The 57,671-nt window shown below is 63.1% G+C and carries 46 protein-coding genes (2 of these 46 running past the window's edge); 27 read left to right on the forward strand and 19 right to left on the reverse strand.

Features of this window, described 5'->3' with window-relative positions; genetic code table 11:
• The 4 genes from DKK67_RS11555 to DKK67_RS21610 form a co-directional block, all read left to right on the forward strand.
• On the forward strand, window positions 1-262 hold the 3' end of the coding sequence (locus DKK67_RS11555) for a pyridoxal phosphate-dependent aminotransferase (RefSeq protein WP_111496481.1). It extends 953 nt beyond the left edge of the window; 262 of the gene's 1,215 nt are visible here — the last part of the coding sequence; its start codon lies off the left edge, out of view; the stop codon is at window positions 260-262.
• A 29-nt stretch (window positions 263-291) separates the two neighbouring features.
• Window positions 292-756, forward strand: a complete 465-nt coding sequence (locus tag DKK67_RS11560; protein WP_111496482.1) for a hypothetical protein — start codon at window positions 292-294, stop codon at window positions 754-756.
• A 109-nt stretch (window positions 757-865) separates the two neighbouring features.
• Window positions 866-1,750, forward strand: coding sequence for a protease HtpX (htpX, locus tag DKK67_RS11565; protein WP_204355821.1), 885 nt, complete (start codon window positions 866-868; stop codon window positions 1,748-1,750).
• Between the two features lie 208 nt (window positions 1,751-1,958).
• Window positions 1,959-2,123: a PA1571 family protein gene (locus DKK67_RS21610; RefSeq protein WP_162628822.1), complete on the forward strand. Its 165-nt coding sequence runs from the start codon at window positions 1,959-1,961 to the stop codon at window positions 2,121-2,123.
• Between the two features lie 93 nt (window positions 2,124-2,216).
• Here the strand turns inward: DKK67_RS21610 and pdxB are convergent, their stop codons facing one another.
• The 3 genes from pdxB to DKK67_RS11580 form a co-directional block, all read right to left on the reverse strand.
• Window positions 2,217-3,365, reverse strand: a complete 1,149-nt coding sequence (gene pdxB, locus DKK67_RS11570) for a 4-phosphoerythronate dehydrogenase PdxB (RefSeq protein ID WP_111496484.1) — start codon at window positions 3,363-3,365, stop codon at window positions 2,217-2,219.
• 11 nt (window positions 3,366-3,376) lie between these two features.
• Window positions 3,377-4,657 carry a DEAD/DEAH box helicase gene (locus tag DKK67_RS11575; protein ID WP_111496485.1) on the reverse strand — a complete coding sequence of 427 codons (1,281 nt, stop codon included), beginning with the start codon at window positions 4,655-4,657 and terminating at the stop codon, window positions 3,377-3,379.
• A gap of 135 nt (window positions 4,658-4,792) precedes the next feature.
• Window positions 4,793-5,323, reverse strand: coding sequence for an elongation factor P hydroxylase (locus DKK67_RS11580; RefSeq protein ID WP_111496486.1), 531 nt, complete (start codon window positions 5,321-5,323; stop codon window positions 4,793-4,795).
• Between the two features lie 207 nt (window positions 5,324-5,530).
• On the opposite strand from DKK67_RS11580, the gene dsbD reads away from it, so the two are divergent.
• Window positions 5,531-7,411 (forward strand): protein-disulfide reductase DsbD, encoded by a 1,881-nt coding sequence (dsbD, locus tag DKK67_RS11585; protein WP_228160581.1) that lies wholly within the window; start codon window positions 5,531-5,533, stop codon window positions 7,409-7,411.
• A complete protein-coding gene (locus tag DKK67_RS11590; RefSeq protein WP_111496487.1) occupies window positions 7,408-8,268 on the forward strand; it encodes a DMT family transporter in 861 nt (286 codons plus the stop codon). Before dsbD ends, DKK67_RS11590 begins: the two co-directional genes overlap by 4 nt.
• Window positions 8,269-8,299: 31 nt before the next feature.
• Here the strand turns inward: DKK67_RS11590 and tusA are convergent, their stop codons facing one another.
• A complete protein-coding gene (gene tusA / locus DKK67_RS11595) occupies window positions 8,300-8,539 on the reverse strand; it encodes a sulfurtransferase TusA (RefSeq protein ID WP_111496488.1) in 240 nt (79 codons plus the stop codon).
• Between the two features lie 85 nt (window positions 8,540-8,624).
• On the opposite strand from tusA, the gene DKK67_RS11600 reads away from it, so the two are divergent.
• A complete protein-coding gene (locus DKK67_RS11600) occupies window positions 8,625-8,909 on the forward strand; it encodes an antibiotic biosynthesis monooxygenase family protein (protein WP_111496876.1) in 285 nt (94 codons plus the stop codon).
• A gap of 37 nt (window positions 8,910-8,946) precedes the next feature.
• Here DKK67_RS11600 and rlmM read toward each other — a convergent pair whose 3' ends face one another.
• Window positions 8,947-10,014: a 23S rRNA (cytidine(2498)-2'-O)-methyltransferase RlmM gene (gene rlmM, locus DKK67_RS11605; protein ID WP_111496489.1), complete on the reverse strand. Its 1,068-nt coding sequence runs from the start codon at window positions 10,012-10,014 to the stop codon at window positions 8,947-8,949.
• Between the two features lie 28 nt (window positions 10,015-10,042).
• Window positions 10,043-10,675: an alpha/beta fold hydrolase gene (locus DKK67_RS11610; protein ID WP_111496490.1), complete on the reverse strand. Its 633-nt coding sequence runs from the start codon at window positions 10,673-10,675 to the stop codon at window positions 10,043-10,045.
• A 320-nt stretch (window positions 10,676-10,995) separates the two neighbouring features.
• On the opposite strand from DKK67_RS11610, the gene ccoN reads away from it, so the two are divergent.
• The 10 genes from ccoN to DKK67_RS11660 all read left to right on the forward strand — a co-directional run bounded on the left by ccoN (window position 10,996) and on the right by DKK67_RS11660 (window position 20,468).
• Window positions 10,996-12,426, forward strand: a complete 1,431-nt coding sequence (ccoN, locus tag DKK67_RS11615) for a cytochrome-c oxidase, cbb3-type subunit I (RefSeq protein WP_111496491.1) — start codon at window positions 10,996-10,998, stop codon at window positions 12,424-12,426.
• Between the two features lie 16 nt (window positions 12,427-12,442).
• Entirely contained in the window at window positions 12,443-13,051 is a 609-nt protein-coding gene (gene ccoO, locus DKK67_RS11620) for a cytochrome-c oxidase, cbb3-type subunit II (RefSeq protein WP_111496492.1), read from the forward strand.
• A gap of 5 nt (window positions 13,052-13,056) precedes the next feature.
• Window positions 13,057-13,242 carry a cbb3-type cytochrome oxidase subunit 3 gene (locus DKK67_RS11625; protein ID WP_111496493.1) on the forward strand — a complete coding sequence of 62 codons (186 nt, stop codon included), beginning with the start codon at window positions 13,057-13,059 and terminating at the stop codon, window positions 13,240-13,242.
• Window positions 13,239-14,138, forward strand: a complete 900-nt coding sequence (ccoP, locus tag DKK67_RS11630; protein ID WP_111496494.1) for a cytochrome-c oxidase, cbb3-type subunit III — start codon at window positions 13,239-13,241, stop codon at window positions 14,136-14,138. Before DKK67_RS11625 ends, ccoP begins: the two co-directional genes overlap by 4 nt.
• 161 nt (window positions 14,139-14,299) lie before the next feature.
• Window positions 14,300-15,733, forward strand: a complete 1,434-nt coding sequence (ccoG, locus tag DKK67_RS11635; protein WP_111496877.1) for a cytochrome c oxidase accessory protein CcoG — start codon at window positions 14,300-14,302, stop codon at window positions 15,731-15,733.
• A gap of 26 nt (window positions 15,734-15,759) precedes the next feature.
• Complete coding sequence (locus DKK67_RS11640; protein WP_111496495.1) at window positions 15,760-16,266, forward strand: FixH family protein; 507 nt, start codon at window positions 15,760-15,762, stop codon at window positions 16,264-16,266.
• A 3-nt stretch (window positions 16,267-16,269) separates the two neighbouring features.
• Window positions 16,270-18,753 carry a heavy metal translocating P-type ATPase gene (locus DKK67_RS11645; protein ID WP_111496496.1) on the forward strand — a complete coding sequence of 828 codons (2,484 nt, stop codon included), beginning with the start codon at window positions 16,270-16,272 and terminating at the stop codon, window positions 18,751-18,753.
• An 88-nt stretch (window positions 18,754-18,841) separates the two neighbouring features.
• Entirely contained in the window at window positions 18,842-19,129 is a 288-nt protein-coding gene (ccoS, locus tag DKK67_RS11650) for a cbb3-type cytochrome oxidase assembly protein CcoS (RefSeq protein ID WP_111496497.1), read from the forward strand.
• The gene (locus DKK67_RS11655; protein ID WP_111496498.1) at window positions 19,119-19,811 is read left to right on the forward strand and encodes a sulfite exporter TauE/SafE family protein; all 693 of its coding nucleotides are present in this window, start codon (window positions 19,119-19,121) and stop codon (window positions 19,809-19,811) included. The genes ccoS and DKK67_RS11655 overlap by 11 nt, the downstream gene beginning before the upstream one ends.
• Window positions 19,812-19,976: 165 nt before the next feature.
• Entirely contained in the window at window positions 19,977-20,468 is a 492-nt protein-coding gene (locus DKK67_RS11660) for a hypothetical protein (RefSeq protein WP_111496499.1), read from the forward strand.
• A 9-nt stretch (window positions 20,469-20,477) separates the two neighbouring features.
• Here the strand turns inward: DKK67_RS11660 and ttcA are convergent, their stop codons facing one another.
• Entirely contained in the window at window positions 20,478-21,362 is an 885-nt protein-coding gene (gene ttcA, locus DKK67_RS11665) for a tRNA 2-thiocytidine(32) synthetase TtcA (RefSeq protein WP_111496500.1), read from the reverse strand.
• 204 nt (window positions 21,363-21,566) lie between these two features.
• Here ttcA and DKK67_RS11670 point away from each other — a divergent pair, with 204 nt between their 5' ends.
• From DKK67_RS11670 to DKK67_RS11680, 3 genes are all read left to right on the forward strand, one after another.
• Entirely contained in the window at window positions 21,567-22,214 is a 648-nt protein-coding gene (locus DKK67_RS11670; RefSeq protein WP_111496501.1) for a TetR/AcrR family transcriptional regulator, read from the forward strand.
• A gap of 50 nt (window positions 22,215-22,264) precedes the next feature.
• On the forward strand, window positions 22,265-22,945 hold the full coding sequence (locus tag DKK67_RS11675; protein WP_111496502.1) for a DNA-J related domain-containing protein: 681 nt from the start codon (window positions 22,265-22,267) through the stop codon (window positions 22,943-22,945).
• A 96-nt stretch (window positions 22,946-23,041) separates the two neighbouring features.
• Window positions 23,042-24,091 (forward strand): polysaccharide deacetylase family protein, encoded by a 1,050-nt coding sequence (locus DKK67_RS11680; protein WP_322873910.1) that lies wholly within the window; start codon window positions 23,042-23,044, stop codon window positions 24,089-24,091.
• A 9-nt stretch (window positions 24,092-24,100) separates the two neighbouring features.
• On the opposite strand, the gene DKK67_RS11685 is transcribed toward DKK67_RS11680, so the two are convergent.
• The 6 genes from DKK67_RS11685 to aceE form a co-directional block, all read right to left on the reverse strand.
• Window positions 24,101-25,327, reverse strand: coding sequence for a MalM family protein (locus DKK67_RS11685; RefSeq protein WP_162628823.1), 1,227 nt, complete (start codon window positions 25,325-25,327; stop codon window positions 24,101-24,103).
• A gap of 11 nt (window positions 25,328-25,338) precedes the next feature.
• On the reverse strand, window positions 25,339-26,886 hold the full coding sequence (locus DKK67_RS11690; RefSeq protein WP_228160627.1) for an OmpP1/FadL family transporter: 1,548 nt from the start codon (window positions 26,884-26,886) through the stop codon (window positions 25,339-25,341).
• A gap of 116 nt (window positions 26,887-27,002) precedes the next feature.
• Window positions 27,003-28,010, reverse strand: a complete 1,008-nt coding sequence (locus tag DKK67_RS11695; RefSeq protein WP_111496505.1) for a transporter — start codon at window positions 28,008-28,010, stop codon at window positions 27,003-27,005.
• Window positions 28,011-28,065: 55 nt separating this feature from the next.
• Window positions 28,066-28,866: a C39 family peptidase gene (locus DKK67_RS11700; protein WP_111496506.1), complete on the reverse strand. Its 801-nt coding sequence runs from the start codon at window positions 28,864-28,866 to the stop codon at window positions 28,066-28,068.
• A 355-nt stretch (window positions 28,867-29,221) separates the two neighbouring features.
• Entirely contained in the window at window positions 29,222-31,150 is a 1,929-nt protein-coding gene (gene aceF / locus DKK67_RS11705; protein ID WP_162628824.1) for a pyruvate dehydrogenase complex dihydrolipoyllysine-residue acetyltransferase, read from the reverse strand.
• Window positions 31,151-31,172: 22 nt separating this feature from the next.
• A complete protein-coding gene (gene aceE, locus DKK67_RS11710; protein ID WP_111496508.1) occupies window positions 31,173-33,827 on the reverse strand; it encodes a pyruvate dehydrogenase (acetyl-transferring), homodimeric type in 2,655 nt (884 codons plus the stop codon).
• Between the two features lie 274 nt (window positions 33,828-34,101).
• Between aceE and malT the strand changes: the two genes are divergently transcribed.
• The 3 genes from malT (at window position 34,102) to malK (ending at window position 39,851) form a co-directional block, all read left to right on the forward strand.
• Entirely contained in the window at window positions 34,102-36,858 is a 2,757-nt protein-coding gene (gene malT / locus DKK67_RS11715) for an HTH-type transcriptional regulator MalT (protein WP_111496879.1), read from the forward strand.
• Window positions 36,859-37,055: 197 nt separating this feature from the next.
• The gene (locus DKK67_RS11720) at window positions 37,056-38,672 is read left to right on the forward strand and encodes an alpha-glucosidase family protein (protein ID WP_111496509.1); all 1,617 of its coding nucleotides are present in this window, start codon (window positions 37,056-37,058) and stop codon (window positions 38,670-38,672) included.
• 63 nt (window positions 38,673-38,735) lie between these two features.
• A complete protein-coding gene (gene malK, locus DKK67_RS11725) occupies window positions 38,736-39,851 on the forward strand; it encodes a maltose/maltodextrin ABC transporter ATP-binding protein MalK (protein ID WP_111496510.1) in 1,116 nt (371 codons plus the stop codon).
• Between the two features lie 733 nt (window positions 39,852-40,584).
• On the opposite strand, the gene malG is transcribed toward malK, so the two are convergent.
• The 3 genes from malG to malE form a co-directional block, all read right to left on the reverse strand.
• Window positions 40,585-41,475 (reverse strand): maltose ABC transporter permease MalG, encoded by an 891-nt coding sequence (malG, locus tag DKK67_RS11730; RefSeq protein WP_111496511.1) that lies wholly within the window; start codon window positions 41,473-41,475, stop codon window positions 40,585-40,587.
• A 9-nt stretch (window positions 41,476-41,484) separates the two neighbouring features.
• Window positions 41,485-42,972 (reverse strand): maltose ABC transporter permease MalF, encoded by a 1,488-nt coding sequence (gene malF / locus DKK67_RS11735; protein WP_111496512.1) that lies wholly within the window; start codon window positions 42,970-42,972, stop codon window positions 41,485-41,487.
• Window positions 42,973-43,109: 137 nt separating this feature from the next.
• The gene (gene malE / locus DKK67_RS11740; RefSeq protein WP_111496513.1) at window positions 43,110-44,306 is read right to left on the reverse strand and encodes a maltose/maltodextrin ABC transporter substrate-binding protein MalE; all 1,197 of its coding nucleotides are present in this window, start codon (window positions 44,304-44,306) and stop codon (window positions 43,110-43,112) included.
• Between the two features lie 289 nt (window positions 44,307-44,595).
• Between malE and DKK67_RS11745 the strand changes: the two genes are divergently transcribed.
• A complete protein-coding gene (locus DKK67_RS11745) occupies window positions 44,596-46,416 on the forward strand; it encodes an alpha-amylase (RefSeq protein ID WP_111496514.1) in 1,821 nt (606 codons plus the stop codon).
• 30 nt (window positions 46,417-46,446) lie between these two features.
• Entirely contained in the window at window positions 46,447-47,301 is an 855-nt protein-coding gene (locus tag DKK67_RS11750; RefSeq protein ID WP_111496515.1) for an aldo/keto reductase, read from the forward strand.
• Window positions 47,302-47,427: 126 nt separating this feature from the next.
• Here DKK67_RS11750 and DKK67_RS11755 read toward each other — a convergent pair whose 3' ends face one another.
• Complete coding sequence (locus DKK67_RS11755; RefSeq protein WP_111496516.1) at window positions 47,428-48,942, reverse strand: fumarate hydratase; 1,515 nt, start codon at window positions 48,940-48,942, stop codon at window positions 47,428-47,430.
• Between the two features lie 315 nt (window positions 48,943-49,257).
• Here DKK67_RS11755 and DKK67_RS11760 point away from each other — a divergent pair, with 315 nt between their 5' ends.
• Together DKK67_RS11760 and DKK67_RS11765 are read left to right on the forward strand one after the other, a co-directional pair.
• Window positions 49,258-50,031 (forward strand): enoyl-CoA hydratase, encoded by a 774-nt coding sequence (locus DKK67_RS11760; protein WP_111496517.1) that lies wholly within the window; start codon window positions 49,258-49,260, stop codon window positions 50,029-50,031.
• Window positions 50,032-50,452: 421 nt separating this feature from the next.
• On the forward strand, window positions 50,453-53,260 hold the full coding sequence (locus tag DKK67_RS11765) for an MECDP-synthase (RefSeq protein ID WP_228160582.1): 2,808 nt from the start codon (window positions 50,453-50,455) through the stop codon (window positions 53,258-53,260).
• Between the two features lie 356 nt (window positions 53,261-53,616).
• Here DKK67_RS11765 and DKK67_RS11770 read toward each other — a convergent pair whose 3' ends face one another.
• Both DKK67_RS11770 and DKK67_RS11775 read right to left on the reverse strand, forming a co-directional pair.
• Window positions 53,617-56,259: a penicillin acylase family protein gene (locus tag DKK67_RS11770; RefSeq protein WP_111496519.1), complete on the reverse strand. Its 2,643-nt coding sequence runs from the start codon at window positions 56,257-56,259 to the stop codon at window positions 53,617-53,619.
• Window positions 56,260-56,540: 281 nt separating this feature from the next.
• Window positions 56,541-57,671, reverse strand: the 3' portion of a protein-coding gene (locus DKK67_RS11775) for an argininosuccinate synthase (protein ID WP_111496880.1). 84 nt of this gene lie beyond the right edge of the window; 1,131 of the gene's 1,215 nt are visible here — the last part of the coding sequence; the start codon falls outside the window, past its right edge; the stop codon is at window positions 56,541-56,543.

Raw genomic sequence — 57,671 nt, forward strand, 5'->3', positions numbered from 1 at the left:
TGACATCCCCGGTGTCAGCTGCGTGAAGCCCGCCGGCGCGCTGTACATGTTCCCCAAGCTGGATCCCAAACGCTTTCCGATCTTCGACGATGAGAAGCTGGTCCTGGATCTGCTGATGCAGGAGCGTATCCTGCTGGTGCAGGGCTCGGCCTTCAATATCGAGGACCGGCAACACCTCCGGGTGGTGTTCCTGCCGCGGGTCGACACCCTGGAAGACGCCGTCAAGCGCCTGGCGCACTTCCTGTCGACCTACCAGCAGTAAATCATCGGCAAGCGGGACGTATCAGCACCATGGCAGACATCCACATCGAGGAGTTCTTCCGGGACACCGCCATCATCCTCGTACAGCTCTACAACGCCTTTCCGCGCAAGGTAAGCCTGTACGTGGAAGACATCGCCGGCCCGGACACCCCCGACGAGTTCGGCCTGCACAGCCGCCGTCACCGCGCCTGTTTCTCCACCATGCTGTGGCTCGCCGAAGAGGGGCACATCCGCTACCAGGATACGATCCACCAGGACGCCGTCGACCAGGTGGTGCTGACGCAACCCACCTTCACCCGGCTCAACGCCGCGGTGCGCACCGATGCCCTGCCCGCTTCCCTGGCCGGTACTTACCCGGAAGACACCGAAGGCCTGCCGCCCGCGGTTCAGGCCGACCTGGCCACCAATATCCACCTGGTGCGCGTTGCCCTGAAGCACGGCAACTCATCGCTGCTGGCCGATACGGTCCATACCATCCTCTTCGTCGGCAACTGATCCGCGACCGAAAAAGCCCGCAGCCCTCCAGGTTAATTCCCTGTAATCCCATTGAACGGGAATTCTGCCGCCCCGATATTGTCTGTCGTATTCAACTGGAGGTTGGAACCTGATGAGAATTCTGCTCTTCCTCGCCACAAACCTGGCGGTGATTGTGGTAGCCAGCATCACGCTGAAACTGATTGGCGTGGACAGCTACCTGGCACAGAACGGCATTGCCTACGGCAACCTGCTGATTTTTGCCGCTGTCTTCGGCTTCGCGGGATCAATTATCTCGCTACTGATTTCCAAGAAGATGGCGCTCTGGAGCACCCGCGCCCAGATCATCGAACAACCACGCACGCCGGCCGAACGCTGGCTGGTGGAAACCGTGGCCGACCTGGCCCAGCAGGCCGGCATAAAGATGCCGGATGTGGCCATCTTCCCGGCTAGCCAGTCCAACGCGTTTGCCACGGGCTGGAACAAGAACGATGCGCTGGTGGCCGTCAGCCAGGGCTTGCTGGAACGCTTCAACAAGAACGAAATCCGTGCGGTGCTGGGTCATGAGATCGGTCACGTGGCCAACGGCGATATGGTGACGCTGGCGCTGATCCAGGGCGTGGTCAACACCTTCGTGATCTTCGCCGCCCGGGTGATCGGCTCCGTGGTGGACCGGGTCATCCTCAAGAACGAAAACGGCCACGGCATCGGCTTTTTCGTGGTCAGCATGATCGCCGAAGTGGTCCTGGGCATCCTCGCCAGCACCATCGTGTTCTGGTTCTCACGCCGGCGGGAATTCCGCGCCGACATTGCCGGCGCCCAGCTGGCCGGCACCGGCGCCATGATCAGCGCCCTGGAACGACTGCGCCAGGAAAGCGGTGTGCCCGACCAGATGCCCGACTCCATGCAGGCGTTCGGTATCAACCGTGGCGCCCGCGGTGGCCTGAGCGCCCTGTTCATGACGCACCCACCGCTGGAAGAGCGCATTGCCGCCCTGCAGGGCCGGGGCAACTGAGTTTGATGGCGGGGCCCTTCGCCCCGCCTTATCTCTGCACTTTCCCCGGCTTGGGCCCCACCTTCGTACAATAGCTTCCCTCTCCGCCGACTGACAGACTGTTGCAAAGGTCAGGCAACAGCAGGCATCGTACCGATGTCATCAATCGGACACATAGCTGCTTTAGCCTGCCAGCAGGATGAAACGACAACCGAGAGAGGCCGGATTCATGACGCAACAGCAACCGCAAACGGAAAGCTGGATGAACGGCGCCGCCATCGTCCTGTCCGATGGCCGTGAAGTACCGATTACCGATGCGATGGTTCGCTCATCGCTGGCACAGCTGGCTGACGCGGATGACACCCGCGAGGAGCCGCTGCGCAAAGTAGGCTAACAGGCGCGATCCCGGATCGGGCCGCCGACAGACACAGCGGATAAGTGTTGAAATGGCCGGCCAGCGGACGCTTGCCGGCGGATCGACGAAGCGTCAGGTTTTCAGCTTGAAGGCCAGCGCCTTGAACACCTGTTGCAGGTCCTTGGCACCGCCCTTGAGCTGCACCTTGGTGCTGGAGAACTCCCGACGCACGGGATAATCGCGGCGCATGGCGTCAAACGCTGCTGCCCGCTCGCTCTCCGGCAGATCGAGCACCCGCCGGTAGCGGGCGTCGTCGCGACGCACGTCGTAGCAGGCGCGAATCGCCAGGTGAGCGGCTTCCTGAGCAGTCGCCGACGCCGTAAACGAAAGCTTGCTCAAGGCCGGATCGGCCATAAACTGACCACTCTTCTTGCGAGCCGGCAAACCCAGGAAACGACACAGCGCCTGGTAGATCCGCTCCGTTCCCCCGACCTTGCCTTCCAGGCTGTAGCCGGCAATATGCGGCGTGATCAACCACAGCATCCGGACCAGCTCCGGGTCCACAGCCGGCTCCCCTTCCCAGACATCGAGCACCGCCCAGGGCGGTTCCGGCTGCGCCAGTCGCCCTTTCAGGGCCTGACAATCCACCACGCCGCCGCGACCGCTGTTGATCAGCAATTGGGAGGCATTCAGGGTCGCCAGGCGATCGGTATCGATCATGTGCCGCGTCGGGCAATCGCCGTCGTCGGTCAACGGCGTGTGCAGGGAAATCACGTCACAGGCCAGGACATCCTCGAGCGTGGCAAAGTCTTCGCCGGGCTCGGCCTGCTGCCGCGGCGGGTCGTAACGTCGAACCTCGAATCCCAGGCGGCCCAGCGTATCGGCAAGGCGCTGCCCGACGTTACCCGCGCCGACGACGCCCACCGACAGGTCGGACCAGTCGTCATGGCCGCGCTGCTCGGCATAAATCGACAGGATACTGATCACGTATTCCACGACGCTGGAAGCGTTGCAGCCCGGGGCGCTGGCGAAAGCAATGCCCTGCCCGGCCAGCCACTCGGTGTCCACGTGATCCGTACCGATGGTGGCGGTGCCCACGAACTTGACGCGACTGCCTTCCAATAACTGCCGATCCACACGCGTGACCGACCGCACCAACAGGATGTCGGCGTCCGCCACGTCGGCCGGCGTCAGATCCCGGCCGGACACCCGGCGAATCGTCCCCATGTCGTCGAAGAAGGCATCCAGTAAGGGAATGTTCTCGTCCGCAACGATCAGCATCTGTCTCTACCTTACGCCCGGCGCGGACGGCGCCCTGACGACGGCCGGCGGTTGCCACCGCCGCCACCACTACTCCGACGCCGGCGACGCGGTTCCTGGGGCTGGGCCAGCTCCGCCATCAGGCCTTCCTCGGGAATCGTGCAAGGCAGTTTCTGGCTGATGTAGGTTTCGATGGCCGGCAACGAGAAGGCATCGTCCTCGCTGGCAAAACTGACCGACACGCCGTGCTCACCGGCACGCCCGGTACGGCCAATGCGATGCACGTAGTCCTCGGCGTTTTCCGGCAGGTTGTAGTTGAACACATGGCTGACGCCGCTGACGTGAATGCCGCGACCGGCGACGTCGGTGGCCACCAGAGCCTTGATCGAGCCGTCCTTGAAGCGATCCAGGGTCTTCAGACGCTTGTTCTGGGCGATCTCGCCGGACAGCAGCGCGGTACTCACACCCTGGCGGCGCAGATCCTGTTCCAGATCGCGACACTGGTCGCGCCGGTTGGCGAAAATGATCGCCTTGGTGACCTCCGGGCGCTGGATGTAGTTGACCAGCACCTTCAGCTTGTCGTCCTCGCTGACCATATAAACGGTCTGCTCGACGCGCTCAGCGGTCTTCTGCTCCGGTTCGATCTCCACGAATTCAGCGGACCGGGTCCACATGGACGCCAGGTTGAGCACGTCCTGGTTGAAGGTGGCGCTGAACAGCAGGGTCTGGCGCTCTTCCTTGGGCGTGCACTTGCGGATGATGCGCTTGACGTCAGGGATAAAGCCCATGTCCAGCATACGATCCGCTTCGTCGATGATCAGGATATCGAGCTGATCGAGGAACACATCCTGGGAACCCAGGAAATCGATCAGGCGGCCGGGCGTGGCCACCAGCACGTCCACGACCTCATTGCGCAACTGGTCGCGCTGGCGATCGTAGTTCATGCCGCCCAGCACGGTCACCACGTTATGGCCGGTGTGGGCACACAGTTCCTCGGCGTCCTTGGCGATCTGCAGGGCCAGCTCGCGCGTCGGTGCCAGGGCCAGGATCCGCGGTTCGGAGGCGTAGCGCTCCTCCAACGGAATCGGGGACTTCAGCATGCGCTGGATCGCAGTGATCAGGAACGCGGCGGTCTTGCCGGTCCCGGTCTGGGCCTGACCGATCAGGTCGTGGCCGGCGAGGGTCAGCGGCAGCGTCTCCGCCTGGATCGGCGTGCAGTATTCGAAACCGATACCGCTGATCGCCTGTTGCAGCTTCGCGTCCAGATCGAACGAGGTGAACGGCGTCTGGCCGTCGTCTTGTGGCACTTCCATCGTATTCAAAGAAACCTCTCCACGGTCTTCGTCCCGCCCTTGTGATGGGTTCGGCGGGAGCAACATGTCATTGTACTCTCATCGAGCGTCTTACGTTCTCTATCCGCTATCCGCGTCCGCACCTCGTCGGCGTCTTCAGGCCTGGAACAGGTGCGCGCCGAAGCGGGAACGGCGGTCGTAGAAATCCAGCAGGGTATCCAGGAACATCCGGGCCCGCTCCGGCATCTTTTGCGCCAGGTAGGTTTGGGCCTGCAACGCCACGTTCCGCCGGAAGTGTTCCTCGTCGCAGGCACCATCGCCCGATAGATTGTCGACACTGATGTGAAAGCGGCGACCCGCAGCCTCGCTGAACAGCCACTCCAGGGCCTGGGGCTTGACTTCCACACTCTCGAAAGCCGCCTGCTGATCACCGGTGCGCCCGTCGGGACAGTACCAGTAGCCGTAATCGTAGAGCTGGCGCCGTTTTTCGCCGGCGATGCACCAGTGGCTGATTTCGTGCAGGGCGCTGGCAAAATAGCCGTGGGCAAAGACCACGCGGTGGTACGCCTCGCTGTCCGCGGCCGGAATGTATTCAGGCTCGTCCTCTCCACGCACCAGTTCTGTTCGCCATCGTGCGCGAAAAAGATCGTTAAAAAGCATTATCAGGTCGTCTGGATGGTGTTGCATGCGTGCGCTATTGTGCGTGTTTCGTCCACTCAATACCAGTATTCGGATCAAGACCGCACCAATGGTGGGATTGTTGCGGCATCCACGGCCCCACCGGGTTGCGAACTTTCTGATACCATTCGACTCTAAATGGCCAGCTCGCGGCGCGCCCGGTACGGGCCCTGCGCCGCGCTCCGCTTTCACTGACCAGACGAGAAGAGTCGACGTTTGACCAGTTTGCCCCCGATATTCCGCTCATCGACACACCGGCGCGCCTTGCAGGCCCTGCTGACGCTCCTTGCCGTCGTTTTCCTGCTGGCAACCGCTCCGGCACACGCCTTCGATCTCAAGTCGGCAACCGGAAACGATCAGCTCGGTGAATTCCTGCCCGTCGATGAAGCGCTGCCGTTCAGCTCGTCCGTGACGGACGGCGGCGTCGCGTTACGCTGGGACATCGCCCCTGAGCATTACCTGTATCGCGGACGCGTGACGGTCACCGCGGACAACCCGGACGTCAGGATCGGCGCCCCAAGTTTCACCGTGCCGGGCCATCTGAAAGACGACCCCTATTTCGGCGAGGTCACGGTCTTTACCGAGCCGGTGACCGCCAATGTGCCGGTCACCCTGCCCAGCGGCATGGACGAGGCACAGCTGACGGTCAGCTATCAGGGCTGTGCAGAAGCCGGTTTGTGTTATCCGCCTCAGAAGCGACCGGTACTGTTCGTCGGCAATGGCGCCGGAGCGGCCGGCGCAACAACCGGCGCAGATCCGGCAGGCACCGTTTCTGCTGACAACGCCAGTGGCATCGCCGCGTTGCTGAGCAGCCAGTCGCCCTTGGCGATTGCCGGACTCTTCCTGCTGCTGGGCCTGGGGCTCACCTTCACGCCCTGCGTGCTACCCATGGTGCCGATCATCACCGCGGTGGTGTCGAACCGGACCAGCAGCACCGCCCGGGCGCTGGCGCTATCGATCAGCTACGTTCTGGGCATGGCGCTGACCTATGCCGCCGCCGGGGTCCTGACTGGCCTGCTCGGGGCCAGCTTCAACCTGCAGGCACAACTGCAGTCGCCGCTGGTGCTGGTGACGTTCGCCGCCTTCTTCTTCGTCTTCGCCCTGGCCATGTTCGACGTCTTCGACCTGCGCCTGCCCCAGACCCTGACCAGCCGACTCGATGCCACTTCCAGCCGGTTGCCCGGCGGCCAGACGCTGGGCGTGTTCGCCATCGGCGCGTTGTCAGCCCTGATCGTATCCCCCTGTGTGTCGGCGCCCCTGGCGGGCAGCCTGCTCTATATCAGCACCACCCAGGACGCCGTCCTGGGTGGAATGGCGTTGCTGGCTCTGGGGCTGGGCATGGGCATTCCGTTGATCCTGGTGGCCGTCGGCGGTCGCCGCTGGCTGCCGAAAACCGGCCCCTGGATGCAGACGGTCAAGGCGTTCTACGGGGTGATGCTGCTGGCGGTTACCATCTGGCTGCTGGAGCGGTTGCTGCCCGGCTGGGTCACGCTCATTCTGTGGGGCCTTTTGGCGGCGGTCACCGGCGTCCAACTGGGGGCGTTCGAGGCGGCCCGTGTCGGCTGGCAGCGCACCTGGAAAGGGGCGGGTCTGGTCCTGTTCGCCTACGCCATTGCGCTGATCGGCGGCGGCCTCGCCGGTGGTGTGGATCCGCTCCGGCCGCTTGCGCCGTTTACCGCACAGCCAACCCTCGTTCATAACGGCACCAATGATGCCGAAACGATATTCCGCCGCGTCGATTCACCGGGGGCCCTCCGGAACGCGCTGGCCGACGCCGCCAGCGCCGGCCGTCCGGTGATGCTCGACTTCTACGCCGACTGGTGCATCAGCTGCAAGGTGATGGAGCGCAACGTGTTCAGCGCGCCAGCGGTGCGTTCAGCCCTGGCCCCGCTGACGCTGCTGCAGATTGACGTGACCGATAACACCGCCGAACAGCAGGCCCTGCTGGACGAGCTGGGACTGTTCGGCCCTCCGGCAATCCTGTTCTTCGACGCCGCCGGTGAAGAGCGCATCAACGCCCGCATCATGGGTGAAATGGACCGGGAACAGTTCCTGTCCCACCTGGAGCGCCTCCAACCCCTCTCCGCGGGCCTGTGACGGCCATCCAGCGTGGCGCGGCCTTTGTCCTGGCCGGCGAGATGCTGCTCGCGGTCATGGGGGCGATCATCAAGCACCTTTCGCCGGACATTCCGTCCGCCCAACTGGTCTTCCTGCGCAATATCCTGGGGCTGACCATCATCGGACCGCTGCTGATCGGCCGCGAGGGCGTGGCCGGCCTGAAAACCCGGCACCTGCGCTTTCACCTGATGCGCGCGGTCATCGGCGTCAGCGCCATGTACTGCTACTACCTGAGCCTGGAGAAGCTGGTGCTGACCGAAGCGGTGCTGCTCAAGCTGACCGCGCCTTTCTTCATTCCAGTCATTGCCCTGCTGTGGCTGAAGGAAAGCACCTCGCGCCTGATCTGGCTGACCATCGCGGTGGGATTTGCCGGGGTTCTGGTGATCCTAGATCCGGCCTCCGCCGACCTGAACGACTACCTGTTTGTCGCGGCGGGCCTCGCCGGTGCCCTGCTCGGAGCCACGGCGAAGGTGACCATCCGGCGCATGGGCGTTGCCGAGCCCAGTGCGCGCATCGTCTTCTACTTCGGATTGTTCGGAACTCTGATCACCGCGCCGGCCGCCGCTGCGGTCTGGGTTCCGCCAGGTCTGTCGACCTGGCTCTGGATGGGCGGGCTTGCGCTTTGCGCCACCCTGGCGCAAATGCTGATCACCACCGCCTACCGCATTGCACCGGCCGGGCAGATTGGCCAGTTCACCTACTCATCGGTGATTTTCGCCGCACTGCTGGGTTGGCTGTTCTTTATGGAACCGGTGACCGGTTCCCAGGTGGTCGGGTGCGCACTGATCGTCGGCGCGGGCCTGTTCAACCTGCGCCAACGCCGGGCACCGGCCTGACACGACCACAGAGCCGCGCCGGCCGCAATCGTCAGGCGCCCCGCTGGATGTAATAGACGAACTGCGTGTCGGTGTGCTCTTCCTGCAGCAGCCGATGGTTGAGGAACTGGCAGAATTTAGGCACGTCGCGCTGTGTGGATGGGTCGGTGGCGACCATTCTCAGCACCCCCTCGACCGGCAATTCCGCCATGCGATTGTGCAGCATCATGACCGGCTCGGGGCACATCAGGCCCGTGGCATCCAGTTCCAGGTCGAAGGTCAGGTCCGCCAAATCATGTCTCCCCCGCCCTTTACAGGCGAATCGTCGGTTACGGTGCTAGATTGAATTATAAGAACAAAGAGTTGCGGAGGCCATGATGATACGGGTACTGATCGAACGCCATATCGCTGCCACCCTGGAATCCGCCTACGAACAGCAGTCGAGACGACTGCTGCAACGGGCCGTCGGCGCCCCCGGCTTCATATCCGGGGAGACGCTGGTGGACGCCAGGGATGGTAATCACCGACTGACATTGTGCAACTGGCGCTGCATTTCGGACTGGGACCAGTGGTACCACTCCGACGAGCGCAAGGACATGATGAACGAACTCAGTCCGATGATGGACCAGGACGAGAAAATCACCATCCTGGAGCAATGCTGACGGACTCTTGAGGCATGCCGGTTGCTGTCTTGCCCGCTCAGCTCATGCGTTCGACAAAGCAGGTAATCTCTTCCCGGTCGTGATACAGGTGCCTTGCCCGCAGGCGCACCTGAACGCCGACCGCGTCCAGGTTTTCCAGCAGACGCTCACGGCAGGTTAACCACTCGTCGTAGCGCTTTTTCATCGGCAGTTTCAGGTTGAAGACAGCGTACTTGCAGAGCCGCTGGCCCAGCCAGTCGACCACCATGTCGGTGGTACGACGCGGCTTGTCGACGATGTCGCACACCATCCAGTCCACCGCGCGCTGGGGACGCCACAGGTAACCGTCGGCGCGCACATGCTCGACGTGGCCCGACGCCATCAGCTCGTCGTTCATGGGTCCGTTATCCACGGCGGTCACCAGCATGCCCTGCTGCACCAGCTGCCAGGTCCAACCGCCAGGCGCCGCGCCCAGGTCCACAGCCTTCTTGGCGCCCCCCAGATAGTCAAGCCACTGGGCATCGGGGATAAACACTTTCCAGGCTTCTTCCAGCTTGAGCGCGGAGCGGCTTGGCGCCGAAGCCGGCAGCCGCAGCCGCGGGATTCCGCTCAGCCAGGGCGACCGGTTTCCGGCGTGGCTGAGGCCCACCACCATGCGCTCGAAAGACGGCAGGAAAACTTCCAGGCGCCAGGGGTTGTCGGCGTTTTCCTCCAGAAACCCCGTTTCCCGCAATGCACGGGACAGGGGCGAAGCCCACTTGCGCCCGAAATGGCTGAGATCCCGTTGCTCACTGTCTTCAGGCAGCCGGATCTCTACCCGCGCTGCCACCGGCAACTCAGGCTGGTTCCGGAGCACGTCCAGAACAGCGCCCACCCGGTCTTCCTGCGGCAGGGGCTCGTCGGCGATCACCTGGAACCAGTCGCGCACGAAGACGAGATCCGCCAGTTCGACCTGGTTCATGAATTGGCCGGGCTCGCCACCATCGGCCAGCACGAACAGCACGCGGCCGGCATGGGCTTCAGGCTGGAAATAGCCGTAGCGTCCAGCCGCTGCGGCGGCGTCGGTCAGCTCCCGACCCGCCTCGGTCTCGAAGCCGGCCCGGCAGAAAAGAAGAATCTGATCCATGGTGGTTCGCTCGTTCGGTTGGAAAAGGTCAGGTCGTGAGATCGTTGATCCAGCGCGCCGTGCGTTCCGCCGCCTGGGCGATCAACGCCTGCTGGGTGAGGCCGGAGGCTTTGCGCGGCTTGAAATCGTGCTCGCCATCCTCAAGCCATTCCACGGCAAACGGCAGGGACGACTCAAAATGCGCCAGGACTTCCTCCTGGCGGCCAAACGGGTCCCGTGTCCCCTGGTTGACCAGCAGGGGTACAGCCAGTTCGGCAAAATGGTCGGTGCGCCAGCGATCGGGCTTGCCCGGCGGATGGAACGGATAGCCGAAGCAGGCGCAGCCGGCAACCGGCGCGGCCTGAGAAGCCGCCAGCAACGAAGCGATCCGACCGCCCATGGATTTACCGCCGACGAACACAGGCTTCCGGCTGTCGCCGCCGTAGGCCGTGACTTTCCCGGCGAACTCGTCCACCAGCTTTTCCGCCTTGGGGGGCGGCCGCTTCTTGCCATCCTCCCGGCGCCGGGCCATATAGCCGAATTCAAAGCGCACCACCTGGACGCCACGCTCGGCCAGCTCGTCAGCCAGTGCGGCCATGAATGGGGAATCCATTGGCGCTCCCGCACCATGGGCCAGCAGCAATATCGGGCCTGCTTCTCCCGTCTGAATGTCTTCGGCCATTGGTCGTAGCTCCAAAGGTGTCGCCTTCCCGGCCGGCTCGGGCCAACCGATCCGCAAAGCCCGGCAGTTTATCAGCCCTGCCGTGCGAACCCCATATTTGCGGCTACCCTTATTGGAGCGGGGCCAGGGGCAAGGGACAGCTGCTGACTGCACGCTCGAGGGACGCGCCTGCTCCTCAAGTCGAATAACCCCCTGCTTGGCAGCTATGTCGCTGATTTGGACGACTTGTTTGCTTGATCCAGATCATTGAAAAGCGGCTACCCATTAACCATACTTGCGAACGCGACATTTCTCCCTCGTAATCCTCTGGCAGGGCCATTATGAGCACAGTGCATCCAACGCTGACCTACAACTACAAGGTAGTGCGCCAATTCGCCATCATGACGGTCGTCTGGGGTATCGTCGGCATGGCCATGGGGGTTCTGATCGCCGCCCAGTTGCGCTTTCCCGCCCTGAATTTCGATCTGCCCTGGACCCATTTCGGCCGACTGCGTCCGCTGCACACCAACCTCGTCATCTTCGGTTTCGGCGGCAGTGCGTTGTTTGCCACCTCCTACTACGTGGTGCAACGCACCTGCCAGGCCCGGCTGTTTTCCGACGGCCTGGCGGCGTTCACCTTCTGGGGCTGGCAGCTTGTGCTGGTGGCGGCCTGTATCACGCTGCCCATGGGGTTCACGTCCACCAAGGAATACGCCGAGCTGGAATGGCCCATCGACATTCTGATCGCCCTCACCTGGGTGACCTACGCGCTGGTGTTCTTTGGCACCATTGCCCAGCGCAAGACCAAACACATCTACGTGGCCAACTGGTTCTACGGCGCGTTCATCATCACGGTGGCGGTGCTGCATATCGGCAACAACCTGGAGCTGCCGGTAGCAGCGTTCAAATCCTACTCCATCTACAGCGGCGTGACCGACGCCATGATGCAGTGGTGGTGGGGCCACAACGCGGTGGGCTTCTTCCTGACCGCTGGTTTCCTCGGCATGATGTATTACTTCGTGCCCAAGCAGGCGGAGCGGCCGGTCTATTCCTATCGCCTGTCGATCGTGCATTTCTGGGCCCTGATCGCCACCTACGTCTGGGCCGGCGGTCATCACCTGCACTACAGCGCCCTGCCCGACTGGGCCCAGACCGCGGGGATGGTGATGTCCCTGATCCTGCTGGCACCGAGCTGGGGCGGCATGATCAACGGCATGATGACCCTGTCCGGGGCCTGGCACAAACTGCGCACCGACCCGATCCTGCGCTTCCTGGTGGTGTCCCTGTCCTTCTACGGCATGTCGACCTTTGAAGGCCCGATGATGTCCATCAAGACGGTCAACGCCCTGTCCCACAACACCGACTGGACCATCGGCCACGTCCATTCCGGGGCGCTGGGCTGGGTGGCGATGATCAGTATCGGCGCGGTCTACCACCTGATCCCGCGGCTGTGGGGCATCTCCAGCATGTACAGCGTGGGACTGATCAACGTGCACTTCTGGCTGGCGACCATCGGCACGGTGCTCTACATCGTCGCCATGTGGGTCAACGGCATCATGCAGGGCCTGATGTGGCGTGCGGTTAACGCCGACGGCACCCTGACCTACAGCTTCGTGGAGGCCCTGGAGGCGTCCAAGCCCGGCTATCTGGTGCGCCTGATCGGGGGCGTGATCTTCCTCGCCGGCATGTTCGTGATGGCCTACAACGTGCGCATGACGATCCGCCAGAAGGACGCTGCCGCCCTCGACAACAGCGTGGCGCAGACCGCGTGAGCAGGAGAGAGAGCCAATGAAGCACGAAGTTGTCGAGAAGAACCTGGGACTGATGGCCGTGCTGATCGTACTGGTGATCAGCGGCGGCTTTCTGGTCGAGGTGGTGCCCCTGTTCTTCCTCAAGGAAGTGAACGAACCCATCGCCGGCCTGGAGCCGCTCACGCCACTGGAGATGGAAGGCCGGGATATCTATATCCGCGAGGGCTGCCACGTCTGCCACACCCAGATGATCCGCCCCTTCCGCGCCGAAACCGAGCGTTACGGGCATTACTCGGTGGCCGGTGAGTTCGTCTACGACCATCCGTTCCTGTGGGGCTCCAAGCGTACGGGTCCGGATCTGGCACGGGTGGGCGATCGTTACTCGGATGCCTGGCACCGGGTTCACCTGTACAACCCACGGGACGTAGTGCCCGAATCCAACATGCCGGCGTTTCCCTGGCTGTTCGATCGTCAACTGGACCCGGACGGCATCCAGGGCAAGCTGGAGGCGTACAAGATGCTCGGCGTGCCCTACACCGATGAGCAGATCGCCGCCGCGCCCGACGAGATCCGCGGCAAGTATGAAATCGAAGCCCTGGTCGCCTACCTGCAGCAACTGGGCACTGTGATTTCGACGAAACGGTGATCGCGATGGATATGAACGACCTGCGCGGGATCCACACCCTGCTCGTGATGATCGCCTTCGTCGGCATTGTCTGGTGGGCTTACAGCGCCCACCGCCGCAAGCACAACGACGAGGCGGCCAACCTGCCGTTCGAGGACGACGACATCGACCAGCGCACTCAGCAGCGGGACAAGACGGAGAAGAAGCCATGAGTACGTTCTGGAGCATCTGGATCAGCGTGATCGTGCTCGGTACCGTCATCGGGTGCTGGTGGCTACTCTGGGCGACACGCAAGAGCCAGACCACCGATACCGAAACCGATCGCACCATGGGTCATTCCTTCGACGGCATCGAGGAATACGATAACCCGCTGCCCAAGTGGTGGTTTTATCTCTTTTCGGCCAGTTGTGTCTTTGCCCTCATCTACCTGCTCCTGTATCCCGGGCTGGGCAACTTCCAGGGCCTGTTTGGGTGGAGCCAGGAGAAACAGTGGGAAGAGGAAATGCAGCAGGCCGAGGCCCGCTATGGCGAGCTGTTCGCGCGTTACGGCGACGTGCCGATCCCGGAACTGGCGCAGAACGAAGACGCACGTAAGATGGGCCAGCGGCTGTTCGCCAACAACTGCTCGGTGTGCCACGGTTCCGCCGCGCGCGGCGCCATCGGCTTTCCCAACCTGACCGATGACGCCTGGATCTGGGGCGGCGAACCCGACCGCATCCTGCAAACGCTGCACGAGGGGCGCGTCGCCGCCATGCCGGCCAAGGGACTGATGCCCAGTATGACCAATCAGCAGGTGGATGCGGTGGTAAATTACGTGCTCAGTTTCAGCGACCGCGAACAGGACGCGGAACTGGCCAGACAGGGCGAGGCCGTTTTCGCTCAGGCCTGTGCGCAATGCCACGGCGCGGAAGGCCAGGGTAACCCGATGCTGGGGGCCCCCAACCTGACCGACGACGCGTGGCTGTACGGCAGCACCTACGAGTGGATCCGGGAAACCGTGGTTTACGGCCGACAAAACCGGATGCCGCCGCAGGAGGGGCGCCTGAGCGACGACCAGATCCACATCCTGGCCGCTTACGTCTACGGCTTGTCGCGTCGCGATGAGTAAACCTGTTTACCACCGGCCTGTTCTCCGGACGGGCCGCGCAACCGATGGCACACGCCACAGCCGGCCGGGCGGCTACGTACCCGGTGCACCATCCGGTGAGCCCGCAAGGCAGCGCAAGACTGTCCGCACTCGCCGGCCGTCAGTACTGATGAGAGGTCATGATGAGCCGTCAAATCCCGGTCAAAGACATTGACCCTGCGACTGACGCTGCCTCCGACAACAAGAAATCCGACAACGTCGAACTCTACGCCAGCCGGAAAAAGATCTACGTCAAAGCCGTTACCGGACTGTACCAGCGCATCCGCTTTTTCAGCCTGTGGGCGCTGATGGGCATGTACTTCCTGTTCTGCTGGATTCAAATTGGCGGCGAGCCGCTGATCTACTTCGACCTGCCCGGTCGCCAATTCCACCTGTTCGGCACTACCTTCTTCCCCCGGGATTTCATCCTGCTGTCGGGCATGCTGATCATTGCCGCCTTCGGCCTGTTCTTCATCACCACCCTGTTCGGACGCGTGTGGTGCGGCTACACCTGCCCGCAGACGGTCTGGACCTTTATTTTCATGTGGGTCGAGGAGAAGGTCGAAGGCAGTCGCAATAAGCGCATCAAGCTCGACCAGGCGCCGGGTAGCACGGCGAAATCCACCAAGAAAGTCATCAAGCACGCCCTCTGGCTGGGCATCGCCTTCGCCACCGGCCTGACGTTCGTCGGCTACTTCTACCCCGTGCGCGAACTGGCGGTGGACCTGTTCACGCTGCAGGCCAACGGCTGGGCCTATTTCTGGGTGTTCTTCTTCACCGTGGCCACCTACACCAACGCCGGCTGGATGCGCGAGCAGGTCTGCCTGTACATGTGCCCCTACGCTCGTTTCCAGTCGGTGATGTTTGACGAAGACACCCGCGTGGTGTCCTACGACTTCAACCGCGGCGAGCCCCGCGGCGGCCGCCGCAAGGATGCCGACAAAACCGCGCTGGGCCTGGGCGACTGCATCGACTGCGGCCAATGCGTGCAGGTCTGCCCGACGGGCATCGACATCCGCGACGGCCTGCAATACGAGTGCATCAACTGCGCCCTGTGCATTGACGCCTGCGACGAGATCATGGACCGGATGAACTACCCGCGCGGACTGATCCGCTACACCACCGAACACACGCTCCAAGGCAAGCCATCCAAGCTGTTGCGACCGCGCACCATCGGCTATGGTGTGGCGTTGGCGCTGATGATCGGCGCGCTGGTGTTCACCTTGCTGACCCGCTCCCCGCTGGAACTTGAGGTGCTGAGGGATCGCGGTGCACTCTACCAGATGAACAATCGCGGCCTGATCGAAAACTCCTACACCGTCAAGATCCAGAACAAGACGGAAGTGCCGCAGACGCTGACGCTGTCGGTCATCGGCCTGGATACCGCCCGTATCCTGACCGATACCCGCGTGCGACTGGATGCCGGCGAGAATCTCGCCTTGCCCACGGTCGTCGAAGCCAGTCCCGACGCCTTGCCCGGCACCCACAACGACATCGTGTTTGTGGTCAGCGGCGCCGAAGGCAGCGATCTGCGGGCCGAGACTGAAAGCCGTTTCCTGGGCGCCCGACGGCGCTGATCCGATTTGCTGCGAGGCTGACACCCATGTCCGAAAATTCCGTCGAAGACCAAGGCCCCTGGTACAAGCAGTTCTGGCTCTGGTTTGTGCTGGCCATTCCGGCGGTCACCATCCTCTGGTGCATCTTCATGATCACCGTGGCGGTCCAGACCCAGGGCTCAATGGTCAGCGATGATTACTCCAGGGATGGCCTGGGCATCAACATGGAACTGGCGCGGGACCGCAAGGCCGCCGACCTGGGGCTGAACGGCAACATCCGTTTCGACGAGCGGCGGGTCGCCCTGACGCTGCAAGATGGCGACGGTTTCCCGTTCCTGGTACTCAACCTGTCGCACCCCACCCTGTCCGAGAAAGACCGCCGGCTCCAGTTGCAGCCGGTGGGAGACGGTCGCTACGAAACCACGCTGGCCACGCCACTGGAAGGCCGCTGGTACCTGGATCTGCGCGGGCCGGACAACAGCTGGCGTCTGAAGGGCCAGGCGGCCCTGCCGTCCGATATCGCCCTGCCGTTGCGACCAGCACCGCAGGGGTAAATCGTGAGCGATCACACCTGCTTCCACTGCGGTGAACCTGTTTCCGCCCACCCCGCCATCACCCTGACCGTCGACGGCGAGACGCGCGGCTTCTGTTGCCAGGGTTGCCGCGCCGTATGCCAGTTGATCGTCGATGAGCACTTGACCGGCTTCTACCATCACCGCACCGCCCGCCCCGCCACACCGCAACCGCTGGACGAACGCCGGCGCGAACAGTTGGCGCTATATGATCATGAACGGGTGCAACAAACCTTTGTCTCCCGAACCGGCGACGCCAACGGAACCCCACGCCGCGACGCCCAGCTGCTCATAGACGGACTGTCCTGCGCCGCCTGCATCTGGCTGCTTGAGCATCACCTGGCCCAGCAACCCGGCGTCGAGCAGTTCAGCGTCAACCATTCCACCCGCCGTGCCCGCCTGGTGTGGAACCCGGATCGGGTTCCGCTCAGTCACCTGCTGGAAGCGATCCATGAGCTGGGCTATGGCGCCCGCCCCTACGAGCCCGACCAGGCGGAGGCCCAGCTCCAGCGAGAGAAACGCGGCGCGCTGATCCGGCTCTGGATTGCCGGCGCCGGGACCATGCAGAACATGATGCTGGCCATGCCGCTCTACTTCGGCCTGATCAGCGGCGTCAGCGAGGCGCAACTCGATTTCTTTCGCTGGGTCAGCCTGCTGGTGGCAACACCGGTGGTGATGTACAGCGCCCGTCCATTTTTCCGGAACGCACTGCGGGACCTGCGCAGCCGTCACCTGACCATGGATCTGCCGGTGGCGCTCGCCATTGGGCTCGCTTACGTGGCCAGCGCCTGGGTCACCGTGGTCGGCGGCGAAGAGGTGTACTTCGAGTCGGTCTGCATGTTCACCTTTTTCCTGTCCCTGGGTCGCTACATCGAAATGCAGGCCCGTTACCGGGCGGGGTTGAGCAGCGGCGCGCTGGCCTCATCGCCACCGCCGATCGCCACCCGGGAAACCGTCACCGGCTTCGAGGTGGTGCCGGTGCAGCAGTTGCACCCCGGCGATCGCGTCCGGATCAGGCCCGGCGAGGTGGTTCCGGTGGACGGAATCATCGAGTCGGGACATTCCACTCTCAACGAGGCCGCGCTCACCGGCGAATACCTGCCCGAAGCCCGCGGCCCCGGCAGCCGGGCCCATGCCGGGTCGATCAACGGCGAAAATCCGCTCACGGTCCGCGTGGAACGGGTGGGCCAGCAGACGCGGTTATCGTCCATCCTGCGGATCCTGGATCGGGTACAGGCCGAGAAACCCAGGGTGTCGCAGCTGGCGGACCGGGTGGCCGGCGTGTTCGTCAGCCGCATCCTGCTGATTGCGCCTGCCGTCTGGCTGGGCTGGTGGCTGTCCGGCTCCGACACCGCCTTCGACACGGCCCTGTCGGTGCTGGTCGTGACCTGCCCCTGTGCCCTGTCGCTGGCGACGCCCACGGTCCTGACAACGGCGACCGTGCGCCTGCGCCGTGCCGGATTCCTGCCGACGCGGGGGCATACCCTCGAGTTGCTCAACCGCACCGACACGGTCGTTTTCGACAAGACCGGCACCCTGACCCGGGGCCAACTCAGCCTGATCGGGATGCAAACCCTGGGCAGCCTGCCCGAGGACACGTGCCGCGCACTGGCAGGCGGCCTGGAACAGTTCTCCGAGCACCCGGTTGGCCAGGCACTGAAGGTCATGGCGCGCCCGGATATGCGGATCGACGAGGTAGCCAACCATCTGGCCGGCGGCCTGACCGGGCAGTGGCAAGGTCGCACCTACGCGATCGGCCACCGGGCTTTTGTCGCCGAACAGACCGGTGTGGCGTTACCCGCCCCTGATGATGACGGCCTGACCGTCTTCCTGGCGAGCGAGGCCGAACCGCTGGCCAGCTTCCTGCTCGACGACGCCGTCCGTGCCGATGCCCGGGACACGGTCCAGAGCTTCCGCGACCGCGGCATCCACACCGTTTTGCTCAGTGGCGATCGCTCGGGGCATGTCGAGAAAGTCGGTCGGGCGCTCGGCATAGACACGGTATGCGGTCAGGCGTCGCCGGAGGAGAAGCTGGCGTTCCTGCGCCGCCTGGAAGATCAGGACCGCCACGTGCTGATGGTGGGAGACGGCCTCAACGACCTGCCGGTGATGGCCGGGGCCGAGGTATCGGTGGCGGTCGACAGCGCCACCGACCTGACCCGGCTGAAAGCCGACGCCGTGCTGCTGGGCGACCAACTGACGCCCCTGGCAACGGCCCTGGACACCGCCCGCCAAACGCGCCGGATCATTCGCCAGAACATGGCCTGGGCACTGTGCTACAACCTGTGCGCACTGCCCCTTGCCGCGGCCGGTCTGGTGCCGCCCTGGGCGGCCGCTCTGGGCATGTCCGCCAGCTCGTTGATCGTGGTGCTGAACGCGCTGAGACTGGGACAACCTGACGCCAAAAAGCCAGACCGCGCTGCGCAAGACGGGTTGGCCAGCTCCATCCGGCCTGATACCGTGACCTGAACGACGATCCAGTCGCTCGCATGCCCTTTGTGGCGTCAACGCGGTCTTCAGAAACGACTTCAATCAACGGATAAACGAGAGATCCGCCGTGGAAATCGTCTACCTGCTCGTCCCCGTTACCCTGATGCTGGTCGGTCTCGGCATTGCGGTATTCTGCTGGGCCGTGAAGAGCGGTCAGTACGATGACCTGGAAGGGCCGGCCCACCGCATTCTCTACGACGACGACGCCGACATGATCCCCGACGACGCCAAGACCGATCAGCAAAAAACGCAGGATCGCCGGTCACATCCGGCTACGGGCTCTGGCTCTGGCTCTGGCTCTGGCTCTGGCTCTGGCTCTGGCTCTGGAGAACCGTCCGACACCCATGGCCAGTGAACTGCTGATCGGCTACAGCGGGGCGTTCATGATCGGCTTCATGGGCAGCGCCCATTGCCTGGGCATGTGCGGCGGCATCAGCGCGTCGCTGTCGATGGCCCTTCCGGTGGGGCCGGGCTTCCGCCTGCGCCAGTCGGCCCTGCTGCTGGCATTCAACGGCGGCCGGATCGCCAGCTACATGGTGTTGGCCAGCCTGGTCGCGCTGGTGAGCACCCAGGCGGCCGGTACCTGGCAATCACTTGGCCCGCTGCTGCGCTCGCTGGCGGGCGCCCTGTTGATTCTGATGGGCCTGTCGCTTGGGCAATGGTGGCAGGGCATCCAGTACGTGGAGCGGTTGGGGAAACCGCTCTGGCAGCGTCTTTCGCCGTTAAGTGGCCGACTGATGCCGATCCAGTCGCCCTGGCAGGCGGTCGGCCTGGGCATGGTCTGGGGCTGGCTGCCCTGCGGGCTGATCTACAGCACCCTGGGCTGGGCGGCATTGCAGCCCAGCGTGCCCGCGGCGGCGCTGACCATGTTCTGTTTCGGCCTGGGCACCCTGCCCTCCATGCTGGCTACCGGCTACGCCGCCAGTCAGTTGCGCAAATGGCGCAGCCACCCGCTCTTTCGCAGAATCACCGGCGCCTGCCTGATCGCCTTCGGTCTATGGACCCTGCCCGTATCCGGCCTGCTGATGGCCCGCTGATCTTTATAGATGCAATTTTCACAAGATTTTAACGTTCATTTATTGACCAATCGATCGTCCGTGATCTATTGTTCATCATGAACTTAGCGGTTAATGCTAAAGTGAAAGTGGCAGATAAAGATTTAACTGTCTGTCCCTGATGCAGGCATCGTGAGGGCTTGATCCATGTCCCAGGCATCTGCACTCCTTGATCACGTTATTCGCCCCGTCGCCCAGTCGCTCGGCGAACCCCACCCCATCCTTGACGAAATTCTGCTGGGAGCCGCCACCCTGCGCCGTTTCGACCCCTTTGCCATCGCCGACGATGAGGGCCTGGGCGTGTTCGGCATTTCTCCCATCCTGCATCGACAGGTGTGGGACGAATACCTGGCCTTCGACCCGGAACGGGCCAGCCGCGTGCGCGGTTTTGCCAGCCAGCATGAGTTCCTGGTGAATCCGGATCTGGAATTGATCACCAACGCCCGTTACGGGGCGGCCGTGGCGATCAGCGCGCTGGAGTGGGTGAAGCCGTCGTGGCCGCGCCCCAACGACGCGGACGGGCTGACACGGCTCTGGTCGAGCCTGCTGCACATCGAGGAAGAGAGTTACCTGGCGCGCCTGCACAAGGCCCTGGCTCCGCTGTGCCTGGCAGCACCGCGGGGCCTGCCTGCGATTTGACGCGGCCGGTCAGAGGTTGAGTACGTCCAGACGCTCGTAGGCGGGCGACGGCTGACTGTCCTGAACGTCCGACTCACCGCCCTGGCGCCAGTCCACTTCCAGCCGCTCGAAATCGTAGATCGCCGGATCCGCCAGGTGCGACGGAGACACGTTGCAGATGGCACGGAACATGGACTCGATCCGGCCCGGATGCTCCCGGTCCCAGGCTTTCAGCATGTCCTTGACCACCTGACGCTGCAGGTTCTCCTGGGAACCGCACAGGTTGCAGGGGATGATGGGGAACTGACGCGCCTCCGCATAACGCTCGATGTCCTTCTCCCGGGCGTAAACCAGCGGGCGGATCACCACATTGCGACCGTCGTCGCTCTTGAGTTTGGGCGGCATGGTCTTCAGGCGACCGCCGTAGAACATGTTGAGGAACAGGGTCTCCAGCAGATCGTCCCGGTGGTGGCCGAGCGCGATCTTGGTGACCCCATGCTCTTCGGCGAAGTTGTAGAGGATGCCCCGGCGCAGGCGTGAGCACAGGCCGCAGGTGGTCTTCCCTTCCGGCACCTTCTCCTTGACGATGCTGTAGGTATCCTTCTCGATCACGTGGTATTCGATACCCAGCGAGGACAGGTATTCCGGCAACACATGCTCAGGGAAACCGGGCTGTTTCTGGTCCAGGTTGACGGCAATCAGCTCGAACGGCACCGGCGCGCTGCGCTGCAGGTTCAGCAGGATATCCAGCATGGTGTAGGAATCCTTGCCCCCGCTCAGGCAGCACATGACCTTGTCGCCGGCCTCAATCATGCCGAAATCGGAGATCGCCTGGCCAACATCCCGGCGCAGCCGTTTCTGCAATTTGTTGAGTTCCAGCGTGGCCTTGCGTTCGTCTTTGAGCTGCTCTGACATAATCCTGCCGGTGATCGGGAAAATGGGGCACGAGTATACCGAAAAGGCCCTCCGCCGTCAGTCATGGCTCCTTCTATTCCGGGTTTCACGTATACCCGACCCTGGTCGCTTTCAGAGACTCTAGCGTCAAGGATGACAATCAGTTCATAAAAAACAGGCCCGGCCCGAAATCAGCCGAGGCACCCAAGGAAAGGGACCGTAATCATGATCGATACCGCCACGCTCGGTAAACGCGAACGTAACCGCCTGAACAACCAGAAAGCCATTCTCGACGCCGCCCGCGACTGTTTCCGGGAAGTCGGGTACGAGCAGACCACCATCCGCGACATCATCCGCCGCACAGACCTGGCGGCCGGCACTTTCTACAACTACTTCTCCGACAAACGCGACATTTTCATCGCGCTTTTCCGCGATTTCCTGGAATCCCTGCGCACGCTGGTGAAGCAGAGCCAGGGCGCCGCCCAAAGCGAGCAGGAACTGGTTCACCATACCTACCGTGCCCTGTTCCAGGCCGCCGCAGCAGACCCGGTCACCTACGACCTGGCCCACCGTAACGACCAGGCGATCCGCGATCTCTTCGGCGCCGGCATCCTGGACCTGGCCACCGCCGCCCTGGATCGCAACATCTGCGGTGCCGTCAGCCGCGACCACAGCCACGGCGTGGAATCGGGATACCTGACCGCGGCCTGCCGGGGCATTGCCTACGAGGTCAGCCTCAAAGTTGCCGAACGCTGCATGACGCAGCCGTCCCTGGATGCAGAGCGGGAGGCAGACAGCGCCGCTGACTTCGTCCGCGACCTGATCCTGGGCAACAGCGGAAACACCCCCGTTACCCTACTGAAACGCGCCTGATCAGGCGATCGGGGCTTCCACTGCCTGACGGCCTGCATTAGGCTCAGGGTATGGATGCATCCACCACCACACAGCCCGACGACGGACAAGGCGCGCGTGCTGCCCGCTCGGCCGCGCTGCAGCAAAAGATTGCGGCCGTGATGGCGGCCGCCGAGGCGATCCTGCGGGAGCAGGCGGAGGGCGTCAGCGAGCTGGCGCTGATTCGCCAGCTCCAGCACCCGCCCTGGCAATTACTGGACAGTGTCGATTTCTCCGAGCCGTCCGCCATCTACCCGGCGCATTTCCTGCTGTTCCACTGCCTCTATCGGCTCAGGGATGACCTGAACGCCAACGGCGAGCAGCTCGACATCTCTCCCATGCGCATCCGCATCCGGTTATCGCCAATGGTTTCCGGCGACGGCATGCCGGGCAATTGCGACCGGCTGCGCGAGTTCTATCTGGACCTGAGCCAGTACAACCTGTCCGAGGGCGCGGTACAGCGCATGCTCGACGATTTCTGGGCCGGTCGCGCCCCGGTTACCGCGGATCGCGACAGCCTGGACGAAGCCGCCCAGGTGCTGGGATTCGAAGCCATACCCGACGACTTCGCTACCATTCGCCAGGCCTACCGCCGCCAGGCGATGCACGCCCACCCGGACCGGGGCGGCACCAAGGAAGCGGTGCAGGATCTCAATGCCGCCTTCCACACCCTGCGCGACTACTTTCTCTCCAGCGCAACCGCCGACCGTTGAAGCCTGCAAGCCAATACGCTATAGACGTTCATGATCTCCGCCCGCGGAGATACCCAGGGGCTGTCGTCCCTTCCCAATGCACGAGAAGGAGAACCCGTGAAAGCCATACCCTCTGTTATCCGTTCGCCGCTGATGACCGGCCTGCTGCTCACTGTCAGTCTGCCCGCCGCCGCAGATCTGGCCGTACTGCAATACCACCACGTCAGTGACGACACGCCGGCCGCGACCAGCACCACGCCGGCGCTGTTCGACCAGCAACTGGAGCTGATCGACACACTGTCGTTGCCGGTGGAACCGCTGCGGACCGCCACCGAGCACGCGCTGTCCGGACAGATGGGCGCCGATCCGGCGGTGGCGATTACCTTCGACGACGCCTACACCTCGGTTTACACCACCGCCGCCCCCAAACTGCTGGAGCGGGACTGGCCCTTCACGGTCTTCGTCAATACCGACGCCATCAATGAGGGCCGCCACGACTACATGACCTGGGATCAACTGAAGGAGCTGGCCAGCCATCCGCAAGTCACCATCGCCAACCACAGCGCCGATCACGGCCACCTGGTGCGCAAGCTCGATGAAAGCGAGGAACACTGGCAGCAGCGGGCAGCCGCCAGCCTGGACCAGGCGCAGTCGACCCTGGCCAGCAAGCTCGGCACGGACGCGCCGCTGTTTGCCTACCCCTACGGCGAATTCGATGAGAACCTGGAAGCCCTGATCCAGGCACGGGACTGGTACGGCTACGGCCAGCATTCCGGCGCGGTCGGGGAAAGCTCCGGCGCTACCCGCCTGCCCCGCTTCCCAATGGCCAACGCCTACGGGCAGATGGAGGGCCTGAAAGACAAACTGCTCAGCCGCGCCCTGCCGGTTGACGCGAACACGCTGCCGGACGGCCGTCTGCCTGAGAATCCCCCCACCCTGGCCCTGGACCTGCCGGAGTCGCTGCGGGCGTCCGCCCTGACCTGCTTTGGCTCCGGCGTGGGACAGCTGGATGTGGAACCGACCGGCAACGGCAACCGGGTGACGATCACCGCCGACCAGCCCTTCAACAGCCGCCGTTTCCGCTACAACTGCACCTATCCGGCCGGCGAAGGGCGCTACTACTGGCAGTCGGTCCAGTGGCTGGACCGGAGCCAGCCGGAAGACTGATCCGACCGCTCAAGGCGCCAACTGCACCAGCCCCAGCAAACCGCTGTGGGCGTGGTGCAGCACCCGGGGCCCCGCCTCACTCTCGATAACGGTCTGGCCCACCTGGTCCTGCTGGCGCGACAGGATCAGCAGCCAGCGCTCGCCCCGGCCCGGGAAAACCGGTACCCGCGCCTCCAGGTAACCCAGTCGGTGCCAGTTCTCGGCGGCGTAGTCGAAAGCCAGGTCGGTAACCAGTCGCTGCACGGCCATCTCTTCATCGAGGAAAACCAGCGTCGGCACGAAGACGGTGTTGTCGATATAGGACCGAACCTGCGCCACGAACGCTGAAACTGCGGCCGGTTCCGGCAACCGCACCAGCCGATAGACGCTCTCCCCGGAGGCAAATCGGTAGGTTGGCGCCAGGTCGTCCAGGTCCAACTGGAATTCCCGGGAATCGTCCCATTGCGCCAGGTCCGTGACCGGCAGCCCGCCGCAGCACCGCTCCCGCCAACGCTGAAGCAGCGTCCCGTCGCGGTCGATGCCGAGTACGGCCAGGGTCTCGCGATTCGCCGCCGGCACCACGCCGGGCCGGCTTTCAATCACTAAACCTGGCGTCAGCGATGGCGCGGACTCCGCACGCGGTTCCTTCTCGAATCCAGGCTTCGGGCGATAGTAGTCAACCCGCAGGTTGCCGTGGGCGTCCCGCCAGGTGAAGTACGGCAGCGGATCGCCGTCCCGGACAAAGCCGTCCCGGGCCAGCGCGTCGCCGTCGGGAAAGTTTTCCAGGGTATATTCGGTGTCGTCGGCAGCCCGGTTCCCGGAATGCTCTGCCGATGCCGGCCGGGGGGAATCCGGTACGCGCGTTGAACGTCGCGGGACAGCTTCGGGCGCCGCCGTTGCCTTCCCGGGCTCGTTAGCATCACGCGTCGAGGCGACCGGTTCGTCAGGCTCCTGAAGGTGGTCGTTTTCGACCCGCCGTGCGGCTGCGGGCTTCTCACCTGGCTTCTCAGTGCTCCCCCGGGACCGGGCGTCGTCCGCCGCCGTGGTGTTGCCTTCGCTGCCTTCACTGCGCCGCGCCTCTTCCACTTTCCGGGCCCGCGCCTCAAGCGGGTCAGCCCCGTCCCGAATCAGGGTATGGTGCACATTGCCGTGCTCGTCGACCCAGGTGAAATAGCGCTTGTCGGCCTGCGCCGGCGGGGCCATCGCTAGCCCCAGCCCGACCCCAAACAACAACGCCCGCTGTATTTGCCCAATCACGCCTGCTCCTCCTAGAACCGCGTCCTGAAACTCAGGCCGGCCATCACCACTCGCAGCGAGGTCTTCACATCCAGACCCGCGTAAGGGTTATAGATGATGTTCGTGATCCCCGTGCAGTTGACGTTGCAGCTGGAATTGGCGGGAATCTCCTCCACCGAGTGCAGGTAACTGAGGTTCATATCGATCTGCGTGTCCCGGTCCCAACGATATCCCAACCCCACGCTATAGAGTTTGGTGTCGCCAAACGGCGCCATCACCTGGCGCTGGTCGTCCGGGATCACCGAATCGCGGATTTCCAGCCCCGCGCGCAGGTCCAGCCGGGACGACGCGTGGTATTCCATGCCGAAACCCCAGGTCCACTGGTCCTTGAAGCCCAACGGGAGTCGCAGCGAATTGGGCGTCGCGTTGTCCGGCGACAGGATGCGCGCCGCGTTAAGGAACTCCAGGTTGCGGTCAAACTGGAAGTTCAGGGCATCCCACTCGGAGAAATCGGTCCAGCCCACATCCGCATTCAGTGTCAGCTTGGGGTGGACATCGACGCTGATACCGGTCTGGAAATGCTGCGGATAGGTCAGGTTCAGGCTGACGTTACCCGACTCCCGCGGCGCGCCGGACGGCAGGCTCAGGATGGCCGAGCCGACCGCGCCGATGATCGAGCTGTTGACGCTCTGCCAGAAGCCGGACCAGTCCTCGGTGTACTCGATGGCAAACGAGCCCTTCATGTTCATGTCCGCTTCCGAGGTGTAGCTCGCCCCCCAGCGGAACCAGTCGGTGGGCTCCCACATCACCCCCAGGGAGTAGTTCGGCGAGACGGTTTCCTGGACGTCGATACTCAGCGCGCCGATATCATCCCAGGGCCCCACGTTGCCGCCACAGAGCGCAAGCCACGGCGCCAGCGGCTCGTCACCGGTTTCACAGTTGAAGGCATCCTGCAGCACTTCCGCCACCCCCAGCAGCATGTTGGGCGCCCGCATGTACTGGTCGGCCGCAACGCCCATGTGGGAAATCTGGACACCGGCCCCCACCGACCATTCGTCGTTGATCTCGTAGCCCACCGTCGGCGCCAAATACGTGGTCCGCTGCAGGGCCGTCGCTTTGGGCTGGTAACGGCCCGGGTCTTCCTTTTCCCGGTAGTAGCCCGCCGCCATGGGCATGTAGAAGGCGTTGGCAAACGTCAGCTTGGAACCCGGCGACTGAACGCTGATCCCCGCCGACGGCGCCAGGGCCGGCCCCTTGGGCAGCTTCTGGATACCGTAACCGGGCACATAGAGGGCAACGTTGTTGGTGTGACTGTGACTGTTGGCGATGGGGTCCCGCTGTTCGCCAGTCAGGGGGTCGGTTTCCAGGCCATCGATGCCGAAGATTTCGTAGCCTTTCGGGGCGGTGAAATCGGCGTCGATATCCATGTAGATGCCCATCAGGTTGACCTCGAACTGCCGCCCCTCCAGCTTGGTCAGGCCCGCCGGGTTGTAGTGCACGGCCATGATCCCCGGTGGATCGGCCGTCACCGCATTACCCAGGGCCAGCGCCTTGGGATGAATGGTCAGGTTCTGGGTCATTTGCGCCTGAACGCTGCCGGCGAGCAGCCCAGCCACCAGCGTCCCCGCCAGTCGCAGTGCGTTGGAGTCGGATCGCATATCGTGAATCCCCTGCCTTCGTTGCGCTTTGGGTCGGCTCACTCCTTGAGTCCCGAGAAGTTGATGGGCAGGGAAAGCCCGATGTTGAAGTCCGGTGCGTCTTCGGTGAGACCAATGCCGACGCTGGTGTTGAGGATGGTGGTGTCACTCACCCGGGTGCCGAGGGAAAAGCTGAGAAACCCGGTCATCTGGTCCTGGGCGACGGCTTCGGTGCCGTCACTGAATGACAGGGTGGTCTCGTCGCTGTAGCTGATCTGGGTGGAGACGCTCAACGAAATGTCGTAGGACAGGGAATAGGCAAAGCCCAGCGAGCCCGACAGACCGAACCCAGGCTCCACTTCCGTCAGCAGGCGGGCACCACGGACCTGATCCAGGCCGTCTTCCTTGACGTTGTAGCTGGCGCTGGCCGAGCCGAACAGCACCACCGGATCGAGCACCTTGGACAGGCTGGCCCCGCCGGACACCGTGTAATAGCCCGAGCCGGTCGAGAGCTGCCGCCGGATATCAATCTCGTAGGGACTGACCCCGGTCTTGGTGGTGATCGAGGTAAACAGCGTGGTGGACATCTGGCCCGGCACGTAGGCGCTGGGCTGCCAGCGGGCGGTGAAAGAAACGTCGCCCACGTCGTAGATTTCCAGCTCGTCCTGGGTGTCGTACTTGACCACCAGCGGCAGTCGCGCACCGATGGTCAGGTTGTCGAACAGGCCATAATCGTAGGAAAAGGCGTTGGTGAAGCTGTGGGTGGCGGACGGCACGATGTCCAGGTTCCGTACCGAGCCATCGGAGATTTCCAGGTCCAGCCGCTGGTCGCCGGTGTAGGAATAATCGAACGAGTATGTCAGGGCGTGAGTGCCCTCCGCCTGCAGCGAATAGTTTTTCTCCGCGGACTCGAAGACTTCCTCCAGCTGTTTGGTGGCATCCTCGTCCCCCTCCTGCCTGGACAGGGCTTCTCGCGCCTGATCGGCGTTGTCGTCCTGTGCCAGCGCCAGCATCGGCTGGCCGGCGGCGGAAAAGATGATCAAACCTCGCACTACCCAACGCTTCATCCGAGTTCCCTTTTATTCTTGGAATAGGTCTGGCTGACGGGCCCCGCTCCCGCAATCAGTTGCGGCGGTAATAGAGTTGTTTGCGGGTGTTCTCGACCGTGCCGTCAGGATTGTTCTTCTGTTGTTCCAGCAGATTGTTGATGCGACGTTCGGTCGCCTCGTAAAAATCAGGAATGGTGTCCATCGCCAACAGCGTCATCGTCTGGTCGTCGACAAAACGCATGTCCTCGTCGCTCAGCTGAAGCACATCGAGCGGCTTCTCTTCGCCGGGAAACACGATGAACAGGACGTTGTCGTCCCACTTTTCCTCAAACTGAACCAGCGGAAAGGAAATGTTGCCGATGGACGGATCCGCCAGGAAAACCCGATCGTCGCGGATCGCGCGCAGCACCACGAAATGCTTGAAGCCGGCATGATGAATGGGAACGATGGCCGGATGATCCAGCTCCCGGAGGTCTTCGACGTTGGCGCGGAACCCCCCTGAGGGATAACCCAGCGCGGTGACCAGCCGTTTCATGTCGAGCATGGAGAAGGCGCGGCGCTGCACGATCCGTTCGCTCTCGCCGTAGTGGAGCAGCCCCTCCATTACCTGGCGCTCGTTCAGGTTGCGCCCCAGGTAATAGCGCAGCACCGTGGTCAGCGCGGCCGAACCGCAACTGTAGTCGTAGGCCTGGCGCACGATATGGCGATAGCGCTGTTCGACCAGAGGCGCCACGGTGAACTCGCTACGCAGGGTCTGTGGCGAGGCGTCGTAATCCTGTTCGATCACGATGTCCCGTGGGCCGAAGGGTTCCACGTCGGTAGCTTCCCGGACCATCGCGAATGTCAGCAAGGACCCGGCCAGGACCAGCATCATGGCAATATCGCTTCCCTGTTAAATGGGCACAGGTCTTCTGGAGCACATTGGATTGTCTGATTAGCGGTCGGTGCGCTCTGCGCGGCGGTCGTTATCATTGTTGTGCGCGTGCCTGGCGTTACATCTTGTAACGGGAAGATACCGAATCGATACCGCGCTTAAAGATAACTGTGCCTCATTCGGTAGAGCCGGATCGGCTTGCGGGCACCGCTTTTGCGAGCCAGTTCACGCCGTGGAATGACAGGCGAACGAAAGCCGCCAGAGACAGTGGCTGATCATTGCAGAGAGGGAAAAGCGGAAATCGGGAAGGAAATCCGGGCACCCGCCGGCCGGCGGGTGCCCGTAACAGGCCGGTTTACAGCAGCAGATGACGCAGGTCTTCCAGACCCGCCCGCAGCGTGTTGGTGAACCGGGCCGCGTCAGCGCCGTTGATCGCACGATGGTCGTACGACAGCGACAGCGGCAGCATCAGCCGCGGCTGGAAGGCGGAGCCGTCCCAGACCGGGGCCATCTTGGACTTGGAAACACCCAGGATTGCCACTTCCGGCGTGTTGACGATCGGCGTGAACGCCGTGCCGCCAATGCCGCCGAGGCTGGTGATGGTGAAGCAGGCACCCTGCATGTCCTTGGGGCCCAGCTTCTTGTCGCGCGCTTTCTGGGCCATGACCTGGCACTCTTCCGCCAGCTCCCACAGGCCCTTCTGGTCGACGTTGCGAATCACCGGAACCACCAGGCCATCCGGCGTATCCACGGCGATGCCGATGTGGATGTAGCGCTTCTGGATGACTTCCTTCTTCTCCATGTCCAGGGACACGTTGAAGTTCGGGTGCTCGGCCAGTGCCTTGGCGCAGATCTTCAGCAGGAACGCCATGGGCGTCAGCTTCACGCCGCGCTTCTCACCTTCGGCTTTCTTCGACTTGCGGAAGTCCTCCATCTCGGTGATGTCGGCTTCCTCAAACTGGGTCACGTGCGGCACGTTGAGCCAGCTGCGCTGCATGCTGTCCGCCGTCAGCTTCATCAGGCGGCTCATGCTCTGGCGCTCGATCTCACCGAACTGGCTGAAGTCCGGCAGTTTCACCGCCGGCAAGCCCGCCCCGGCCGGAGACGCATCCTGCTGCACCTTGGCCAGAGCCTGCTTGATGTACTTCTCGACGTCCTCTTTGAGGATGCGGTTCTTGGGACCACTGCCCTGGATGCGGCCCAGGTCGGCGCCCAGTTCCCGCGCCAGACGGCGCACCGCCGGGCCAGCGTGAACCTTCTTGCCCGACTTGGCCGCCGGCTCAGCCGCAGCCGTCGGTTGGCTGGCCGGCGCCGGTTCGGACTTGGCCGGGGCTGCCGGCCTGGACTCCGGCTGGGCCGCCGGAGCCGGTGCGGCAGCGCCGCCGCTGGTCTCGATCTGGCCAACCACGTCGCCTTCGCTGATGCGATCACCAACGCTGACGCTGATGGCCTTGACTTTACCCGCGGCCGGAGCCGGCAGTTCGACGGAGGCCTTGTCGGATTCGACCACCAGGATCGGGTCTTCCTCGGCCACGTCGTCGCCTGCTGCGACGCTGATCTCGATGACTTCCACCGAGTCGGCACCACCCAGGTCGGGCACCACGATGTCTTCGCTGCCACCGCCGGACGCAGCAGGCGCAGACGCCGCCGGTGCTTCGGCCGGTTTCTCGGCAGCCGGAGCGGACTCGGCCGCCGCCGGCGCGGATCCGCCCGCGGTTTCGATCTGGCCGATCACGTCGCCTTCGCTGATGCTGTCACCCACGCTCACGGACAGCGCCTTGAGGGTGCCGCCCGCCGGCGCCGGCAGTTCCACCGATGCCTTGTCGGACTCGACCACCAGGATGGCGTCCTCCGCCTCCAGGCTGTCACCGACCTTCGCGCTGATTTCGATGACTTCGACGGAATCGGCACCGCCCAGGTCCGGCACGACGATGTCTTCGACACCGCCGCCCGAGCTTGGGGCCGGCGCTTCTTCCTGGGCCGGAGCCGGCTCGGCTTCAGCCTTGGCCGGGGCGTCCTCTTCAGCGGCGCTGTCGGCGGTTTCGCCCTCGCCCGCTTCGATCTGGCCAACCACGTCACCCTCGCTGAGGCTGTCACCGACGCTGACGTTCAGCGCGGTGATCTTGCCGCCCTTGGGTGCCGGCAGCTCGACGCTGGCCTTGTCCGATTCCAGGACCAGGATGGGATCCTCTTCGGCCACGGTATCGCCCACTTTGACGCTGATCTCGATGACTTCGACCGATTCCGAACCACCCAGGTCGGGAACACGAATATCTTCTGCCATGATGCTGTGTCTCCTTGCCGGTTTACTTCAGAACGGGATCGGTCGCGTCGGCATCGATGCCGAATTCGCGGATGGCATCCTCGACCACTTCAGGCTTGATCTTGCCCTGGCGTGCCAGGGAGCCCAGTGCGGCAACCACGACGTGGCCACGGTCGACTTCGAAGTGACGACGCAGCTTCTCGCGGGTGTCACTGCGGCCGAAGCCGTCGGTGCCCAACACGGTATAGTCGCCCTTGACCCAGGCGCGAACCTGGTCGGCGTACAGGCGCATGTAGTCGGTGGATGCGATCACCGGCGCATCGGAGTCGCCCAGCACTTCCTCAATGTACGGTGTGCGCGGACGGGACGCCGGATGCAGGCGGTTCCAGCGGTCGATGTGACGGCCGTCGCGCGCCAGCTCGTTGAAGCTGGTGACGCTGTAGACGTCGGAGGCCACGTCGTACTTCTCCGCCAGGATCTTGCCGGCTTCACGCACCTCATTGAGGATGGTGCCGCTGCCCATCAGGCGTACAGAGTGCTTGGCTTTCTTGCCGCCGTTCTCTTCCAGCTTGTAGATACCCCGGATGATGCCGTCTTCCACGCCTTCCGGCATGGCCGGGTGCGCGTAGTTCTCGTTCATCAGGGTGATGTAGTAGTACACGTCCTCGTTGTCGCCGTACATGCGCTGCATGCCGTGGCGCACGATGACCGCGATTTCGTAGGCGAACGTCGGGTCATAGGACACGCAGTTCGGCACGGTGGCGGACAGCACGTGGCTGTGGCCGTCCTGGTGCTGCAGGCCTTCGCCGTTCAGCGTGGTCCGGCCGGCGGTACCACCCAGCAGGAAGCCGCGGGAACGCATGTCACCAGCAGCCCAGCACAGGTCGCCGACACGCTGGAAACCGAACATCGAGTAGAAGATGTAGAACGGGATCAGCGGGTAGTCGTTGGTGCTGTAGGACGTCGCGGCGGCAATCCAGGCGGACATGGCACCGGCTTCGTTGATGCCTTCCTGCAGGATCTGGCCCTTGCGGTCCTCACGGTAGTACATGATCTGGTTACGGTCGTTGGGCGTGTACTTCTGCCCCTCGGCCGTGTACAGCCCGACCTGGCGGAACATACCGTCCATACCGAAAGTACGGGCTTCGTCCGGCACGATCGGCACCACTCGGGAACCAATCTGCTTGTCTTTGATCAGCGTGCCCAGCATGCGCACGAACGCCATCGTCGTGGACAGCTCGCGGTCGCCACTGGATTCCAGCTGCGCCTTGAAGTTCTCCAGCGGCGGGATAGTCAGCGGCTGACTCTCGGTGCGACGACGCGGCAGGCTGCCGCCCAGTTTGTCGCGCATCTTCTTCATGTACTGCATTTCCGGGGAATCCGGCGCCGGACGGTAGTACGGCATGCCTTCGATTTCGTCGTCGGAAATGGGCACACCGAAGCGGTCACGGAATTCCTTGATGGTTTCCATGCTCAGCTTCTTCTGCTGGTGCGCGGTGTTCTGCGCCTGGCCTTGTTCGCCGAAGCCGTAGCCCTTGATGGTGTGGGCCAGGATCACGGTCGGGCCACCCTTGTGGTTGACCGCTTCGTGATAAGCCGCGTAGACCTTGTACGGGTCGTGGCCGCCGCGGTTCAGGGCGTAGATGTCGTCGTCGGACATGTGCTCGACGCGCTTGAGCAGCTCCGGATCGCGACCGAAGAAGTTCTGGCGCACGTAGCCACCGCCGTTGGACTTGAAGTTCTGCATCTCGCCATCGACGGCTTCGTCCATGACCTTCTGCATGCGGCCATCGTCGTCCTGTTCGAACAACGGATCCCACAGGCGGCCCCAGACAACCTTGAGCACGTTCCAGTTGGCGCCACGGAAGATGCCTTCCAGCTCCTGGATGATCTTGCCGTTACCGCGCACCGGGCCATCCAGGCGCTGCAGGTTGCAGTTGACCACGAAAATGAGGTTGTCGAGCTTCTCTCGACCGGCCAGACCGATGGCACCCAGCGTTTCCGGCTCGTCGCACTCACCGTCACCAATGAAGCACCATACCTTGCGGTCCGCGCCCTGCGTCTGCTCGCGGTTCTGCAGGTACTTCATCACGTGCGCCTGGTAGATCGCCTGGATCGGGCCCAGACCCATGGATACAGTCGGGAATTGCCAGTAATCCGGCATCAGCCAGGGGTGCGGATAGGAAGACAGGCCGTTGCCGTCCACCTCGTTACGGAAGTTGTCCAGCTGCTCTTCGCTCAGTCGGCCTTCCAGGTAGGAACGCGCGTAGATGCCCGGCGAGATATGGCCCTGGAAGTACACCAGGTCGCCTTCGCGGGTTTCATCGCCGGCGTGGAAGAAGTAGTTGTAGCCCACATCCATCAGAGTGGCGATGGATGAGAAAGAGTGGATATGGCCACCCAGCTCGCCCGGACGCTTGTTGGCCCGGATAACCGTGGCCAGGGCGTTCCAGCGGATCAGGGAGCGGATACGACGCTCCATGAACAGGTCACCCGGCATACGCGCCTCGCGACTGGCGGGGATCGTGTTGCGGTACGGCGTGTTGACGCTGTACGGCAGCATCGTACCTTCCCGGCTGGCACGCTCGCCCAGACGCTCAAGCAGAAATGCTGCCCGGTCAAGCCCTTCCTCACTCAGTACGGATTCGAGGGATTCAATCCATTCCCCGGTTTCCGTCGGATCTTCATCATGCAACATTCAATATCTCCTCGTGCGGAAGCTGGGCGCGACCCGGCTTGGTGAATGACTGGTCGTTACGGAGCGAACCTGTTCATAATGGCGGGAACCACTACCATCGGAGGGAACCACTACCGATCAGGGTTGGCGTAAGCCAGGCGACCTTATACCAGAACGCGGCCCTGTTAAGTCCTACGACTTTTGTAGTAATTAATAAATCAATGTATATTTGAGGCGCTCTATAATAGGGTTTTTTTGCTATTATTTACAACAAAAGAGCTTGATCCAGATGGTCATGACAACAACAGTCGAGCCCGGTCAGCGCACCTTCATCAGCGCCAAAACCTTATCACCACAAGCCCCAACGGCGCTCATTAGCCGGGAAAAATTCAATGACGTGCTGCATGAAACGAATAGCGTAGGCCTGCTTCTCGTACAGGCGCCGGCCGGCTATGGCAAAACCACCACCCTGGCCGAACGGTTGGCAGCGCTCCAGGCCGACAGCGCCTGGTTCCGTCTCGATGCGCCCGACAACGACCCTGCCCTGTTCGCCGCCTACCTGGCACACGCCCTGGAAGAAGCGCGACCGGGCACCTGTCCGCAAACCGTAAAGACGCTCTCGGACACAGGCTTCGATAACCTGCAGGCATTCCTGACCCATCTGCTGGCCGAGATGCCGCTCGAGGCAGACCCTCTTTACCTAGTCCTCGACGATTACCACTTGATGACATCGCCCGAGATCCACGATGCCATCCGTTTCCTGCTGCGTCACCAGCCCGGCTACCTGGTACTGGTCCTGCTGACCCGCACTGCGCCGCCGATCGGCGTGGCGCAGTTACGCATGCAGGGACGCATGCTGGAAATCACCGCCCGCGATCTGGGCTTCGACGCCGACGAAGCCCAGCACTATTTCGAAAGCCGGCTGCGCTACGAGGTCTCCCGCGAGAGCATCGAGCGCGCCGTGCGACGGGTGGAGGGCTGGATTTCCGCCCTGCAACTGGTGGCCGCGCACGCCCACACCAGCGTCGAATTCAACACCATGGTGGAGCAATTCGAGGACGGCAACCAGTTCATCTTCGACTATTTCGACGAACTCATCGGCCGCCAGCTGGATACCGATGCCCTGGGCTTCCTGTTACGCACCAGCATCCTGGACCGGTTCAACGCTTTCCTGGCCATGCGCGTGGCCGGCCACAGCGACGGCCAGGCCCTGCTCAACCAGCTGATCAGCCGCGGCTATTTCGTCATGGCACTGGACAGCAGCGGCCTCTGGTTCCGCTACCACCCACTGTTCAGCGCCTACCTGCGCCACCTGCTGGCCTGCTCGGCCCAGGAAAACCCTCGCAGCCTGCACCAGAAAGCCTGTGATGCCTGGCGCGAGATGGGCAGCCCCGAGGACGCCGCCCGCCACGCCGTGAAGGCCCAGGACCCGGAACGCATCGTCAGTCTGCTCAAGCAACACGGCCGCTCCTTCTTTACAGAGGGGCTGTTCACCCTGCTGCAACAGTGCCTGGACGCCCTGTCTCCGGCGAGTATCGCCGACGAGCCCATGCTCACCCTGCTGCGCGCCTGGGTGGCACAGAGTCAGTACAAGTCGGACGAGGTGGAGCAGTGGCTGGCCGCGGCGGAAGCCAAGCTCAAGGAGCATCTGAGCGAGGACGACCTGCGTTCGGTGCAATGCGAATTCAGTGCCGTGCGCGCCCAGGTGGCGATGAACTTCGGCGACTCACACACCGCGCTGGGGTTGGCCACCGACGCCCTGGAACAGGAGGCTCGCTTTCTGCCCACGTCCAAGGTGGCCGCCGCGTCGGTGATGGGCGAAGCTCTGTTCGTCGAAGGCCACCTCAAGGAAGCCCTGGCGCGAATGCAGGAAACCGAAACCCTGGCGCGCGCCCACGGCGCCCACCAGAACGTGATCTGGGCCTTGTGCCAGCAGTCGGAAATCAGCGTTGCCATGGGCCTGCTGCAGAAAGCCTATAACGTCCAGGAGCGCGCGTTCCAGTATGCTGAAGAGCATCACCTGCACCACCTCCCGATTCTGGAATTCCTGTTCCGCATCCGCAGCCAGGTCATGTGGGAATGGCATCATCTTGAGAACGCCGAGCGCTGCGCCCTGCAGGGCATCGAGATCCTCGAAGCCCAGGGCGAGCGCTGGCACCTGCAGAGCTACACCACCCTGGCCAAGGTGGCCCAGGCCCGTGGGCGCCAGACCCTGTGCGCCGACTACGTGCAGAAGATCCAGAAGATGCTGGCCTCCGGCGAATACCACATCGACTGGGTCGCCAACTCGCACGCCACCATGCTCTCTTTCTGGGATGCGGTGCGTGACCGCGATGCCATCCAGCGCTGGCTGACGGCGGCGCCGGAGTACACCATCGACGACGCCACCAACCACTTCCTGCAATGCAATGCCCGCAACTGGGCTCGCGCCTACCTCAGCCTGGAGCAGCCGGAGAAGGCCCGCCCGATTCTCGAGGGATTGCAGCAGGTGGCCGAGCGCACCGGCCTGCAGACGGACCTCAACCGCAACCACATCGCCCTGTCGCATCTCTACTGGCAGCTGGAGAACCGCGACCAGGCCCTGCACCACATGCGCGAGGCGCTGACCCTGGCCAGCACCACCGGCGCCGTGGGCAGCTTCCTGCGCCTGGGCAAGGTGCTGATCAATGTCCTCAAGGGCCTGATCAGCGACCAGTTGATCGACGGTATGGAACTGCAGCGGGCGGAGCGTCTGATCCAGCTTTCCCAGCAGCAGCGTGATTTCAGCCGGGCCATCCGCATTACCCTGGACGAAGCCATCATTCAGGACATCATCGACCGTCCGGACGTGCCCGAACTGATCCGCACCTCGCCGCTGACCCGGCGTGAGTGGCAGATTCTCAGCCTGATCCACGCCGGCCTGTCCAACGACCAGATTGCCGAACATCTGAAAGTGGCGGCGACCACCGTCAAGACGCACATCCGTAGCCTCTATCAGAAACAGAACATCACGCACCGCTCGGAAGCCATCGAACTGGCCCGCGACCTGCTCAGCAAGATACAGGGGGAGTGATGCGAAAGCCGACGGGGACGGACTCCGGGGCGCCGGCCCGCCCAACGCCGGGAAGCTCCTCCGCCCCTCTCCTCCCCCGGACTACGCCACCATAATTACCGCCGGGAGGATGCCCGGGCCAGCACAAGCGCGCACCATAAAGCGATGACAAGAACAAGGGACTCCTTCCCCCCAACCGACTTTGTAGTGAGTGAGGCATGACAAGAACCGATTCCGACTGGTGGCGCGGCGCCGTCATCTACCAGGTCTATCCACGCAGCTTCTTCGATTCCAACGGCGACGGTATCGGCGATCTGCCGGGCGTGACCGCCAAACTGGATTACATCGCCGACCTGAACGTGGACGCCATCTGGCTGTCCCCTTTCTTCACCTCCCCGATGAAAGATTTCGGCTATGACGTATCCGACTACCGCGGCGTGGATCCTATCTTCGGGACACTGGACGACCTGGACAAGCTGATCGCCGAAGCGCACCAGCGCGGCCTGAAAATCATGATCGACCAAGTGCTCAGCCATTCCTCCGACCAGCATGCCTGGTTCAAGGAAAGCCGCGCCAGCCGCGACAATCCCAAGGCGGACTGGTACGTCTGGGCGGACGCCCGCGAGGACGGCACGCCGCCCAACAACTGGCTGTCCGTCTTCGGCGGCTCCGCCTGGGCCTGGGACAGCCGTCGCCGCCAGTACTACCTGCACAACTTCCTGGCCAGCCAGCCGGACCTGAACTTCCATAACCCGGAGCTGCAGGACCAGATGCTCGAGGAAGTGCGCTTCTGGCTGGAGCGCGGCGTGGACGGGTTCCGCCTGGACGCCATCAACTTCTGCTTCCACGATCCCGAGCTGCGTGACAACCCGCCCAGCCAGGCGGTTCAGGAAGCCTCTATCGGCGTGCGCAAGGAAAACCCCTACGCCTACCAGTACCACAAGTACGACAAGACACAGCCGGAGAACCTCGTGTTCCTGCAGCGTCTGCGCGCGCTGCTCGACGAGTATCCGGGCACGACCACGGTCGGCGAGATCGGCGACGACAATTCACTGCAGACCATGGCGGATTACACCGGCAACGGCGACAAGCTGCACATGGCCTACTCGTTCGACCTGCTCACCGAGCAGACCGGCGCCGATTTTATCCGCCACACGGTGGAGACCATCGAATCCAACCTGACCGACGGCTGGCCCTGCTGGGCGATCGGTAACCACGATGTGGCCCGCGTCGCCAGCCGCTGGCGCGCCCAGTCGCCGGAGCAGCTCAAGCTGTTCATGATCGCCCTGCTGACCCTGCGTGGCAGCGTCTGCCTGTACCAGGGCGAGGAACTGGGGCTGACCGAAGCCGAGCTGGCGTTCGAGGATCTGGTGGATCCCTACGGCATCAGTTTCTGGCCGGAGTACAAGGGCCGCGATGGCTGCCGCACGCCCATGCCGTGGCAGCACGATGCGGACCAGGCGGGCTTCTCGTCCGGCAAGCCCTGGCTTCCGGTGGCCGCGGATCACAAGGCGGCCGCCATTGACGTCCAGGGCGCGGCTCCGGACTCGGTGCTCAACGCCTACCGGGCCTTCCTGGGCTGGCGCCGTGAGCAGGACGTGTTGCTGGCCGGCGCCATCGAATTCCACGACAGCCCGGCCGACACCCTGCTGTTCAGCCGCCGCGACGGCGACCGGCACCTGCTGGTCGCGCTGAACTTCGGCAGCGAAAGCGTCACACTGGATTTGCCGGCCTCCGCGCAGCCGATCACCGGCACACCGGGTTGCCTGAAAGGCGACTGGCAGGGAACCCAGGTGACCCTGCCGGCTTATGGCGCCGGTGTCGCCGAAGTATAAGCCGTACGGTACCGGGGCCCTGTGCCCCGGACGAATCAAGACCGACAACGAAGAATCAGGACTATGGCAAGCGTCACTCTCAGAAACGTCTACAAGCGCTTCGGCCATGCCGAAGTCACCCGCAACGTGAACCTGGACATTCAGGACGGCGAGTTCGTGGTGTTCGTCGGCCCGTCGGGCTGCGGCAAGTCCACCCTGTTGCGCATGATCGCAGGCCTTGAGGACATCTCCGACGGCGAGCTGTTCATCGGCAACGAAAGGGTCAACGACAAGCCGCCCAAGGATCGTGAAGTGGGCATGGTGTTCCAGTCCTACGCCCTCTACCCGCACATGGACGTGGCCGAGAACATGGCTTTCGGGCTCAAGCTGGCCAGCGTGAAAAAGGATGAGATCGACCGTCGCGTACAGGACGCCGCCCGCCTGCTGCAACTGGACAACCTGCTGGAGCGCAAACCCAAGGATCTGTCCGGCGGGCAGCGCCAGCGCGTGGCCATTGGCCGCACCATCGTGCGCGAGCCCGCGGTGTTCCTGTTCGACGAGCCGCTGTCCAACCTGGACGCCTCCCTGCGTGTGCAGATGCGCATCGAGATTTCCAGCCTGCACAAACGCCTGGGTGCCACCATGATCTACGTGACCCACGACCAGGTGGAAGCCATGACCATGGCGGACAAGATCGTCGCCCTCGACGGCGGCGCCATCGCCCAGGTGGGCAAACCGCTGGAACTGTACCACTATCCGGCCAACCGCTTTGTGGCGGGCTTCATCGGCTCCCCCAAGATGAACTTCATCGACTGCGATGTGGCCGACGCCAGCAGCCAGGAAGTCACCGTGAACCTGCCGGGCGCCACGCAGATGACACTACCGATTAACGGCGGCGAACTTTCCGCCGGGGAAACGGTCACATTGGGCATTCGGCCGGAGCACTTTTCCGCGCAGGAAGACAGTGCCATGTCCATTCAGGGAACCGTCAACGTGGTCGAGCGGCTCGGCTACCAGACCCTGGTCCACCTGAACGTCGAAGGCATTGACGGCATCATCACCATGCGCACCGAGGGGACCAACCCCGTGCAGGAAGGCGATCCCGTCACCATCGGTATCAAGCCGGAGATGTGCCACCTGTTCCGTCAGGACGGCGCGGCTTGTCCACGGCTCTTCCACGAGCCGTGTGTCGATCTCTGATCGACGATCTCCTCACACTCTTTTTGACCATTTGTCACGTTATCGCCCGCCTCGCCGCGGGCTTTTTTTCGCCTGCTCCCCCGGTACCTCCCCCACAACATGCCGCCGAAGCATAAGCTCCGGAGGGCCCTCTAAAGGGCCCCTTGCTTCATCCTGCAAGCAACCAAGAGCCAACGGCGGTAAAACTCCCAAGCCTGAAAGAAGCGAAGGGATACCCTCGCCGAAGGAAGGACAGGGACGTCCTGGTCGCTATTACGGCCAGGGACGGCCGTTAATAGCAGCGTAGGCGAGGGTATCCCTTCGCTTCCCACTGGAGCCCGAATTCCTTAGCTGATGAGATCCGGAGTACGCGAGCCGCCTATCGCAAGACGGCCAACTGGATAAAGAAGCCCATACCCCCCGCCTATGCCGTAACACACCTCCCTCCATGGCCTTCTATCCCGGCCAGGGCCTACCTGCCCCTTCTTCAGCAAGGGTTTCCATGAGCTTCAATCGATCTTTTGAGGCGTCGCAGGAGGGGCTTTCCAATCCGAGGGAGGGAATCGGGCCCTTCACGCCCTCCGAAGCTTAAGCTTCGGCGACATGTTTGCGGGAACGCATGGGGCCATAACGCAAAAAGCCCCGGAACAGCCTATATCCGGGGTCGCGTAGGAGGAGGAGCAAAGGTGGAAGACGCAACAACGTCCGCGCAAGCAGGCGGACGGGCCACCAGGCAGCCCGCCCGCGGGGATCGCTAGCCCTTGACGCCACCGGCGGTGAGCCCGCCGACGATCCATTTCTGGCAATACAGGAAGATCAACGTGATCGGCAGCCCCGACAGCACCGCCGCGGCGGCGAAATCGCCCCACAGGTAGTTCTGCTCGTAAAGGTACTGCTGAGCCCCGACCGCCAGCGTGAGCTTGTCGGTGTCCACCAGCAGGATCGAGGCCATCGGGTATTCCATAATGGTCATGATGAACGCCAGGATGAACACCACCATCAAGATCGGCACCGACAGCGGCAGCAGGATGTAGCGGAACGCCTGCCAGGTGGTGGCACCGTCGACGATGGCCGCCTCCTCCAGGGATCGATCGATGGAGTCGAAGTAGCCCTTGATCGTCCAGATGTGTAGCGCCATACCGCCCAGCGACGCCACGATTACCGCGCCGTGGGTATTCAGCCCCAGCCAGCTGACGTGGTTGCCGATTTCATCGAAAAGCGCGTACAGCGCCACCAGCGACAGCACCGGCGGGAACATCTGGAAAATCAGCATCGACTTCAGGACAAAGCCCTTACCGGCAAAACGCATGCGCGCGAAGGCGTAGGCCGCCGTGGTGGACAAGGCCAGGATCAGCACGGACGAGATCACCGCCACCTTGATGGAGTTCCACAGCCACAGCAGCACCGGGAACGGCGGCTGGGTCACGTTACCCGCCGCATCGGTGTACGGGATACCCAGCGCCAGGGACCAGTGTTCCAGCGAGGGCGTTTCCGGCAGCAGACTGCCGGTGGCAAAGTTACCGCTGCGGAAGGAGATGGAAATCACCATCAGCAGCGGGAACAGGATCAGTGCGATAAAGCACAGCAGGCCCAGGTGTGAGGCCAGCACCCGGTATTTCGTCGAACGCGGTTCTACCATCGCCATAGCCGCCTCCTAGACCTTGACTTTGGACAGTTTGAGGTTGATCAGGGACAACGCCCCCACCACCAGGAAGATGACCGTCGCGATCGCCGCCGCCAGACCAAAGTTCTGGCCGGAATCCTGGAAGGCAATGCGGTAGGTGTAGCTCACCAGCAGGTCGGTCGTGCCCGCCGGGGTGCTAGCACCGATGATGTCGGGCGCGCCGCCGGTCAACAGGGCAATCAATACGAAGTTGTTGAAGTTGAAGGCGAAGCTGGCGATCAGCAACGGTGCCAGGGGCTTGAGGATCAACGGGAACGTGATGTTCATCAGGTTGTTGATCGGGCCCGCGCCGTCCATGGCCGAAGCCTCATACAGGTCCCTCGGGATCGCCTGCAGCAGCCCCATGCACAGCAGCATCATGTAGGGGTAGCCGAGCCAGGTGTTGACGATCAGAATCATCGTCCGCGCCATGGCCGGGTCGCTGAACCAGTCCGGGCGCATGCCAAACAGGTTCTCAAGCACCAGGTTGATCTCACCGAAGTTCTGGTTGAACAGGCCCTTGAAAACGAGAATCGAGATAAACGCCGGCACCGCGTATGGCAGGATCAGCATGGTGCGGTAGAAGCCTTTGGCGCGGATCTGGTCCCACTGCAGCAGGTTGGCCAGCAGCAGCCCCAGCACCAGCGTGAAGACCACCGTGCCCACCGAGAACAGCAGTGTCCAGATGAAAATCTGCACGAACGGGCCGCTGATCGACGGATCGGTGATGACCTTCAGGTAGTTGTCCCAGCCGGTGTTGACGGTCCAGCCCGGCACCAGTCGCTCGCCCTCGGCAGTCTCGTAGAAACCGGCGTCGTTATTGGGGAAATAGACCTCCCCGGTGCGAGTGTTGGTCAGGGTGTCGTTGCCGCTCTTCTCGTACAGCGGCTGGATCGCCGCGAACGCGCGCAGGCTCGCCATGGTCAGCTCGCGCCCGTCCTCCAGCGTCAGGCTCAGGGATTTGAGTGCGTCCCGCTGCTGGATGATGTCGCGAATCTGCAGCGGCTCGCCGGCCGGCGCCACGCCTGGCTCGACGCCCACGGTGGTTTCGCCGTCCAGTTGGAAAGGAGCGGAACGCAGGGACCGGCCCTGCCCTTCCAGCACCATCACGTAGCCCTCGCCAGTCTGATACAGCTCGTAGGGATAGCGCGCCGACTCGGACTGGTAGGAGCGGCCCAGCAGGTTTTCCTGCACCCGCTCGAAGCTCAGCAGGTTACTGGCACTGTAGTTGGTGAAGCCGATGCCTACGGTGTAGAGCAGCGGGAACACGACGAAAACCGCCATGCCGGCCACCGCCGGGTAAATGTAGCGATGGGCGTACATGCGGCGGTTGACGAAGACAAAGACCGCCGAGGCGGTCAGCACCAGGAACAGCATCGCGAACACGAATTCGCGCTGGGCGTAGAGGGCAAAGATCAGGTAGAGCGCCATGCCGACCACGGCGGCCAGGACGCCCCACTTAAGAAGATTTCGGCTCATGAAAGGTCTGTTGGCTGTGCGCGGGTAGGACAGCGTGTCACTTAGCATTGTAGTCAGCCCCGTCGATTGTCGCCTGCGGGTCGTTCACGCACGACCGCATCCGGCAGCGGCCGAAGCCGCCGCCGGTCAGAGGCTTTTTATCGGGTGATTCGGTTGGCCGCGGTATCCAGGGCTTCCTGGACGCTCTGACGGCCGGAGGTGATGTTCTGCAGGGCCGGTGCCATGGACGACCAGAAGGCACCCATGGCCGGCACGCTCGGCATCGGCTCGCCCAGCTCGGCGTTCTCGAAAGTCGCCTTGATGTGCGGGTTGCCGGCGGACAGCTCGTCCATCAGTTCCTTGTTGGCGACAGCACCCAGAGGCACGTCGTCGTCCACCATCTTCAGACCCTTGACGGACAGCGCGTAGTTCTCCAGGAACTCCACGGCCAAGTCCTTGTTGGGGCTGGCACTGTTCAGGGTTGCCGCCATGACACCCACCATCGGCTTGGGTGTTTCACCGTTGATGGTCGGCAGCGTGGTCACGCCGAAGTCGATGCCGCTTTTCTTCAGGTTGGCCCAGGCCCAGGGACCGTTGATCATCATCGCCAGTTCGCCCTTGTTGAACTGGGCATCCATGGCGCCATAGTCCGCACCGCGTGGCATCACGCCCTGCTCGATCAGGTCGGCCAGTACCTGCGCGCCGGCCACAGCGCCGTCGGTATTCACGCCGGTGTCGCCGACGTCATAGCCGTTGGCGGTTTCCTTGAAGATGTAACCGCCGTCGGCGGCCAGGAGCGGCCAGGTGAAGTAGGTGTTGTTGTAATCCCAGAGGATGGCCTTCTTGCCCTGTTCGGCGAGTTTCTTGTCCAGCGCGGGGATTTCCTCGAAGGTCTTCGGCGGCTCGGGCACCAGATCCTTGTTGTAGATCAGGCCGATGGACTCCACGGCCATGGGATAGCCGTACACCTTGCCGTCGACGGTCACCGCATCCCAGGTGAAGTCATAGCTGGCGTCGCGAGTGGACTGGGAGGGGTTGAGCTCGGCGATCAGGCCGCTTTGCGCCCATTCGCCGAAGCGGTCGTGGGCCCAGATGAAAATGTCGGGACCGTTGCCGGTAGCAGCGGCCTGCTGGAACTTGTCGGTCGCGCTGTCGGGATGAGCGACCTCGACGGGAATGCCGGTTTCTTCGGCGAACCAGTCGCCCACTTGCTGCAGGCCGTTATAGCCCTTGTCACCGTTGATCCAGACGACCAGTTTTCCTTCTTCGATCTCCGCCTGGGCCGGAGAAACAACACCCATTGTCGCGAGCATGGAGACAGCCAGGGTGCTGCGGATAAAGTTTCGGCGATTCATTGTGTCAGTACCTCTTCTGTTCTCTGCCTTATTGTTTTTGTCCGGTGACACCGGAAGGGCATCGGCACCGGATACTTAATGTTTGTATTTATTCCGATCATCGTCATCGTCCGTAAAAACCGCAATGCGGGCATCAGCCCTGATTTCAATCGCCGAGGCGTAGAACGGGGGAGTAGGGGGCGTAGTCGTTTCCGTCTACCCAAGCGGCTTCGGCTTTGCTTACATGCGGCGTTATAACAAGCGGCGGCAGCCTTTCCCGCCCAACAACAACCCACAGCCGGAGTTCCAGATGGCCACGAAACCACTCCCCCTCCTGGCGGCAACCTGCGCGCTATTGACAGGCTGCGCCGGACACGCTGCCAACGGCGCTCTCGACAGCACCGCCCAGCCCAGCAATCAACGCGCGATGCAGTCCGATATCTGCCCCGCCGCGACAAAGCCGGTCAGCATACCGGTCGGCTCCACCTTCCGCGAGGGCGAATGGCTGCGCGACGCCTACTCCGGCGCCAGGGTCCAGGTCAGCGACGGCCAGGTTACCCTCGCCCCGGCGCCCAACGCCGAGGGCCTGATCCTGCTGGAGGCCGCCGACCCACAACCGCAAAGCTTCGAGTGGGCCGGCGCCACGGTCTATTTCGCCATCACCGACCGCTTTGCCAACGGCCGCACGGACAACGACCACGCCTACGGTCGTCACGACGACGGCGAGCAGGACATCGGCACCTTTCATGGCGGAGACTTCGCCGGCCTCGCCGACCGCCTGGATTACCTGGCCGAGCTGGGCGTGGAGGCCCTGTGGATCTCACCGCCGGTGGAGCAGATCCACGGCTGGGTCGGTGGCGGGGATCAGGGCGACTTCCGCCACTACGGCTACCACGGCTACTACGCCCTGGATTTCACGCGGCCGGACGCCGCCTTCGGCACGGAGGCAGAGTTCCGGGAACTGGTGGACCAGGCCCATCAGCGCGGCATCCGCGTGGTCATGGACATCGTCATGAACCACCCGGGCTACAGCACCCTGCAGGACATGCAGGATTTCGGTTTCGGCGGTCTGTTCGAGGGCTTCGAAAAATACCTGCCCGAGCGCTGGGGCGACTGGCAGCCGGAATCCTGGGAGAACCTGCACGCCTACCACGCCCTGATCGATTACGATCATCCGGCCTGGTCACGCTGGTGGGGTAAGGACTGGGTCCGTGCCGGCATTGCCGACTATCCGGATGCGCCCAGCGTGACGCTCGATCCGGTCAAGGGCTCCCTGTCCTTCCTGCCGGATTTCCGCACCGATTCGAAGGAACCGGTGGACCTGCCCGTCTTCCTGGCTGAAAAAGACGATAGCCGAGCCCGCAACCTGCCCAACGCGACGGTGCGCGACTACCTGATCCAGTGGCACAGCGACTGGGTGCGCCGCTTCGGCATCGACGGCTTCCGGGTGGACACGGTCAAGCACGTGGAGCCCGAAGCCTGGGCCGAGCTCAAAGTCGCCGCCCAGGCAGCGCTGGACGACTACCGGGCCGACCATCCGGACGCCGTCCTGCCCGCCGAAGATTTCTGGATGGTGGGCGAGGTCTTCCCGCATTCGGTGACCCGCAGCCACTATTACGACAACGGCTTCGACGCGATCATCAACTTTGACCTGCAGGACGACGCCCTGGCCGGCGCCGAGTGCCTGCCGGACATGGACAGCATCTACGCCGAGTACAGCGACGCCCTGCACGGTGACACGCCCTTCAACGTGATGAGCTACATTTCCTCCCACGACACGCGGCTGTTCAGCAGCGAGGCCCACCAGGACCCGCAGCTGCAAAAGCGCGTGGCCGCCGCCCTGCTCTTTTCACCCGGAACCGTGCAGGTCTTCTACGGGGACGAGAGCGGCCGCGCGGACGGGCCCAACGGCTCGGACCCGCACCAGGGCACCCGCTCGGACATGAACTGGAACGCGCTTGAAGATCCGCAAACCGCCGCTATCCTGGCGCACTGGCGTCAACTCGGCCAGTTCCGGCAACGGCACCCGGCGATCGGCGCCGGACGGCACCAGAAGCTGTCCGAATCGCCCTACACCTTTTCCCGCGTCAGCGACGACGACCGCGTGGTCATCGCCTTCGCGCGACGCTAGCGTGATACCAGAACAACAGGAGTCCTCTTGATGACATCGCCCTACCCCGACCTGATCCTTGGTTTCATGCGCCTGTCGGATTACCCCGACCTGGCCAGCCCAACGGCCCTGGCCGACTGGATCGAGGCCCGCCTGGACCAGGGCCTGGACACCTTCGACCACGCCGACATCTACGGCGACACCCGGTGCGAGTCGGCGTTCGGCGAGGCCCTGCGAGCCCGTCCGGCACTGCGCCAGCGCCTGCGGGTCATCACCAAGACTGACATCGTCCACGCCCGGGACGGCGTGGTGAAGCACTATCGTGCCGAGGGTGGCTACGTCGCCAGCGCTATCGACGCTTCCCTGCAACGCCTGGCCATGGAGCAGATCGACACCTTCCTGATCCATCGACCCGACCCGCTGATGGACTCGGCGTCCGTGGCGCGGGCGCTGGAGGACGCGGTGCGGGCCGGCAAGGTCGCGCGTATCGGCGTCTCCAACTTCCTGCCGGAACAGTGGCGCTGGCTGCAGGCCAATACCGAGCTGCCGCTGGTGTGCAACCAGAGCGAACTGTCCCTGCGCGCCAACGCCGCGCTGTCCGACGGCACGCTCGAAGCGCACCTGCGCGACAACCTGCACTGGCTGGCCTGGTCACCGCTGGGCGGCGGCGCCTTGCAGGAAGGCGCGCTGGCCGAAACGCTAAAACGCCTGCAGGAGGACACCGGACTGTCCGCCACCGCACTGGCCGTGGCCTGGCTGCGGATGATTCCGGGCCAGCCGACGCCGGTGCTGGGCTCGATGAAGCCGGGTCGCATTGAGGAAGCCCTGGCGGGCCTGAACGCGGAATTGAAACGGACGGACTGGTTTGCGCTGCTCGAAGCGGCGCGGGGACAGGAAGTGCCTTAGGCTGGGCTGGCCGCTGTCAGAGCGACAATCGCCGCTCTCATCGTCTCGCTGGAACGGTTGTCTTTCTGCCATAAAAAAACGGGGCCTCAGCAAGGCCCCGTTTTTGTTACCGGAACGTCCCGGCGATCACACCGCCTTGGCGGCAATGATCTTCTCGTGCCACTCGACCGGGCCGGTCTGGTGCACAGAGCTGCCCTTGGAATCGACGGCAACCGTCACCGGCATGTCTTCCACCTCGAACTCGTAGATGGCTTCCATACCCAGTTCCTCGAAGGCCACCACTTCGGCGTTCTTGATCGCCTTGGACACCAGGTAGGCCGAACCGCCGACGGCCATCAGGTAGACCGCGCCGAACTCCTTGATGGCGTCAATGGCCACCTGGCCTCGCTCGGCCTTGCCGATCATGCCGGTCAGGCCGGTCTTCTCGAGCATGGTGTGGGTGAACTTGTCCATGCGGGTCGCGGTGGTCGGACCCGCGGGGCCCACCACTTCCTCGCGCACCGGATCGACCGGGCCCACGTAGTAGATGAAGCGGCCCTTCAGATCGACCGGCAGCTTCTCGCCCTTCTCGATCATGTCGACCATCTTCTTGTGGGCCGCGTCACGGCCGGTCAGCATCTTGCCGGACAGCAGGACGGTCTCGCCCGGCTTCCAGTCGCGCACGTCTTCCGGCGTCACCGTGTCCAGGTTGACGCGACGCACGTTGTCGCCCACTTCCCAGGTAATCTCCGGCCAGTCGTCCAGGCTCGGCGGCGTCTGCAGTGACGCGCCGGAGCCGTCCAGCACGAAGTGGGCGTGGCGGGTCGCCGCGCAGTTCGGGATGATCGCCACCGGCTTGTTGGCCGCGTGGGTCGGGTAATCCTTGACCTTCACGTCCAGCACGGTGGTCAGGCCGCCCAGGCCCTGGGCACCGATGCCCAGATCGTTCACCTTGTCGAACAGCTCCAGACGCAGTTCCTCGGAACGATCAGAAGCGCCGCGAGCTTTCAGGTCATGGATATCGATCGGGTCCAGCAGGGATTCCTTGGCCAGCTCCATCGCCTTTTCAGCGGTGCCGCCGATACCGATGCCCAGCATGCCCGGCGGACACCAGCCCGCGCCCATCTGCGGAACCATTTTCAGGACCCAGTCGACCACCGAATCGGACGGGTTCAGCATGGCGAACTTGGACTTGGCCTCAGAGCCACCGCCCTTCGCCGCCACGTGCACCTCAACCTTGTCGCCCGGCACCAGCTTGTGGTGAATCACCGCCGGCGTGTTGTCCTTGGTGTTCTGGCGCTTGCCGTCCGGATCCGCCAGGACCGAGGCGCGCAGCACGTTGTCCGGATGGGTATAGGCGCGACGCACGCCTTCGTTGACCATGTCGTCCAGGGACATCTGCGCGTCCCACTGCACGTCCATGCCGACTTCAACAAAGACCGTGACGATGCCGGTGTCCTGACAGATCGGACGCTTGCCCTGGGCGCACATGCGGGAGTTGATCAGGATCTGGGCCATGGCGTCCTTGGCCGCCTGGGATTCTTCCCGCAGGTAGGCCTCGTGGACGGCCTGGATAAAATCCTTCGGGTGATAGTAGGAAATGAACTGCAGCGCATCGGCAACGCTTTCGATCAGGTCGTCCTGGCGAATCACGGTGGTCATATTGGCTCTCATCGGTTGTGGTTTTTTCCGTTTGCCGGTGAGCCGGCGCTGGCGCCCCGGGCAAACGATCAAAAATTGCGCCACATTGTACCCGATCTGACGGGCCGAATCAGCGTGTGGCCTGCTTTGGCTCACGCGGTGACGTGCAAGGGTCCGTTACCGAAAGCGTACAACTGAATCTGGTTGCAAAAGGGGACCACATACCGCTTTAATGGTCGGACGCGATCGCGCACCCACACCAATACAATGACATGCCGCGATCCGATTCAGACACCCGCAAGGTTTTCGACCACCGGATCATCAACGGAGAGCCCCGTGACCGACTTCATCCAGACCGACATTCAGGACCGTATCCTGCGTGTCAGGATCAACCGCCCCGAGCGCAAGAACGCCCTGAACCACGCCATGTACACCGGTCTTGCCGAAGCCCTGGAGCAGGCCGAAGCCGATCCCGCCATCCGCTGCACGCTGCTTGCCGGGCACAGCGACTGTTTCACTGCCGGCAACGACCTGTCGGATTTCGCCGAAGGACTGCCCGGCGAATTCGCATCCACCCCGGTCGGGCGCTTCCTGTTTGCCCTGGCGAACGCCGAGAAACCCGTCGTCGCGGCCGTGAATGGGCCCGCCGTGGGCATCGGCACAACCATGCTGTTGCATTGCGACCTGGTCTACGCCGGCCGCAACACCCGCTTCCAGATGCCGTTCGCCAACCTGGGGCTTTGCCCCGAGGGCGCTTCCAGTCTGCTGCTGCCCATGTGGCTGGGCCGCGTTCGCGCCGCCGAACTCCTGATGCTGGGTGATGCGTTCGAAGTGGAGCATGCCGACCGGCTGGGCCTGATCAACCGCATCTGCGACCCGGAACAGACCGAGACGGACGCCCTGCAAGCCTGTCAGCGCCTCGCGGCGCAGCCACCGGCGGCGATCCGCGCCACCAAGGCACTGCTTAACCGGCCCAACAAGGACGATCTCAAGGCCGCGCTGCTCGCCGAGGGCGAGTTGTTCGGCGAGCGCCTGAAATCCGACGAAGCCGCCGAAGCCTTCCGCGCCTTCCAGGAAAAGCGCAAGCCGGATTTCAGCCACTTCGGCTGAAATCACGCCATCCTCGCTCGTCCCGCCTCGCCAATCCTCACAAGGGGTTTGACCATTCGACAGACGTCAAACCCCGATCTATTTTTCATACAGGTTGACCGCTCTCAATCGACGAACGTCGAAGAATCACACTTTAGAGCGATCAACAGCTTTCGGTGGCTTTCGATATAGTCAGGATGACAAGAAACTGCCGGTGTTGCGCACCGGAGCGCTGACTGGAGCCCGGCTGAATCGTCCGCTCCCTGATTTCAGATCGGTTTTCAGAGATCGGTTTCCAGAGAACAGTTTTCAGACGACGCTTTCTCGATAAAAAGGCAACTGTACGACACCGGGGCACCCCGCTCGCGCAGCGCCCACAATAACGATACAACAACAGGAAAAGGTTCCACCCATGTTGAGAAAAACACTAATAAGTCTCGCCGTGGCATCATCCGTTGGACTCACCGGCTGTCTGGATGACGGCTCCTCTGACAAGAACGCGAATCCGGATTATCAGATCAACGACACCAATCTGGACCCCAGTGTCGTGCGGCCGCTGTACAACCCGAACCCGATCGCACGTAATCCCCAGTTCCCGATCAACTCGGACCTGGTTCTGCTGCTCGGCGCCAGTCAGAGCGCCGACTACGACTTTACGGGGCTGTCCACCGGCGACACGCCAGCCGACGATGCCGTGAACCGGCTGCTTGGCTTCTCAACCTCTGGCGCCTTCACACTCAAATTTAACGGCTCGCTAACACCGGCCTCGGTGGTGGCTAACGCGACCGTTTTCCTGGTGCCGATGAATGTCGCGGATGCCATTGACGGCAGCCCCGGCGCACTGCCCAACACCAATCCGTCGGGCATTGATCAGACCGCCCCCTTCGACATGTCGGTCGAGCAACCGAATTTCCGCGTTGACGTGGTCAGCGTCGACGGCGGGACGAACAACGCCATTCGTGTCGTCCCACTGGAACCGCTGTTGGAAGATCAGAAGTACATGATCATTGCCACCAATGATATTCTGGGGGCCAACAGCAAGCCCATCGGCCGTTCCGCCGAGGACCTGGATCTGTCCGACGGCACCCGGGTCAGCGCGCTCGAGACGGTCCAGGACCTGCTCAAGGCCAACGACACGCTGGCGACCGCGTTCCTCGCCTCGACCATCCCCAGCGATACACCGGATTCAGCGCTGGCCTACACCTTCACGACCAACTACGGCACCGACGTGCTCAAGGCCATGATGGCACCGGCGGCCTACACCACAGCCCTCGGCCAGAAAATCGGTTTCACCGCCCAGTTGAAAGCGGTCCGCGACAACTACCCGGACCTGAACTTCTCCGAGCTCACGGCCCAGCTCTCTGAATTGGCGGAACTGGCCGCAGGCCTGGGCGACGGTTCCGTCGATCCCAACGACCTGAGCGCCGAAGAACTGAATGCCATCACCGCCCTGGGCGCCGCCCAGGACATCCAGGCGGATATTCCGGCGGCCATCACCGCCGAGTTTGGCGCCGGTGGCAACCTGCACCTGCCTCAGCCTCGCCCTAACTTCATCCTGTCCACCGGTGCAGCATCCGACCTCGCCACAATTGCGGCTCTGGATGTCGGCACCAACCCGATCGCACAGGCGGCAACGCAGGTGAGCGTCTCCCAGGGCGCCATCACCCTGCCCTACTTCCAGCATTTACCGGGCTCGGACGGTAGCGGCCTCGTCGAAGGCTACTGGACCGGCAACACCGATCTGGAAGATAGCCTGAACGAGTCCCTGACTGGTAGCACCTCCCAGGAGATCTTCAAGTTCCTGCGCGACGGCGATGGGCAATTGAACGTCAACGGCTACTTCCCGTTCCCGCAGCAGCAGGCGACGGTGACGGTTCCGACTACGATTTTCTTCCCGGATCCAGACAGCCTTCCCGCTAACTGTGGCGGAAGCACCGAACCGCTGGGCGTAACCATCTACCAGCATGGTATTACCACGGACCGGAGCACCGCCATGCTCCCGGCCATCCTGATGGCGAATCAGGCCTGCCAAGCGGTGATTGCCATCGATCTGCCGCTGCATGGACTGGGTGGTTCCAATGCCGCGCCGGGGACCGTAGCCGGCCTAACACCGCTTGACGAAGCGACACTGGATCCCGCACTCGATGCAACAATCGCGGCCCTGAATTCGGCCGGTGATGCGAACTCGCTGGCCCTGGCTGCCCAGCTCACCGCGATGAAGAACGCCGATTACACCGGCGAACGTCACTTCGACTACACAGCGGACGATTCGCTGAACCCGGTTGCCGCGGGCAGTCTGGCCGATGTGAGTTCCGGCAGCCTGTTCATCAACCCGCTGAACATGCTGGGCAGCAGCGATAACCTGCGCCAGGCCATCGTCGACCTGCTGAATGTGACCGCGACCGTCCAGACGATGGACATCGACGGCAACCTGTCTCCCGACCTGGCCGGACTGCCGGTCAATTTCGCCGGGAACTCCCTGGGCGCCATCGTCGGGGCGAGTTATGCCGGGCTGAACAACGACCCCACGCTCAACGCCACCGCAGCGGGCACGCTCAGTTCCTCGGGCTTCACGTACCCGACGTTGGCGTCCGTCACCCTGCACAACGGCGGCAGCCAGGTGACCCGCCTGCTGGAGAACTCGCCGCGCTTCTCGCCAACGCTGCTGGGAGGTCTGGCGGCCGAGGGGGTCTCTCAGGGTTCGTCTGACTTCGAGAGCTTCTTCTACGTCTTCCAGTCCGTCGTGGACGGCGGCGATCCGGTGTCCTACGCGAAAGACCTGGGTGGCTCGACCCCCAATGTCCTCTTCACGGAAGTCACCGGCGACAGCGTTGTTCCCAACGAAGCCAATGTGAACCCGCTGGGCGATGCTTTCCCGGCGCCACTGGCGGGTACGGAGCCGATGCTGGCGCTGTTTGATCTGGGCGCCGGTGGCGGTACCCTGGCCGATGGCACTGGCCTGGGCATTATGGACACCGACACACCGAACTCGGCCGCCATGCCGCTGGCCAGCTTCTTCGACGGCACGGACCCGTGCAACGGCGCCAACCACGGCACGGTCGTCGCCCCGGTCCAGCCTTCGGAAGACTGTGGCGGCACCTCGGACACATCGGTGGCCTTTACCGCCATGGTCACCCAGATGATCACGGCAATCAGCGGTGGCCCGATTGCCGGCGCCGATGCAGAAGCCTCTGTTGCCGCGTCGCTCGGCAAGAGCGACACCCTGCCCCAGGCACTGGATCAGAACTGATCCGAACCCGGGCACGCAGTACCAAAACCCCGGCCCAGGCCGGGGTTTTTCGTTTCGGGCCATGAACCGACTCAGCGCGATCCCCTCCGAGTTACCTGCCCACTTGCTCCGGCTAAGGACAACGGCCAGCCGCCAAGGAATAACCAGCAATCCAGCTCCCTCTTTGCACCGCGCGACTGGCGATCATCGAATGCCCTGGCCTCAACTCCCGGCGGTCTGGAATCACCACAGGCCAGCAGCTTGTGAGCGCTCTCGCCTGACAGCTCCACGCCAGCGATGGGCAGTCGACTCATTGACCAGCCCATCAGCCACAAAAAAGGGCACCCCGAAGGGTGCCCTGTCTGCACGGTTATCCGTTAAAGCGATGCGTTAATGGTCTCTTCGCCATTCGGCAGAAGGTTCTGCTGAATCTCCTGCTCCGTGAACAGCAGCTTACGGTATTGCTTGTCGCTGTAGTTCTGACTCTGGTCCAGGAAGAAGTCAGACATGGCGTCTGACGACTGGCTGTAGCTGACCAGACCGTAGGCCTCAGGGCCCGTATCGGTGAACTCGAGACCATAGTGCCAGCTCGTGCCCCGAGCCATAAGCCAGCCCTCGGTTCCAGCCACGGCGCCATCCGACAGACCACCGGTATTGTCCACGACACTCGGCGCAATCCGCGGGAACCGCGTGTCTTCGGCGTACTCATCCGTCACCACGCCGATGGCGTTGAAGGCGCCGTCGACGTTACCGTCACCGCCATGCCAGGGAATACCCGGGCTTTGGAAGATCGGCGTACCGCCAGGCGGGACGTCCCCGGACGGGCGGATATACTGCACCGATCCCAGGGTGGCATTGAGGGCAATGCCCTGCGCATTGAGTGCCTGCACGCCCTGGGAAAGGGCCAACAGCATCGGATCGGAGGCCGTGCCCTTGTCCGTTTCGGACGGCGCACCTGGCGTGTAAACCGGATCGTCCGGCGTGAAGGCCTCGGTCAGGTCCGTCTCGAAGCTGTCCGCATAGTTGGCGATGAACACGCGGAAGACATGAGCGCCGACGCTGTCGAGGTTGTAGACGCTGTCCCAACTGTCCAGAACGCCACAGGCGGTGCTCAGATCCACGCCATCCACCGTCGTCGCACCAATCAGGCCGCACCGTTCACGCAGCTCGGGCAGGAACTGCTCGGCGTACCAGGCGCGGTTGTTCCAGATCACATTGATCAGGTCCTCGGCGCCGAACTTGCCGTCCTGACCGGCCGGCGGTGTGACACCCGGCATGCCGGCAGCATTCGGATTCTGCAGCATCTTGATGCCCAGCCGGGTGCGAGGGTTGATCGGAGTCCTCTCGGTGCCGAACATCGGTGAGAAGCCCTCCAGGAACTCATCCGGATTGGTGGCCCAGTAACTGCTGTTGGAGTTCTGGACCCAGTCCGAACGCAGCAGCTTGGGCTTGCTTTCATACGGCACAAGGCCGTCACAATCGCCTTCGACCCAGTCGTCAAAACTTTCGGAGCCATCCAGCAGGGTCAGACCGGCATCAAAGAGATCGGCGTAGTCGCTGCTGACCGAGCGTTTGAAGTTGATCAACGCAATGGATTTCTCGGACAAGTTCGGCACCGAGCTGCTGTCGATGTAGAACGCATTGCCGTCCTTGTCCGCATAGGTTGAGTTGGTCCAGAGCGTCGAGCCGCAATCGCGGAAAACCTGCTGGAATTCATCCAGGTTACTGGCACGGCTCATCCCAAGCCAGGTATCCAGCAGTCCACCGGTATCGGCATTGGCGTCGCGATAGCTGTATGCCTTACCGCTGGCGTCACTCCAGACCGGCAAACCACCACCGGTGATTGCGCTGCCGGACACCATCGGCCCGTACTCGGAAAAATAGAAGGTGCGCTCAACCACGGCGGGGCTCGTCCCACCGATGTCGACCTCAATCTGGAAGGTTTCAGAAGTAATGGGCTTTTCGACGCCGTCCTTGATGTAGGTCAGCGGATCGCCGGCCTTCAGCGTCAGCTCGTACAGGGCGAAACGCCGGCTCGTCGTGACCGTGTGGGACCAGCTCAGGCTCTCGTTGAAACTGATCAGGGGGATGGCGGTCCCCAAAAGTCCCGCACCATTGATGTTCAGGTATCCCGGCACGGTCATTTGGCTCTGGTATAGACGGCGATGCCCAGTATACGGGAAGTGGGGGTTGGCCAAGAGCGCGCCGCGGCCCTGTTCGGTCATGTCTGCGCCGATACCCCAGGCGTTGCTGGCCAGACCCAGGTCACTATAACTGGCCCGCTGTCCCGCACCATGGACGGCATTGTCAGCGATTTGCTTCGTGTTCAGCAACGTCCCGGTGGACGCCATAACCGGTGTCGGCTGGATATCGACCAACTGCTCACCCGGGACGGCAGAAAACACGGCACCCGTCGCGAAGAGCGCACCGGAGGCATACTGTCCCACAATACGATAGTGCGCCAGCAGATCCTGCGGGCGAATCTCCTTGACCCAGGGTTGATCGCGGCACTCAGCGGGCAAATCGCCGGCGGGCGTCTCGGTCACATACTTGTTGTAACCCGCCGTAAACCCGTCAATCATGGCCCGGCTCTGCTCGGACAGGTCGTCGTATTCGTCTTCAGCACCACTCAGAATGTGCTGGGCCTTGTAGCTTAAGTCGTTGATAATATTGATATCGTCCTGGCCGGCACCGAAGTACTTGGCGCGCTCGCTACGAGCCTTGACGATCGCTTCCGCCAACAAGCAGACGTTGTCCCGGGTTTGGGCGTACCCCAAACCGAATGAGGCGGACGCCAGATCATCGGCCTTGATGTGGGGCACGCCGCCCGTGGTAAGCCGGATCGTCGCCTCCAGTTGGCCGTCGGAAGGTGTCAGTGGCTCGTTACTGGCGGAATCGCCTCCGGAACCACCATCCCCGTCAAAACACCCGCCAAGCAGGATACTTCCGGCAACAGCCACTCCGAGGGCACGCCACGGCGTCCGTCGGGCAGCGCCCGATCCCTTTTTGAAATGCTTCATGGTTGTTTTTCCGTCTTATTGGAATTGTTGGAAATGAGAAAGAGTCGAAAAACGACTCATCAACCAATCTAGCAGAAGGCAACAGCCCCTCCCAGCAAAAACTGAGTCACAATTCACCTTTTAAACGAGGACTTTTCCAGACGGCCAGAAGACGATGAAAACCGCTCCCGGCGCGGGTCGGTAAGCAGTGGCAGATCTGGATTCAGGGGGCAACAGGCTATGGAAGAACAGGGCGGGAAAAGAAGAACAGGAGACCGCCGGGCGGCGGCCTCCTGGCAGGATCAGCTCAGCTTGCGACCTTTGCTGGCCGCAATCCGCAGACGCAGGGCGTTCAGCTTGATGAAGCCTTCCGCGTCTTTCTGATCGTAGGCACCCTGGTCTTCCTCGAAGGTGGCGATCTTCTCGTCGAACAGGGAATCGTCGGACTTGCGGCCGACCACTTCGACGTTGCCCTTGTAGAGCTTCAGACGCACGGTACCGTTGACGTAGCTCTGGGTCTGGTCGATCAGGGCCTGCAGCGCCTCACGCTCCGGTGACCACCAGTAACCGTTGTAGATGACCTCAGCGTAGCGCGGCATGATGCTGTCTTTCAGGTGCGCGACTTCGCGGTCCAGAGTGATGGACTCGATGGCGCGGTGGCCACGCAGCATGATGGTGCCGCCCGGGGTTTCGTAGCAGCCGCGGGACTTCATGCCCACATAGCGGTTCTCGACGATGTCGATGCGGCCGATGCCGTTGTCGCCGCCCACCTTGTTCAGGTGGCTCAGCACTTCGTGCGGCTTCAGACGCTCGCCGTCGATGGCGACGATGTCGCCCTTCTCGTAGGTCAGCTCGATGTAGGTCGGCTGGTCCGGCGCCTGCTCGGGAGCCACGCTCCAGCGCCACATTTCCTCTTCCGCCTCGGCCCACGGATCTTCCAGCACCATGCCTTCATAGGAGATGTGCAGCAGGTTGGCGTCCATGGAGTAAGGAGACTTGCCCTTCTTCTTCTCGACCGGGATGTTGCGCTCTTCACAGTAGGCCAGCAGCTTCTCGCGGGAGTTCAGGTCCCACTCGCGCCAGGGGGCGATCACATGAACGCCCGGCTTCAGGGCGTAGGCGCCCAGTTCGAAGCGGACCTGGTCGTTGCCCTTGCCGGTCGCGCCGTGGGAGATGGCGTCGGCGCCGGTCTCGTTGGCAATGTCGATCAGGCGCTTGGAAATCAGCGGTCGGGCGATGGACGTGCCCAGCAGGTACTCACCTTCGTAGATGGTGTTGGCGCGGAACATCGGGAACACGAAATCGCGCACGAACTCTTCGCGCAGGTCCTCGATGTAGATTTCCTTGACGCCCAGCGCTTCGGCCTTGGCTCGTGCCGGCTCGACTTCCTCGCCCTGCCCCAGGTCCGCTGTGAAGGTTACGACTTCACAGTT

Source organism: Marinobacter bohaiensis (assembly GCF_003258515.1).
GTDB classification, from domain to species: Bacteria; Pseudomonadota; Gammaproteobacteria; order Pseudomonadales; family Oleiphilaceae; genus Marinobacter_A; species Marinobacter_A bohaiensis.

What these genes read in the sequence shown, in the direction of transcription:
- DKK67_RS11675 (WP_111496502.1), top strand. Translation starts at nt 22,265, where the DNA reads ATGGATGCATCCACCACCACACAGCCCGACGACGGACAAGGCGCGCGT.
- DKK67_RS11560 (WP_111496482.1), top strand. Translation starts at nt 292, where the DNA reads ATGGCAGACATCCACATCGAGGAGTTCTTCCGGGACACCGCCATCATC.
- DKK67_RS11640 (WP_111496495.1), top strand. Translation starts at nt 15,760, where the DNA reads ATGTCCGAAAATTCCGTCGAAGACCAAGGCCCCTGGTACAAGCAGTTC.
- DKK67_RS11700 (WP_111496506.1), bottom strand. Translation starts at nt 28,866, where the DNA reads ATGATGCTGGTCCTGGCCGGGTCCTTGCTGACATTCGCGATGGTCCGG.
- DKK67_RS11580 (WP_111496486.1), bottom strand. Translation starts at nt 5,323, where the DNA reads ATGCAACACCATCCAGACGACCTGATAATGCTTTTTAACGATCTTTTT.
- DKK67_RS11655 (WP_111496498.1), top strand. Translation starts at nt 19,119, where the DNA reads ATGGCCAGTGAACTGCTGATCGGCTACAGCGGGGCGTTCATGATCGGC.
- DKK67_RS11575 (WP_111496485.1), bottom strand. Translation starts at nt 4,657, where the DNA reads ATGGAAGTGCCACAAGACGACGGCCAGACGCCGTTCACCTCGTTCGAT.
- DKK67_RS11750 (WP_111496515.1), top strand. Translation starts at nt 46,447, where the DNA reads ATGACATCGCCCTACCCCGACCTGATCCTTGGTTTCATGCGCCTGTCG.
- pdxB (WP_111496484.1), bottom strand. Translation starts at nt 3,365, where the DNA reads ATGCTGATCGTTGCGGACGAGAACATTCCCTTACTGGATGCCTTCTTC.
- DKK67_RS11660 (WP_111496499.1), top strand. Translation starts at nt 19,977, where the DNA reads ATGTCCCAGGCATCTGCACTCCTTGATCACGTTATTCGCCCCGTCGCC.
- aceE (WP_111496508.1), bottom strand. Translation starts at nt 33,827, where the DNA reads ATGTTGCATGATGAAGATCCGACGGAAACCGGGGAATGGATTGAATCC.
- malK (WP_111496510.1), top strand. Translation starts at nt 38,736, where the DNA reads ATGGCAAGCGTCACTCTCAGAAACGTCTACAAGCGCTTCGGCCATGCC.
- malE (WP_111496513.1), bottom strand. Translation starts at nt 44,306, where the DNA reads ATGAATCGCCGAAACTTTATCCGCAGCACCCTGGCTGTCTCCATGCTC.
- DKK67_RS11755 (WP_111496516.1), bottom strand. Translation starts at nt 48,942, where the DNA reads ATGACCACCGTGATTCGCCAGGACGACCTGATCGAAAGCGTTGCCGAT.
- rlmM (WP_111496489.1), bottom strand. Translation starts at nt 10,014, where the DNA reads ATGGATCAGATTCTTCTTTTCTGCCGGGCCGGCTTCGAGACCGAGGCG.
- ccoN (WP_111496491.1), top strand. Translation starts at nt 10,996, where the DNA reads ATGAGCACAGTGCATCCAACGCTGACCTACAACTACAAGGTAGTGCGC.
- DKK67_RS11625 (WP_111496493.1), top strand. Translation starts at nt 13,057, where the DNA reads ATGGATATGAACGACCTGCGCGGGATCCACACCCTGCTCGTGATGATC.
- ccoP (WP_111496494.1), top strand. Translation starts at nt 13,239, where the DNA reads ATGAGTACGTTCTGGAGCATCTGGATCAGCGTGATCGTGCTCGGTACC.
- malG (WP_111496511.1), bottom strand. Translation starts at nt 41,475, where the DNA reads ATGGCGATGGTAGAACCGCGTTCGACGAAATACCGGGTGCTGGCCTCA.
- ccoO (WP_111496492.1), top strand. Translation starts at nt 12,443, where the DNA reads ATGAAGCACGAAGTTGTCGAGAAGAACCTGGGACTGATGGCCGTGCTG.
- DKK67_RS11695 (WP_111496505.1), bottom strand. Translation starts at nt 28,010, where the DNA reads ATGAAGCGTTGGGTAGTGCGAGGTTTGATCATCTTTTCCGCCGCCGGC.
- DKK67_RS11600 (WP_111496876.1), top strand. Translation starts at nt 8,625, where the DNA reads ATGATACGGGTACTGATCGAACGCCATATCGCTGCCACCCTGGAATCC.
- aceF (WP_162628824.1), bottom strand. Translation starts at nt 31,150, where the DNA reads ATGGCAGAAGATATTCGTGTTCCCGACCTGGGTGGTTCGGAATCGGTC.
- DKK67_RS11720 (WP_111496509.1), top strand. Translation starts at nt 37,056, where the DNA reads ATGACAAGAACCGATTCCGACTGGTGGCGCGGCGCCGTCATCTACCAG.
- ccoG (WP_111496877.1), top strand. Translation starts at nt 14,300, where the DNA reads ATGAGCCGTCAAATCCCGGTCAAAGACATTGACCCTGCGACTGACGCT.
- DKK67_RS11670 (WP_111496501.1), top strand. Translation starts at nt 21,567, where the DNA reads ATGATCGATACCGCCACGCTCGGTAAACGCGAACGTAACCGCCTGAAC.
- malT (WP_111496879.1), top strand. Translation starts at nt 34,102, where the DNA reads ATGACAACAACAGTCGAGCCCGGTCAGCGCACCTTCATCAGCGCCAAA.
- DKK67_RS21610 (WP_162628822.1), top strand. Translation starts at nt 1,959, where the DNA reads ATGACGCAACAGCAACCGCAAACGGAAAGCTGGATGAACGGCGCCGCC.
- DKK67_RS11610 (WP_111496490.1), bottom strand. Translation starts at nt 10,675, where the DNA reads ATGGCCGAAGACATTCAGACGGGAGAAGCAGGCCCGATATTGCTGCTG.
- DKK67_RS11690 (WP_228160627.1), bottom strand. Translation starts at nt 26,886, where the DNA reads ATGACCCAGAACCTGACCATTCATCCCAAGGCGCTGGCCCTGGGTAAT.
- DKK67_RS11745 (WP_111496514.1), top strand. Translation starts at nt 44,596, where the DNA reads ATGGCCACGAAACCACTCCCCCTCCTGGCGGCAACCTGCGCGCTATTG.
- DKK67_RS11770 (WP_111496519.1), bottom strand. Translation starts at nt 56,259, where the DNA reads ATGAAGCATTTCAAAAAGGGATCGGGCGCTGCCCGACGGACGCCGTGG.
- malF (WP_111496512.1), bottom strand. Translation starts at nt 42,972, where the DNA reads ATGAGCCGAAATCTTCTTAAGTGGGGCGTCCTGGCCGCCGTGGTCGGC.
- ttcA (WP_111496500.1), bottom strand. Translation starts at nt 21,362, where the DNA reads ATGTCAGAGCAGCTCAAAGACGAACGCAAGGCCACGCTGGAACTCAAC.